Raw genomic sequence first — 41,680 nt, 5'->3', positions numbered from 1 at the left:
ACGCCAGTAACCCCAGTAGAACCGGTAGTCCCAGTAGAGCCGGTAGCGCCAGTCGCGCCAGTAACACCGGCAACTCCAGTAGAACCGGTAGCGCCAGTCACCCCAGTAGAACCGGTAGTCCCAGTAGAGCCGGTAGCGCCAGTAGAGCCAGTAACACCGGCAACTCCAGTAGAACCGGTAGCGCCAGTAACCCCAGTCACCCCAGTAGCGCCAGTCACCCCAGTAGAACCGGTAGCGCCAGTAGCTCCAGTCACCCCAGTAACACCAGTAGAACCGGTAGCGCCAGTCACCCCAGTAGAACCGGTAGCGCCAGTAGCTCCAGTCACCCCAGTAACACCAGTAGAACCGGTAGCGCCAGTAATCCCAGTAATCCCAGTAGAGCCGGTAACGCCAGTAACCCCAGTAGAACCGGTAGTCCCAGTAGAGCCGGTAGCGCCAGTCGCGCCAGTAACACCGGCAACTCCAGTAGAACCGGTAGCGCCAGTCACCCCAGTAGAACCGGTAGTCCCAGTAGAGCCGGTAGCGCCAGTAGAGCCAGTCGCGCCAGTAACACCGGCAACTCCAGTAGAACCGGTAGCCCCAGTCGCTCCAGTACTTCCTGTTGGGCCAGTTCTTCCAGGTTTAACAGGCCAAACAGGACAGCTTGGAGCACAAGGATTACAACAACACGGGAATGTATTACATTTGCTGCAGATTCTATTTTTAAATTGTCCAAAATGCATTGTTTCACCTCCTCTCTCAAATATCGTATTCATAGAGAGAGAAAGTGAAATAGACAGTTAACTACTTGGTTATTCTAAAACATCAATAGCGATAAAAGTATTTTTCTTCAATGTATAGTTAAAACCTATTACTAGAAATTGAAAATTACTCCAATGTACTAATTAATCCATTAACATAGAAGAAAATTAAGATTCTTCATTACTCTTATTTAAAATACGATCGAAGTATGTTTTATTGTGCAGTATTTTTTCATCATTTGGTAAAAAAGATCCGGCTAATTCATTATGTGCGTTGGCAGTTTCATATTGCTGTAACCGGTCAAAGAGGACACAAAGTTGTAAGTGGGGCAACCATGTCGTAAAGGTTTTATTTTGAAAAGGAGTGTTAGGATTTTGCTTGATGAGAAGCGCTTGTTCATACCAAAATATTGCTTCATAATTTTTGGCTTGTTCCATGAAATGAAAACCTAGTCTACAACACGCTTCCGGGCGTGGAATATCATATTCAAAGCTTCTTAAAATGGAAGTCAATTTGTTTTCTGTATCATTTATATAAGAATAACAATCCGCTAATTTGAAACAGGCTTGAATATTATCTTCTACCCAGCCTAATTTAGACGTTAAAAACGTTTCATAGTAAAATAGTGCATCTTCATATTGTTCATGATCTAGTAATTCATTGGCGTAATAAAATGTATCTCGTGGAGAGAGAGGTTCTCCTGATTCCACTAATTGCTTATAGATGTTAATATTCCGCATATGATCATGGCTAAGTGGTAAATGACTGACAGCTATTTCACTATCCAAAAGCTTCCCTCCGACTTCTAAATATTCATGTACAGCACCTATCCATTGGAATTGATTATCTCTTCTTACTAAACGATATCTCCTTAATAGAGAATTTACGTTTCCTTCATTATCAAAGCTTAAATTATAATTCATCGAAACAGCATCTATTTCAGGGTTCAAGGATTCTTTGAGTGCTTTAAATTTTTCCTGATCCTCTTCTAATAATACGTCGTCTGCATCTAGCCATAAAATGTACTCCTTTGTTGCTTGCTGAAAGGAAAAATTTCTTGCAGCTGCAAAATGCTGAATCCATTCAAAATCAAAAATACGATCTGTAAACTGTTTAACAATTTGCTTTGTATTGTCGGTAGAGCCTGTATCGATGATATTAATCTCATCGACTACTCCTTTTACAGATGCTAGACATCTACCAATGACATCTTCTTCATTTTTCACTATCATACATAAGCTAATGGACACCATAAAGTGGATTCCTCCTTACCGTAATCTATGTAGTATATGAGTTACTATATTTTTTGGTTTGGATAAATGCTCGTAGATGTAGTATTACATAGTAATAATCGTGAAATTTGCTGGTTTTCTTTGTCATAAATTTACCTTTCAAGTTTCACGCGAATTTCACAATTGTGAAGTATAGTTAAGAAACAGAGGTGATGATGTTGAAAAAATGGGTATTCTTCATTTTTTCTTTAGTACAGCTTATATGGCTAGCAGGGTGTACGGAGAAATCGTTTGATCCTATTGAACGCGATCAGAATTTTATTGCGTCCTTAAATATACAAGAGCCTTCGCTAGATTTTATAGATGGACAAGGGAATGTGATGGCAACATGGTTATTTGAAAAAGCTTACTCAGGGGCAATACTGCTTGATAATGATTGTGTGTTATTGTACGGTCATCAATTAGATGAAATAGATGTCTATACATTATCAACCGGAAAGAAGCTCTATTCCAAAAAAGTACAGCTTGGTACAACGAATGTGTATTATGCTGAAAATAAAAAACAGTTTTTTATTGCGAATAGCAAAACAAATACAGTGACAAGCTTTGATGAGAAGGGCAACGAACTGGCAACACAGAAGCTAGGTAATTATCCCATGTCAATGGCAGCCTATAACGATAAGCTATATGTGATTAATTATAAAGATACGAAATTATCGGTGTTAAATATAGAAAATCTAAAGGTTGAGCAAGAGTGGCCGATTCAAAAATCATCGCATGGAATAGCCATTCTCGAAGAGACAAATGAACTATGGATAGGTGGTCATGGAGAAGGAAGTAAACCGAATAGCTCTGTTAAAAAATATGATCTTATGACAGGAGTCAAAAAAGGGGAGATCAAAATGCCTTTAATGCCTGTTGGATTAACCAAAACAAAGGATGCTATCCTCGTTGTTAGTCATGGCCATAATAAATTATATGTTGCTGACTTTGATGGGAATGTGAAATGGCAGCAAGAGGTAGGAGCTAATCCATTTGTCGTAAATCAGTTTAAAGATTATATTGTTGTCGCTGGCTATGATGACCATACTTTGTATTTCATAAAAGAAGGTCAGGTGAAAAAAACAGTTGATGTGGGGAAAGGTGCATTTCAACTGTTAGTGAGGGAGGAAAAAATGTGACAACTGTATTAATTGTTGATGATGAGCAAGATATGCGTAATTTAATAGAAATGATGCTCAATAATTCTAAATTTGAGACCTTAACAGCAGCAAGTGGTACCGAAGCCTATGATATTGTTGTACGCGAAAAAATTGATTTAGTTCTACTTGATGTGATGATGCCGCATGAAGATGGCTTTGCGGTTTGTCAAAGTATACGTGCGATGTCGAATATACCAATTATTTTCCTGACAGCACGCGATGCCAATGAGGATAAAGTTAAAGGCCTAACAATTGGAGGAGATGATTATATTGTAAAACCCTTTACAAACGATGAGCTCGTTGCGCGAATTCATGCTGTGTTAAGAAGAAGCGGTACTAATATGGAAGAATTACAGCAAAAATATGTGATGTTTGGACCTATCAAAATAGATGAGACTGCACGTAAGGTATCTGTAGATGGAAAAAGTGTTCCGCTTACGTTAAAGGAATTTGAACTATTACATTTATTTATGAATAACCCTGGAAATGCGTATACAAGGGAACAATTACTAGAACGTATTTGGGATATTGATTATATAGGGGGGACAAGAACCGTTGACACTCATATAAAAACCTTACGTATCAAGCTTGGAAAGGAAGCGGCGGGGCATATTCAAACCGTCTGGGGAGTGGGCTACCGCTTTGATCCTGGCGAATGAAAAAGATTTCAACACGCATTTGGCTATTAATCTTTGCTTTTTTAATTATTACCGTTGTCTTCATGTATGTCCTGACTGATTATTTATATGAACGACTTTATGTAGAAGACACGGAAGAGATGATGGTAGAAGTAGGGACAAAGCTACAAACGATGTATACCGGTAGTAAAGTAACGGATGAATTTATTGCAGATATTGAACATTATACTAATTATTCGAATTTGAATATTTTTGCCGTAAGAAATCCGCGAGAACTAAGTGCCTGTGTGCCGTTTGATATTGATTTCGAAACATTAATTGGTCCAGAAGAGCGACAGCAATTACTTGCAGGTGAATATGTACAAAAAATTGGGTATGAGCCTCGATTTGATAGACAGTTAATTTCTGTAGTACTTCCGCTAGTAGACCAAAATAGGCTTGAAGGGATTATTTATATTTACTTCCCTTTAGCAAAAATTAGTGAGTTAGCGAATAATGAAGTTATTTTTTTATTTGTCAGTGCTTTTATATTTTTGATTGTCATCAGCTATTTAATTTATAAAGGGATCCGTCATATTATGCGACCACTAAGTAATTTGCAAAGAGCTGTTGAGCAAATGTCATACGGAAACTATGGAACACGCGTACCAGTTAAATCGAAAGATGAAATTGGAAGATTATCTAGCACCTTCAATAAAATGGCAGAGGTGATCCAACAAGAGGACGAGGCTCAAAAAACATTTTTAGCAACAGTCTCGCATGAACTAAGGACACCGATTAGCTATGTAAAAGGATATAGTGAAGCGATGCAAAAGGGCATTATTCCAGAAAGTCAAAAAGAGGAAACCATCCAGCTGATTGTACGTGAGGCAAATCGTATGGAACGTTTAACGAATGAATTACTTCAACTTGCTCGTATGGAAAATGAACAAGCAGAAATTACTTTATATCCAATCCCTCTCGCCGAAACATTACGTGAGGTTCAAAAAATATTAACCCATCAGGCAGAGAAGAAGAGCATTGCACTTCATTTAGATGCTGATGATGCATTAATCATCAAAGCTGATGAAGTAAAGCTGAAACAAATTTTTATTAATATTATTGAAAATGCCATTAATTACTCGTATGAGCAGTCAAAGGTTGAAATTACTGCTTTTGAGGACAATGGTAGTGCTCAAATTATCATTAAGGATTATGGCATGGGTATCCCACAAGAAGATTTATCGCATGTAACGGAGCGCTTTTATCGTGTTAACAAAGCGCGGAGCCGAGCAGATGGTGGCAGTGGACTAGGCTTGTCGATTGTTGAACAGTTGTTGAAGCAGTTACATGGCAAGATAGAGATTGAAAGTGAAGTTGAAAAAGGCACAGTTGTAAAAATCACATTACCGTTAATGGAGGAATAAAACATGAAAAAATGGTTATTGGCATTAGTTGCAGTACCTGCATTATTAGTAGGTTGCGGAGAAAAGAAAGAATCAACAGCTTTACCAGAACCACAAGAGCCACAAATGTTGGAGGTTCAAATTTTAACACCAAAAGAAGTAGCAATAAATGAAACAGTTGAGCTTGCTGCCCAAGTTGAACAAGGTGGCAAAAGTATCGATGATGCAGATGTGAAATTTGAAGTGTGGGAATCTGGTAAACGAGATGAAGGGCAAACGATTGAGGGTAAATTAGAGAAAGATGGCGTTTATAAAGCGAAGACTAAGTTTGACCACGATGGAGTATATTATATGTATGCTCATACGACAGCTAATGGTATTCATAATATGCCGAAGCAACAAATTACTGCTGGCAGCCCGGATATGACGAAAGTTTTACCAGAGGATGAAAAAGCAAATAACAACAGCATGGATCATAACATGATGGATCACGGTAATGATACTTCTGAGCATAGTGATCATGAAAAAAGTGAAAAAAATCACAATTAAATGCTTGCATTATTTTTAAAATAGGAATATGATAATGACCAGATGACCGAAACGGTTTTCTGGTCATTATCATTTTCGTGTACAAAGGCATGTACATAATAGAACAGGAAAGGATGTTACTAATGGATCGTAGGCAGGAAATTCTTGAAGCAGCTACAAAATCCTTTACATTGTTTGGGTACAAGGCGACAACAATGGAGCAAGTAGCTAAAATTGCGAATGTCGGTAAAGGGACGATTTACACATTCTTTGCGAATAAAGAAATTTTATTTCAAGAGATAGCTATGTCACTTGTACGTGAAATGCAAGCAGAAGCGGATGCAGTGTTGGATGCATCAGCTAGCTTTATGGACAATGCGCACAATGCTTTAATGAAAATGCTACAGTTCCGTGAAAAACATCTTTTATTTGCGAAGTTATTAGAGGAGGAAAAGGAACTACGAACGCCAGTAGTTAAACAAGCTTTAGCTCGCATTGAGACTGAAATTTTATCCTACGTTACTGAATTAATTCAAAGACGTATCGTAAAAGGAGAAATTAGAGACTGTGATGCAGAATTAGTAAGCTTTTTGTTGCTAAAGGCGTATCTAGCATTTGTCGTTGATTGGCATGAGCTACATGGCGAAATTATTCCAGAAGAAAAGATACTAAATCTTTTCAAGGAAACAATCTTCCGTGGGCTAATTTTAACTTAATTTAGCTGAGCTAAAAGGTGAATCAATGACAGTCTAGCGGTTTTACCCCCCTGAAAACTTAGTTTTTTTTTTGAATAAAAATGACCGACTTATATTTTCGGTCAAATATTATAGGAGTGAAGAAAACTTATGATTAAAGCTGAGTGGCTGAAAATCTTTAAAACAAGAAAAATGCTTGTTTCAATAATCGCTGTATTATTTATCCCAGTCATGTATGCCGGTATGTTTTTATGGGCATTCTGGGATCCGTATGAAGGCCTTCCGAACTTGCCAGTAGCTGTTGTCAATGAAGATAAGGGCGCTGAAATGGAAGGAGTTAAATTAGATTTAGGGAACGATTTAGTCGATAAGCTTGTCGAGAGTAACGAGTTTAAGTTTATTGACGTTTCCAAAGAAGAAGCTGAAAAAGGCTTACATGGCCGTGATTACTATATGATTCTAGAAATTCCAACAAATTTCTCTGAGCACGCGACTACTTTATTAGATGACAAACCTTCTAAACTAGTTATGAATTATATTCCGAATGAAGGAATGAACTTCCTTGGTGCACAAATTGGTGAAACAGCAATGGACCGTGTACGTGCGGAAGTAAATTCACAAGTTTCAGCAACTTATGCTGAAAAGTTATTTGATTCTATTACAACTCTTGGAGATGGCTTTACAGAGGCTGCTGATGGCTCGAATAAGCTAGATGAAGGTGCTAAAACTTTAGCTGATGGTACAAAGGATTTAAAAGGTTATCTTGAGCAACTAGCATCAAGTACAGTTGAATTATCAAGTGGTGCAGATAAAATTACTAAAGGTGCTGGAGACGCTGCAAAAGGTGCAAATGACTTAACTACTGGCTTAGTAAAATTACAAGACGGTACTGTACAGTTACAAAATGGTGCACAGCAAGCAGCAACAGGAGCAACAACTCTTTCGCAAGGTGTGTCACAATATACACAGGGTGTAGCGCAAGTTCAAACAGGTTTAGCTACGATTAGCGATAAACAAAAACAAATTACTGCAGGCGCAACTTCAATTGCTAATAGTGCAGGTCAATTAAATGGTGCAGCAGGTCAATTAACAGCGGGTTCTGCAAAAGTAGCAGAAGGCATCACTGCTTTATCTAAACAATTAGAAGGCATGATGGGTTCATTGCCTGAAGAACAAGCAGCAGTATTAAAACAAACATTAAATGAGCTACAAGCAGGAAGTGCAAGCGTGCATACTGGATTAGGTGCTTTAACTGCTGGTACAAAAGAATTACAAACTGGTGCTAACGGATTAAGTTCTGGTGCATCGCAAATTGCAGCAGGTCAATCACAAGTGTTAGCGGGTGCAAATGCGTTAACATCAAAAAGTGGTGCATTAATCGAAGGTGCAAAAGGTCTTCAAGCTGGTAATGCAACACTTTCTCAAAAATTAGGTGAATTAAATGCTGGTGTTAAGACAGCCGTAACAGGTTCTAAAACATTGGCTTCAGGTTTAAATGAGCTAGCAAGTGGTTCAAAAACATTGAATCAGGGTACATCAACACTTGCATCTAAATCAGGTGAAATAGCAGAGGGTTCTTCAAAGATTGCTGATGGTTCAACTGAACTTGCAGATGGTACATCAACTTTATCTAGCAAACTAGGTGAAGCAAGTGAAAAAGCAAAAGAAGTTCATGCAAGCAAAGACACATATGATATGGTAGGTAGCCCAGTTGAGGTTGATAAAGAATCTGTAAACCATGTACCTAACTATGGTACAGGTTTCTCACCATACTTTATTTCTCTTGGTTTATTCGTTGGTGCGTTATTAATCTCTATCGTTTTCCCACTTGTGGAACCAGCGATTCGTCCAAAAAATGGAGCAACTTGGTTTGTGAGTAAAGTCTCAGTTTTAGCAATAGTCGGCTTAATTCAAACTATATTAACAGTGGTTATTGTAAAATGGAGCTTAGGCCTTGAAGTAGACAATTTTGGATACTTCTTCCTAACAGCATTATTAACAAGTTATGTTTTCTTAGCTTTAATTCAAATGTTAGTATCTATTTTCGGTGATCCAGGACGCTTCATGGCGATTGTTGTATTAATTTTACAACTTACAACAAGTGCGGGTACATTCCCACTTGAGTTAATCCCATCACCATTACAAGTATTTAATAAACTATTACCAATGACTTATACTGTTTCAGCATTTAAAGCTAGTATTTCAACTGGTGATACATCATACTTAATGCAAAACTACGGAATTCTAGCAGGCTTCCTAGTAGCATTCTTAGCTATTACTTTCGGTTATTTCATGTTACTACACACAAAACGTTACTCAAAAGTAGCCGAAGAAAACTAAAAAAAGAATTTTTACACCCACCGATATTGGTGGGTGTTTTTTTGCGGTTGGATGATTGTCTGGCAAGGGAAGAGATGCTCGGTAGCGGGGAGAACAACTCGGGTAGGTTCGAAAACTGATCAGGTACGAGGAAGAACCACTCGGCTTCAATAAAAAAGCTCATATGCAAAAAAACATACAAAAAACAGCAGCTGATATGAGCGTATCAGCTGCTGTTTTTTAAGTGTAAGAGATTTAATTAAGGGTTCATCAAAATATGATGAAGGGTGTCATTATTAGTACGTGTGGGGCACGTATATGACTATTACAGAATAGGCAAATGCTTATAGGTGGTTACATTTTTCACAAGTGTTGCTGTAGCATTCACTTTGTTCTTCAATTTTTTCACCGCATTCTGTACATTGCTTTGCAGGTAGGTTCTTGAAAAATTCAACTACATTTTCTAACATTGTGGACTCCTCCTTTAAGTTCATCTGTACTATTACTGTTTTGATATTTTATAGTGTATTATAACAGATGCTTTTCGTCAACACAAAATGCCTAATTTACGTTAAAATAAATATGGATATTTTGTGAAGGAGGAAACGTAACTTATGATATTCGTTGATAATAAAGGGATTCATGATCCACGCATTAACCTTGCCATTGAGGAGTATTTATTGAAAACGATGGATGTTGAAAAGGAGCCAGTGCTACTTTTTTACATAAATCAGCCTTCAATCATCATTGGTAAAAATCAAAATACTATCGAAGAGATTAATACAGATTATGTGGAGGACAATGGCATAATCGTTGTACGTCGCCTTTCAGGTGGCGGCGCAGTGTATCATGATTTAGGAAACCTAAACTACAGTTTTATCACTAAAGACGATGGCGACAGCTTTATGAATTATAAAAAGTTCACGCAGCCTGTTGTCGATGCACTTGCAAAAATGGGTGTTCATGCGGAGCTTTCAGGCCGCAATGACATTTTAGCGGAAGGACGTAAGGTTTCTGGGAACGCGCAGTTTTCTACAAAGGGCCGTATGTTTAGCCACGGTACGTTAATGTTTGATACAGAAATTGATGCTGTTGTATCTGCATTAAAGGTGAAAAAAGATAAAATTGAATCAAAGGGCATTAAATCGATTCGTTCAAGAGTAGCTAATATTTCTGAGTTCTTAAAGGATAAGATGACAGTCGAAGAATTCCGTCTAGAAATTTTAAAATCCATTTTCGGTGGTGAAGGAAATATTTGCTATTACGAGCTAACAGAGGAAGACTGGGCAAATATCCACAAGCTATCGGCAGAGCGTTATCAAACATGGGAATGGAATTATGGGAAATCACCACGCTTTAATATTCAAAAAACACATCGCTTCCCAACTGGAGGCATTGATATTCGCTTAGAGGTGAATCACGGAATTATCGAAGAAGCACATATTTTTGGTGATTTCTTCGGTGTGGGCGACATGGCAGATGTTGAACAACGATTAGTTGGGACAAACTATGATCGAACTGCAATTGCTAATGCGTTAGCGGATATTGATATACCAACATACTTTGGTGGAATTGCGACAGAAGAGTTTTTACAATTAATTTATTAAGAAAAGCTTAGCTATAAATTGGCAAATGTCCTTATTGAGGGTTCAATATTAAAAGAAGAGGATGACATTTGTTAAACATATGCGATGTTTATATGTTGATTGGAGTGGAGGCTAGGCGACTCCTTGGGGATCAGCGGCTCATCGGACGCCCCCAGGAAGCTCTGCTCTGCGCGAAAGCGAAGCGTCAGCCGGAACGGAAATCAACCTCACTCTTTGATGATAAGCACTACAAATGATTTCTAATAAATAGAATCGTGTTAACTTTTCTACAAAAGGTTCGCTGACAGTTATGTCGGCGGGCCTTTTTTTGATACAATATAAGATAGAAAGGAGTGTTGGTATGGAGAAGCATCGAATATTTATTGTCGAAGATGATGTAAAGATTGCATCATTGCTCGCAGAAACGCTTAGAAAATATCAATACGAAGTTGAAACGATCAAAGAATTTGATCATCTCATTGAAGAATTTACAGCATTTAATCCACACATGGTGTTGCTTGATATAAATTTACCTTCGTACGATGGCTACTATTGGTGTCGCCAACTACGTCAACATACAACGTGTCCAATTATTTTTATTTCCGCTCGTTCTGGGGAAATGGATCAAATTTTTGCGCTAGAAAATGGGGGCGACGATTTCATTACGAAGCCATTTAATTATGAGATTGTGCTGGCTAAAATCCGTAGTCATTTGCGTCGTACATATGGTGAATATGCAACAAGACAAGAAGAACGGACAATTAAACAAGGACAGCTTGTTCTTCATTTAGAAAGAATGGAGCTTCATAAAAATGATTTAGAGATCCCACTACAGAAAAAAGAATGTATCATTTTAGAACTGTTAATGGGAAATGCCCCAAAAGTAGTGACGCGTGAGCAACTGTTAGAAGAGCTTTGGGACGATCAGGCATTTGTCGATGAGAATACGTTGAACGTCAATATGACACGAGTGCGCAAAAAGCTAGCTGATTATCAAATTATGTCTTCTATAGAAACGGTACGTGGAGCGGGTTATCGCTTTATTTTAAGTGCGGGTGAGTTATAGTGGGCTGGAAATTATTTTTGCGTGATTACGCATCGTTCATTGTATTCCAGTTCTTATTAGTCGGTTTTATTATGGTCTTATATTGGCTGGACGGCTTTCGAAATGTTGATACTGCTATTTACTCCTTCTGTATTAGTTTAGTGTTGTTGGCCTCGTTTTTACTTATCCGTTATTTAATGCGTCAACGTTATTTGATAAAAATATCGCAGCTTCCTAAAACAATGGAGGATGTGTTACAAAAAAATGCTAAAACACCTGAGGCGATACAGGCTGAAAAATATATGCATGAACTATATCGACTATATAAGCATGAACTTCAATCGTTATATGCAGGCCAAAAACGACATGATCAGTTTATGAATCAATGGGTGCATCAGATGAAAACACCAATTGCTGTTATTGAGCTTTTATTACAGGATGAGCGTCCTCTCGATAAAAAGAATGTGCAGGAGGAAATTGATCGCTTGCGTAGAGGCTTAGATATGGTGTTGGTGAATGCTCGATTAGAAAATTTTGAAGATGATATGCAAGTAGAACAGGTTGCTTTAAAAACGATCGTTACGGCAACTGTAAATGAAAATAAACGTTTATTTATTACGAAGCGTGTCTTCCCAGAAATTCATATAGAGGATGATATTATCGTAGCAAGTGATTCAAAATGGCTTCACTTTATTATCGGACAATTCGTTACTAATGCGGTTAAATATACGTTTGAGGCAAATAAAAAAATAGTGATATCTGCCATTAAAAAAGATGACCACGTACAATTAGCCATTTGTGATGAAGGTATTGGTATTCCTACTTCTGATCTTTCTCGTGTCACTAAAGCCTTCTTTACTGGTGAGAATGGGCGTAAAACTGGGGAATCCACAGGGATGGGCTTATATTTAGCGAAAGAAATCTGTGGAAAACTCGGTCACGAATTAAACATTACATCAGAGGTAGAGAAAGGAACAATTGTTACAGTGACATTTACGAATTAGGGGGATCGGAAATGACAGAGGTATGTTTAGCAGAGTGGATTTTAAATGTAGAGACTGAGAAAACAGAGGCATTATACGAATCACATAACGAAGTTTGTGAGTGTTTATCCTGCAAAAATTTCCGTAAGGCTAGTCTTTTTCTTAATGAAGAAGTAATGCATTTTTCGAATAAGCTTGGGCTAGACTTATATAAACCAACTTTACTTAACGCTTTTCCTGTAGAAGGGGAACAAGTGATGTACAGTGGACATTATACGATTTGTGGAGAAGTAATTGAAGGTGAAATGGATGCCTGGGATACAATTGTTGGTTCGCATTGCTTTAGTCTAGTGGAGGAGGATGGTAATGAGTCAGCTGAATTTTTAACGGGGCCGCATTTTCAAATTGGCTTTGAAGTAGTATTGCAGTGGCTTTTACCAGAATCTATGGAATTAATGAAGAAATAAGGTGAACAAGATATGCCTATTTTGCAAATAAAAGACGTGACGAAGGTCTATGAAGGAAAAGTAACCCATCGTGCGTTAAATCAACTAAGCTTTGAGGTGGAGGAAGGCGAGTTTTTAGCAGTCATGGGTCCATCAGGAAGTGGAAAAACAACATTATTAAATATTATTTCTACGATTGATGAACCTACGAGTGGAGAAATCATTTTAGATGGCATGAACCCTCATATGCTGAAAGCAACTGAGTTAGCCTACTTTAGAAGAAGACAGCTTGGTTTTATTTTTCAGGATTTTAATCTTTTGCATATGTTAACAGTGGAAGAGAATATTGTGCTGCCATTGACATTAGACCAGCAGCCATTAGAAGTGATGGAGGAGCGTCTTGCAAGCATTGTGGAAAAGCTCGATTTAACGTCATTCTTGCATAAACGCCCAAATGAAATATCAGGTGGACAAGCACAAAGAACAGCCATTGGTCGGGCACTTATCCATAATCCAAGTCTCATTTTAGCAGATGAGCCGACCGGAAATTTGGATTCGAATTCTTCGCGTGATGTACTTGAACTTTTAACAAATATCAATCAGGAAAGACGAACAACGATTGTCATGGTAACACATGATCCAATTGCAGCTAGCTACTGTGATCGTGTGTTATTTATTAAAGATGGAGAATTTTTCAATGAAATTTACAAAGATGACCGTCGTCAAATGTTTTTCCAGCGAATATTAAATGTGTTGAGCTTACTAGGAGGAGGACAAGTAGGTGACCTTTCGACAATTCGCTTACCGTAATGTCGTACGGAATAGCCGTATATACGGTGCCTTTTTCATGGCAAGTTTTTTTTCTGTGGCTGTGTTTTTTATCTATTCAATGCTCATGTTTCATCCGGATATTGAACAAGGGATTTTAGGAGAGGCATCGTTAATTGGGATGGTTGGTGCAGAAATCGTACTCGTCCTTTTCACACTATTCTTTTTATATTATTCGATGAGTGCCTTTTTAGAGGCTAGATCACATGAGTTTGCTATTTTATTACATTTGGGAATGGAAAAACGCCAGATGAATAAGCTTGTCTTTTTGGAGACAATGATTATTGGATCTGGCTCTATTATGGTTGGGATTATATTTGGTTTCTCATTTTCGAAATTCTTTTTCATGATAGTCCGAGAAATTTTACATTTAGATAATTTACCCTTATATGTTTCATGGCAGCCATTTTTACTGACAATTGGTGTCTTTACAAGTGCCTTTGTGGTTATTTCTTTTATTAGTGTGTATTTTACACGTGAAAGAAAATTGCGTGATCTCCTTATGGGAAGTGAGTATTTAAATAGTGTTTCAACCTATTCTAAAACCCGCGCAGTATTTGGTATTGCCTCTATTTTATCAGCATACTTACTAGCATTTATCGTACCGAAAACATCTTTCATTGGTTTAACATTATTAATTCCGTTTTTAGCGACCTTTGGAACGTATTATTTTTTCAGTGATTCTTTACCTTGCTTTATAGATAAAGCACGGGGGAAACGAAAATTTCATTGGCAACGCTATCGCCTTCTGTCGTTAGCTGAGCAAAGTCATATTATGATGGACAATGTGAAAATGTTTTTTGTAGTCACGATGGTGTCAACAATGGCCTTTTTATCGGTCGGTGTTTTAGCAACGATGTCATCATATACAATACAATATGATCGTTTAAATCCACTAGGGCTTGTCTATAAGGGAGACGTCGACAATCCATATGAGAGAAATCATATCGCCTCTTTACGAATGGAATTAGAGGAAAAGGGCTTGTCCTATCATTTATCTCGCTTTGTTGTGATCAAGCAAACCTCTTCATATACGCACAATGAGGTTGAGGTTTTTAGGGAATCAGACATGAATGTATTGCTTTCTTCCTATAGTTACCCATTACTTGATATGGCTTCAGGAGAGGCAGTGTTTATTCCATATTCGGAAGAGTCCCTAAACAAACTAAAAAATAAAGTTGTTCATACAGTATTAGAGGAAAATTCTATCCCGATCACCATTGATAGCGTATATCCTAAAATAGTATTCCCAGGGTCAATCGTTAGTGTAAATTCTATAGTGATTAGCGATGAGGATTTTGTAAAGCTCATAAAGCCGATTACCGATAAAAACGTTGAGCAGCCAATCTATCATTTATTTACCTTCTATATCCCTCAGTGGATGGAAACGAAAGATATCGGCAAGGACATAGAAGAGTTAAAAGCATCTCAATATTTTTATAAGAAGAATAGATTTAGCCCATTTTTCTTTGAAAATGCAGGATTAAATTATTCTTATATATTAGCTACTTATTCTTTATTCACATTAGTAGGGGTCTTAGTAGCAACAGTCTTTTTATTAGCAGCAGGTAGCTTTGTTTACTTTAAACTGCATACTTCTCTTGAAAGAGAAAAGCGTAAATTTGATGTCTTAAAGCGAATGGGCTTAACAGATACGGAGCTCAAAAAGCTTGTGAATCGTCATTTATTCCCACAATTTTTCTTGCCATGGGGTGTTGCAATGATGCATAGCCTCTTTGCTTTTCTGATGGTTCAAGGTATTTTAAAGGATATTGCTAATATTTCCATTGTAAAAGAAGTTGTCTTATCTTTTAGCTTTTTTGTTTTAATACAAGTAGTCTATTTTTACTTGATTCGTTGGCGATACATCTCGCATATTCGTTCGTAAACAAGACGTACGAGAGAGAAAAAAATGAATTATTTGACGTAATTTACGACATGAAATAAAAAGTTTCGTTGTCTTTTAGATATATTTCTTATATAATATTACTGAATAATGATTCATTTTATACGATAAGGGGATGGTGTAATTGAATTTAGTTTCAAGTGTTCGTCAACAAGCATTAGAGCAACCGGATAAAATTGCGTATCATTTTATGGGGAAAGATACGACGTACGGTGAGTTTGAACACACGGTTGGTCGCTTTGCAAAGGGGTTACAAGATTTAGGGGTAGAAAAAGGGGACCATGTGGCGTTTTTACTCGGCAATACACCACATTATTTAATTGCGTTATATGCAACAATGCGTTTAGGGGCAACGGCAATTCCGATTAATCCAATCTATACACCGGATGAAATTTCGTATATTTTGCATAATGGTGATGTAAAAGCTGTTATTGCACTTGATGCACTTTTTCCGTTAGTAGAAATGGGTGTACATGCATTTCCAAAAGTAAAAACATTTGTTGTTTGTGAAACAACAGAGGATGTTGCTGAAAAAGTAACGACTTTATCCGATGAGGCAAAGGCGAAAATTCATTTATTTTCACAAGTAATTGCTAGTGCATCGGACTCTTGCCAACCAGTAGAAGTAGCTGACGATGATAATGCAATTATTTTATATACTTCAGGAACGACAGGTACTCCAAAGGGTGCAATGCTGACTCATAAAAATATCTATTCAAATGCACGAGATGTAGCACATTATTTAGGCTATAAAGCAGATGATCGTATTATTGCTACGTTACCAGTTTTCCATGTATTTGCGTTAACTGTCGTAGCCAATGCGCCTTTATTGAGTGGAGCAACGGTTTTGCTTGTACCACGTTTTAGTCCAACTGAAATCTTTAAATTAACGAAGGAACAAAAGGCAACAGTCTTCGCGGGTGTGCCAACTATGTATAACTTCTTGTATCAATTACCTGAAAGCAATCCTGAAGATTTCTCAACAATACGTTTAGCGATTTCAGGTGGCGCGTCTTTACCTGTAGCACTATTACATAATTTCGAGAAGAAATTTAATGTGCGTGTTTCAGAGGGCTTTGGCTTATCAGAAGCATCACCAGTAACGTGCTTTAACCCATTGGATCGTGAGCGTAAGGCAGGTTCTATTGGGACATCCATTTCCAATGTTGAAAATAAGGTGGTGGATGTTAATGGTCAAGAAGTGCCGGTTGGCGAAGTAGGGGAGCTAATTGTACGAGGGCCTAACGTTATGAAGGGCTATTATAAATTACCTGAAGAAACAGCGATGGCTATACGTGATGGCTGGTTATACACAGGGGATTTAGCTAAAGTTGACGAAGAAGGGTACTTCTACATCGTTGACCGTAAAAAAGATATGATTATTGTAGGCGGATTTAATGTATACCCAAGAGAGGTTGAAGAAGTACTGTTTGCACATAATAATATCGTTGAAGCGGCAGTTGTAGGTTTCCCAGACCCTAACTTAGGTGAGGCAGTTCATGCATATGTTGTCTTAAAAGATGCAGATGCAACTTCAACAGAAGATCTTCTCGCATACTGTGCAGAACATATGGTGAAATACAAGGTTCCTAAAGTAATTGAGATTCTGGATGAATTACCGAAAAATACGACAGGAAAAATTTTACGCCGTTCATTAAAAGAAAAAGTATAAGCCAAAAAGCTACTATTGAAAATAGTAGCTTTTTTTATCCCGCATAAATGAACAGTAGATTCACATTTCAAGATTTAAGAGAAGCAATGAATATTAGTTGGAGATCCACTGCCAGTAACCGTAGCGACAGCAACAATTGTTTTATCTGTGCGAAAGCGTAGCGACAGCAACAACAAATCGCCCAGTCGGAACGGAAATCAACCACACGTTTTGGTGATGATCCAATATTACAGCAATGTAAAAAAGTATGGCCACTTATTTAAATAGTTGAGTGTGTATGTCTGTAAGTGATAAAATCAAACTTGTGAAATCTACATACTTTTTAAAGGCTTGTCATATAGTGAGGGAGAAGTAACACTATAGACAGTAAACAAGAATGGAACCCTTTTTAGACTAGCTTCGTCAAAGCCTTTAGAAAATTAAATTGAAAGAGAGCATATGGAAAAATGATAGAACTCATCAAGGAGTTAATTAGTTTTATTATGCATATTGATGTGCATTTAGAGGAGATCATTCGTGAGTTTGGTAATTTGAGTTATTTCGTTCTATTTGCAATTGTTTTTGTTGAAACAGGTGTCGTAATTTTCCCATTCCTACCAGGCGATTCATTGCTTTTTGCAAGTGGTACATTGGCAGCAGCAATGGGCGCGTTTAACATGTGGATATTAATTCCTGTGTTTTTAGCGGCTGCAATTTTAGGGGATACGATGAACTATCATATTGGTCATAAAGTAGGGACATCCATTCCACCAAAGAGCTTCCTTGGTAGAGTCGTTAAAAAAGAACGTATGGAAGCAGCAGAAAAGTTCTTTAATAAACACGGTGGAAAAACGATTGTCATCGCACGTTTTATGCCTTTCATCCGTACATTCATACCCTTTGTTGCAGGGGCTAGTAAGATGAAGTATAGCTATTTCATTATGTATAATGTTGTAGGTGCGGTGTTATGGGTACTCAGCTGTACATTCCTAGGTTATTTCTTTGGTAATATTCCAATTATTAAAAATAACTTCTCAACGGTTCTTATATTAATTATCTTAATTTCAGTTGTACCAGCTGTTATTGGTGCTATTAAATCAAAAACAAGTAGAAAATAAAAAAGGACAGTCTAAAAGTGATAAAAAATCACTGAGGACTGTCCTTGTTTTTTTGCTATCTAAAAAAGACCTTGGGAATCTTCCAAAACTGTACTTCTTGGAATGTCGATAACGATGACATTTGAATAGGAATAGTTCATTGCGTGTTGTTCACGTTCTATCTCACGATTCATATCTAAAATACCTAATGTTGCATTTATACGAAAATAACTTACTTGTTGTCTAGAAAGAGATTCAATAAATAATTGGTTTTCCGCCACGTATACGTTAGGTAACGGTACTTCGTCATCAAGATCAATACCTTCTATAATGACAGGGAATTGATAATAGGTAACAAGAGCTTTTCCAGATTCGATATTGTCATTATAACGCACTCGAATATTAATGTTTGAACCACTGTCACCTTCATTTATAACAACAGGTAATGTATCTCCTTCATATCTTAGCTCCCACGTTTTCTTTTTGTACTCCTCTGATAAATAAGAAGAATCGTCTTCTTGATCGTACTTTTGTATTTGATCTAATTTTTTCTCAAGTTGTTTAATTTCAGAAGGAGAAAGTATTGGTATTTTTGATTCTGAAAAAAAGCTAATATAAATGAAGGCAGTAAGTCCAAGTACGATATAGCTAGTAATGCCAATTATAATACGCTTAGGGGTCCAAATATTTTTAGCTTTTTTCATTAATTTACTCAGTAGTAGAAAAATAGCAATTACAAGTAGTATTGTAGTAAAAAAGAATAGTGTAGTCGCCGTCATTTGCGAGTCACCTCCGATTTATCAGCAATCCAAATAGTGAGGCTAAAGCATAGTAGAGCCATAAGCAAATTAAGAACACTAATCATAAGATTGGATAACATTATTAATGACCTAAGATTTATAGACTCTGGTGACATAAAAAATAATATAAAGCCAAGCAGCATAAAAGTAGATACAAATATTTTGAACACTGCTGGCCCCTTGAAGCTGGTACCTAATAGTAAGCCGATTGCGCCAAATAAACAGAGGCTACTGAAACATAGTAGTAATATTGATGGTGAAATAAATAGATTTTCTATTACAAAAGATTTTTTTTCCACTAATAAAACTCCGAATACTTGTAAATAGTAAGTCGAAATCATAATGATGACCGCAATAAAACTGTAAATAATCATGACAAATATATTGGCAATGGCACTAGATGTTCGACTAGAAATAACGGATAAGTCATCAATACGATACGCTTTTGTCGTAAAGAGAAGTGCTACAATAAATGCCCAAATTGCTGTAACAATAAGAAAGATATCGAGTGAGTAAATAGAGAACTGAACATTTAAGTTTCCTCCTCCGTGACCAGAAGACCCACTCCCTGAGCTAGATGTTAAAATTCCAATAATGATTTGTACAATAACTAAGGAACTAAGGGCAGAAATATATAATTTTGCTTTCCATTTCACCTGTTTTTTTACAATTGTTTTTAATGAAATATTAGTCAAAGATTGCATCAATATCACTTCCTTTTTCACTTGTTAAATATTTACACACTTCACTTGCAGTAAGGGATGATACCGTGATGCCTTTTGTTCGAAGTATTTCTTCTGAGACGAATAGTTTACTAGCATCTACTATTGCTGAGGTCATCCCTGTCACAATCTTTTGAGCGTAAACTTCCGTTTCAGAGAGCAGATCCGCAAGTGCATCACTTGGCCCGCTAAGTGATATGAGCTGTTCTTTAAATTCATCCATTGGCGCGTGGGCAATGACAGAACCATCATCTATTAATAAAATTTCTTCTAAAATAGATTCCATCTCTTGCAAATGGTGACTAGTAATTAAAAATGTCCGTGGAAAGGCAAGGTATTCCTTTAAAATCGCTCTGTAAAAATCTGTTCGAATCACTTCGTCCATGCCATTCATAGGTTCATCTAAAATGGTAATTGCACAGCGACTTACTAATCCGTAAACAAGGTTAAAGGTTGCTAATTGACCTTTAGATAGTTGCTGATGCTTTGCTGTGAGGTCTATACCTGCATAATCGAGCATGCGATAAGCTAATTCATTTTGCCAATTAGGATAAAAATCAGCCCCCATCTTTAGAATATCTTCGAGCGATAAGTAATCAGAGAAACTTAAACGATCATCGATAAAAATCATATTGGCAGCAGTTCGAATATTATTAAAGGGATTTTCATTAAACACTTTGCATGATCCAGTTGTAGGCTTTATATAGCCTGCAAAAATATTAAGTAATGTCGACTTACCAGCACCGTTACGACCAATAATACCGATAATTTTCTCTGCATCAATAGCGCAGGTTACGCGCTGTAGTGCATGACGACGTCCGAAGCTTTTAGATAACTCCTCACATTGAATAATATTCATTCCAATCCCTCCTGTGTTTTTCTTATAAGCACTAGCAATTCTTCATCAGATACATGTAAACGTTTTGCCTCTAATACGATCTCTTGTGCCATTTTCGTCAATGTTTCGTTTCGACGTTTCATCAAAATTCGTTCTTTTGCATCCGTAGCGACAAACATACCTAACCCCCGTTTTTTATATAAAAGTTGCTCTTCAAGTAAAATTGTCAACCCTTTACCGGCTGTAGCAGGATTTATATTGAATAATTCAGCTAACTGATATTGTGAATAGACCTTCTCGTCTGTCTGTAATCGATCGGCAATGATCTCGTGCTGTAGCCATTCAGCAATTTGAATATAAATCGGTGCTGTACCATCTAGATGAACGTGCATCGAAAAACCCCCTTTCATCCTATGTAACATAGTGCGTTAGTGTTGTAATGTACTATAAATTAAAAATTGGTAAATGTCAATGTGAAAAGAGAATATCTTACAAATATGCTAAGGGAATATTGGAGAAAGGATTAAGTGAGTTTGAAAAAGATATGCCGGAAAAAAGGAATAATATTTTATATGAGTAATTTGGAGTTTTGGTAACGATTTTTTGGAGCTCATTGCAGAAGTTGGGGATGACATATAATGAGGATAAGTTGATTGGAGTGAGACAAGGCGACTTCTTGGGGATAGCGTCATTTTGGCTCATCATTCAGCTGGAACGAAAATCTACCACGCTATGTGGTGATTTATTTCATTGTATATAATGTTAATTATTGTTAGTCGATTTTTAGACAGTTACTTGAATGATAAGCAGATAGTACTGAAAAATGCTATAATAATGTTACTAAAAAATGGAGAAATGGGGGACAGCGAAATGGAAGTATTTATCGGCAGACAGCCAATTTTTAACCTTCAGGAACAAATCGTTGCATATGAATTATTATATCGCAGCAAAAACGTGAATGCTTTTCCGATGGTCGATTCAGATGCTGCCACAATTGATGTGCTAGTAAACTCATTTCTTTTAATTGGCATTGAAGAGGTAGCAAAAGGAAAACCTAGTTTTGTTAATTTTACAGAAAACTTGCTGATGAGTCCTTTAAATGAATACATAAATCCATCGCAAGTTGTTATTGAGATTTTAGAAGATGTCCCTATCACACCTCAGTTAGTTGAGAAAGTCATTGAGCTGAAATCATATGGATTTAAAATGGCATTAGATGATTTTATTTTAGATGATAAGGTACAAGTTTATGATGAGTTATTTCCTAATATCGATTATATAAAAGTTGACTTTTTATTGTCACCATTACTTGAGCGAATGGAAATTGAAAATAAAGTGAAAGAAAATTTCCCTCACATAAAATTGCTTGCTGAGAAGGTTGAGACACGTAATCAATTTGAAGTGGCGAAGCATTCTGGCTATGAATTGTTTCAAGGCTATTTTTTTGAACAACCTCAAATAATTTCAGCAACCGATATACCTGCTAATGCGATTCAATATTTATATATTATTACGCTGTTAAAAGAAGAGGAACCTAATATACAGTTATTAGCAGATAATATTGAGCGTGATATTTCATTAACGTATAAATTATTGCATATGGTTAATAATTCAGAGATGCGTTCTAAATCCAAGGTTCGTTCGATAAAACAAGCGATTATATTACTCGGAGTTCCAAATTTACGAAAGTGGATTTATTTATTGGCGATGCGAGAAATTGATAGGAATGCTGATAATGATATTTTTAAAGAAGTCATGCGTACATCTTTATTTAGAGCAAAAGTTTGTGAGAAATTAGCCAAGCTTTCCTATAAGAAAAACTTCTCTGAATATTTTTTAGTTGGAATGTTTTCATTAATAGACACTATGTTGCAAAGACCGCTAAATGTTATTTTACAGCAGCTACCTTTTTCAGAAGACATTATAGCAACGCTTTTAGGTAATCGAACTGAAATGACACCTTATCTGGAATTCAGTATTGCGTTAGGCAAGTTAGATTGGTCTACGTTAGAAAAATTAGCTCCTCAGCTCAATATTGATTTAGCCAATATTGATCTTTTATACAATGAAGCCATGGAGTGGGCAGAAAAATCTTTATAAAAACAAAGATTAATTCGAAAATCTGTTCTTGTAAAAAAAGGTCCTGTAGTGGAATTTGCAGTTAAGTATATATTTTAGTGAAAAGTCGAAAATAAGTTATCTTAAAATTCTTTTTAAGGTAGCTTATTTTTTTATTAAATTAATAAGCTTGCCATTAATATAGTTGATTGGAGTGGAGACTGGGCGACTCCTAGGGGATCAGCAATAGAGGAACGAAGGCTAAAAGCATCACGTCCTGTGATAACGCCTTCGTGACTAACATCGTGTTAGCCCGACGCCCCCAGGAAGCTTTGCTCAGTGCGAAAGTGAAGCGTCAGCAACAACAAAGCGCCCAGTCGGAACGGAGATCAACCACAAGCTATGGTGATGAACTAAATTATAAAAATACATATTCCCTTCATCAAGACGAAGTTCTCAATGCGAAAACTATTTGCTATAATCATTTCGTATTTAAAAAATTCTGATAGTTGAAGCGGGCGTGGGGGAAATGAATCAAATTCATGATGTAAGGGAAAGCATTGTGGAATATGTGTACGTCATCGTTGGAGCGGCAATTATTGCCATTGGCTTTAATGTATTTTTACTGCCAAATCAAGTAGCTTCTGGCGGAGTAAGTGGGATTAGTACAATTTTACACGGTTTATTTGGATGGAATCCTGGTTTTATACAATATGCATTTAATATTCCATTATTTATAGCAGGTATATTATTACTTGGAAAAAAGTTTGGAATAAAATCGTTTATTGGAACAGTGACATTACCGTTCATTGTATTACTAACGAACAGTTGGGGGCCTTGGACAGATAATCCTTTACTCGGTGCACTATTTGGGGGGATTGTGGTTGGTTCAGGAATAGGACTAGTTTTTAAGGGGAATGCTTCTACTGGTGGCACTGATTTACTAGCGCAAATTATTACGAAGTATACCGGAATAACGCTTGGTACAAGTGTACTTTTAATTGATGGGATTATCGCCATTAGTGCAGCAATTGTTTTTGACTTGGAGAAAGGTTTGTATGCCCTGATTGGACTTTATGTCACGACGAAAACGATTGATATTATTCAGCTCGGCTTTAGTCAGTCTAAAATGGTTTACATTATTACGATGAAACAAGATGAAGTACGTGATGCCATTTATGCCGAGATCAATCGAGGCGTAACAAAGTTGCCTGCAATAGGTGGCTATACAGGGGAAGAGCGACCAGTTCTGATGGTTGTTGTTTACCAAACAGAATTCACAAAGCTGAAACAACTCATTAAAAACGTTGACCCATCAGCGTTTGTGATCGTTTCTAATGCGTATGAGGTGTTAGGCGAAGGTTTCAAACGTGCATAATTTTGGTATAATGTCGGGGAAAGATACTTATTTACTTTGAGGAGGGGCCCTAATGAAAAAGGCAATGTTAACATTAGCGATTGGTTCAGCAATTTTCTTAGCTGCTTGTGGTGGAGGTAAAACGGCAACAAATGAAGGTACAAAAACAACTACTCCAAATGGCGAAACAATTGCTATGAAATCTTGTATTTCTTGCCATGGCGGTGAGCTACAAGGCCAAGGAAATGCACCAAAAATTAGTGATATAGGCTCTCGTTTAACAGAGGCGGAAATTTTAGATGTTATTAAAAATGGTAAAAATGGAATGCCTCCAAATGTTGTTAAAGGCGCAGATGCAGAAGCCGTTGCTAAATGGTTGGCAACTCAAAAATAAAACGATCATGAAACTAGCGGGCTGGAGAACCGCTAGTTTTTTATATTTTGCAGAATTTTTTAGTCAGATAGACAGAGTGTAAATATATTTCTTTTATACTTAGACATGCTAAAATAAAGTGAAACTGCAATCAGTAAAACTGATTGCTAGTTGAACCAATCGGGTGTTTACAGCCAGTTAAATGTCACGACTAGTGGAAATTTTACTGACTGTTAACGCGGATAAACATATTCAATTCCTTTGAATGGAGGCTATTAAACATTGGTCGTAGTATTAACAAGAGACGTTATGGAGAAATTTAAGTTAGAACTATTAGCTGGTGAGGAAGGAATAGGAAGAACGATTGTTACTAGTGATATTTCAAGACCTGGGCTCGAGATGGCGGGCTATTTTACGCATTATCCTGCAAATCGAGTACAATTGCTTGGAAAAACAGAACTTTCATTTTTTGAAATGCTACCTGCAAATGTGAAACTGGAGCGCATGCGTCTACTATGTTCGCAAGATACTCCAGCTATTATTATTTCCCGGGATTTAGAGGTGCCGAGGGAACTTATACAGGCGTCCAATGAAAAACATGTACCTGTATTTAAAACACATATGACAACAACGAAATTTTCGAGTAGACTAACAAACTATTTAGAAGGTCGCTTAGCACCGATGACTGCTGCACATGGAGTTTTAGTTGATATATACGGCATCGGTGTACTCATTATCGGAAAAAGTGGTGTAGGTAAAAGTGAAACAGCTCTTGAGCTTGTCAAGAAGGGGCACCGTTTAGTGGCTGATGATTGTGTAGAGATCCGTCAGGAGTCAGAGAATTTTTTAATTGGAAGTCCACCACCACTTTTAGAACATTTACTCGAAATTCGAGGCATTGGTATTATCGATATTATGACCCTCTTTGGAGCAAGTGCGGTACGTCCATATAAACGTATTACATTAGTTATCGAATTGGAAATATGGGATCCAGAAAAAGTATATGATCGTCTAGGTTTAGAGGAAGAGAAAATGAAAATCATAGATACGGAATTAACGAAGTTAACGATTCCTGTTAGACCTGGACGAAATGTGTCAGTAATTATTGAAGTAGCGGCAATGAATTATCGTTTGAAAAAGATGGGTGTTAATGCAGCCGAAGAGTTTTCTAGACGATTAGACGAGGTCATCTCATCAGCGGATGAATTAGATGATTAATTGTTCATTAATAGGATACAATAGCCTATATAAAAGATGAGAGGAGTTTAAGATGGATTTATTATTACTAGAGATTAATCCGATTGCTTTCCATTTAGGACCTATCCCTGTTCGTTGGTATGGGCTACTGATTGTATCGGGTATTATATTAGCTTATATTGTAGGACAAAGAGAAGCAGTTAAGAGAGGCCTACCGGAGGATTTTCTTGCGGATCTATTACTATGGGCTGTTCCTATATCCATCATATGCGCACGTATTTACTATGTAACGATGCGTTGGGATTATTATAGTGAAAACCCGGGGAAGATGATTGAAATTTGGAATGGTGGTATCGCTATTCACGGTGCACTTATTGGGGCATTTTTGACAGGTTACATATTTACTCGTAGAAGAAATATAAGCTTTTTACAAGTAGCAGATATTGCGGCACCGAGTATATTAATTGGACAAATCATTGGACGTTGGGGAAATTTTATGAACCAGGAGGCTTATGGGGGTCCAGTATCACATGAATTTTTAGAAAATCTAATGCTACCAGATTGGATTATTAATCAAATGTATATTGAAGAATTAGGAACATATGTACATCCTACTTTTTTATATGAATCCGTCTGGAACTTTTTTGGGCTAATTATTTTACTAGTATTACGCAAAGTAAATTTAAATCGTGGAGAAATATTCTTCAGCTATTTAGTTTGGTATTCAATCGGTCGCTTCTATATAGAAGGCATGCGTACAGATAGCCTGTATTTAGTAGGGGATTTGCGCTCGGCTCAGGTTGTTTCAATAATAGGCATTGTAGTGGGTCTTGGTGCGATTATTTTCCGACGCATAAAAGTAAAACCCGCAGTGAAATATTTAGATAGCAAATAGGGGGTTCGGAAAGTGGCTATAAAGGCATTACTATTTGATTTTGATGGTACATTACTCAATACAAATGATTTAATCATTCAAACATTTATGCATGTTTTAAATGAGCAATTTCCCGGGCAATATTCGCCAAAAGATTGCTTGAAATTCCTTGGACCGTCCTTAAAACAGACATTTAGTGACATTGCTCCTGGTGAAGAGGAAGCGATGATTGCAAAATATCGTGAATATAATGAAGTGCACCACGATGAACTTGTCAGTCAATATCCTGATGTGGTATCAACTTTAGAGCAATTAAAGGATATGGGTATTAAATTAGCGATTGTGTCTACAAAGCGTAATGGGATGATTGACCGTGGCCTATCTGTACTAGGAGCAAGTCATTTATTTGATACCCGTATTGGCACGGATGATGTAAAAAATGTAAAGCCTGATCCAGAGCCTGTTTTGCTTGCGCTTGAACGCCTTGGAGTAAACAAGGAAGAGGCTATTATGATTGGTGACAATTCCCACGATATTGAGGCAGGGCACAACGCTGGAGTTAGAGCGGCCGGTGTCGCATGGGCATTTAAAGGTGAGGAATACTTACAACAATTCAAACCGGAATATATGTTGCATCATATGACGGATTTATTTGAAATTGTGAAAGTGGGGTAAGTAAATGGCACGTAAAACAGAACGCTACCGTGTCGAAGGAGCAAACTCGCTTTGGAATATTTATGATACGGTGTCCTTTTGGAAGGTGATGAAGTGTTTCATTGTCATTCAAATTGGACGCTTCACACCATTTTTACGTGTGAAAAACTGGTTGTATAGAACTTTTTTAAAAATGGAGATTGGTGAACAAACTTCCATAGCTTTAATGGTCATGCCAGATACAATGTTTCCAGAACGTATTCACATCGGTGACAATACCGTGATAGGCTTTAGTACGACTATTTTGGCGCATGAATATTTAATAGAGGAGTATCGTCTGGGGGATGTTCATATTGGCAATGAAGTAATGGTTGGTGCTAATTCAACGATACTTCCAGGTGTAACAATAGGTGACGGTGCGATTGTGTCAGCTGCAACCCTTGTACATAAGGATGTGCCAGCTGGCTGTTTAGCAGGCGGTAATCCTATGCAAATTATTTATACAGCTGAACAAATGGCAGAGCGCAAACGCAATGAAGTAGTGGAATGGTGCACGCCCCAAAAATATTAATACCTACACTGTGCTGCTTTACTGTGCACAGTGTTTTTTTGTTGATAACAATTGTAAAAAAATTAAAGTATGACTCTCCGGCAAAACGAGGGGTTGACATGACATACGTTTTAACAAAATGTCATCCAACTTTTTAGTTTTATCTACTAACTTTCACGATTTATCACCCAACTTCTGAAGTTTATCTACTAACTTTCACGATTTATCACCTAACTTCTGAAGTTTATCTACTAACTTTCACGATTTATCACCTAACTTCTGAATTTTATCGACATCCACCTTCCAAAGAGTAAAAAAGATTCACACAGTTTTTTGTCTAAAGATTTACTAGTTTAAGGAGGAAAAAGCTTACTCTGTTGAATAAAGTTTAAATTATTTTATTTTTAAGTATAATTAACAGAATAATAAGTATTGAAATTGTTCAATAATTTAGAGGAGATCGCATTGACTAGCAAGAAGAAATAAGTTAGAATTCTTTCATAATCTAATTCTCTAATACTCTAGTGAGTTAAAGTGAAACGTGAGGAAGTGTCAAAATGTCATCGATTAAAATGTTTGAGAAACCACTTGGAATGCGCGATACATTTCCGCAAATATTTGAAAAGGTAGAGACTGTTAGAAATACCGGACGAGACTTTTTATGCAGAAGAGGCTATGAATTTATTAAAACGCCTGCAGTAGAGTATTTTGATACAGTCGGTAAAGCATCTGCAATAGCCGATGCGCATTTATTTAAATTAGTAGATAGCCAGGGCAACACGTTAGTATTACGACCTGATATGACAACACCGATTGCACGTGTAGCGACGTCAAAATTATTAAAAGAGATGATCCCAATACGTCTCGCTTATTTTGCTAGCGTCTTTCGCGCACAGGAGGCGGAAGGTGGGCGTCCAGCAGAATTCGATCAGATGGGGATCGAGTTAATTGGAGACAATTCTGTATTTGCTGATGCTGAGGTTATTGTAACGGCAATGGAGTTATTAAAGCAATATGGCTTAACAAAATTTAAAGTGACGATCGGTCATGCAGGTATACTAAATTGTATTTTACAAGATTATACAGAAAGCGTTGAACAACAAAATATACTGCGGGCACTCCTCGTGCAACGCAATTATGTAGGGTTTGAAGAAGCAGTAGAATCATTTGATTTACCTAAAACAAAATCCGATGCATTACTGCAGTTTATTGAAGAAGCTATGAATGTAAAAGAAATTCAAGATATTGAAAAATATGTACGGAAAAATGACGCATTAGAATATATGCAGCAGCTCGCTAAACTACTTGAAATTGCAGGCTTAGCGGATTATGTAGCCTTTGATTTTACACTTTCTAGTCATATGAGCTATTACACAGGCATGTTATTCGAAGTGTTTGCTACCGGCAGTGGCTTTCCATTAGGCAATGGGGGACGTTATGACGGATTGCTGGAGGTATTTGGCTCAAAAGTAGGCGCTACAGGATTTAGTATTCGCGTTGATCGCTTATTAGAAACACTGGATGAGCAATCTGATGATCGACAAGAAGCTACAGTCGTGTTGTTTGAGGAAGCGCAATTTGAAGATGCGATTGCAAAGGTACAGACGCTCCGGGCAGCTGGTAAACAGGCTACCTTGCAGTTAAGGAGTAGTCTTGTTGAAGAAGAAGCATTTTTAGCACACTTTACAGAAGTAGTTGTTGTGGGACAGGAGGACGTTGACGGTGAATGAATTAACGATTGCTATGCCGAAGGGACGCATATTTGACGAGGCATACCAGATGCTTTTAGAAGCCGGCTTTAATTTACCAGAAGAAGTCGAAATGTCCCGTAAATTAATGCTTGAAATTCCAGAAGAGAAAATTCGTTTTATATTAGCAAAGCCAATGGATGTTCCTGTTTATGTTGAGCATGGTGTAGCGGATATTGGTATTGCTGGGAAGGATGTTTTGTTAGAACAGCAACGAGAAGTGCATGAATTACTGGATTTGAAAATAAGTACTTGTTATATCGCATCAGCAGGCTTACCAAATACGACGATGAATGAAATTGCACCAAGAATAGCGACAAAATACCCCAATATTGCAATGAAATATTATAAAGGTATTGGCGAGCAGGTTGAAATTATTGAGCTAAATGGATCGATCGAATTGGCGCCCATGATTGGCTTAGCAGATCGAATAGTCGATATTGTTTCAACAGGCCGGACGCTGAAAGAAAATGGCTTAGTGGAGTATGAATTTATTACAGACGTATCATCACGATTAATTGCCAATCCCGTAAGCTATCGCATGAAGAGCGATCGTATTATCGATCTTGTGAAACGTTTGAAAAAATGCGTTAAATAAAAATTTCTACTGTCTGGAAGAGGCACATTCCATGATTTAAAGGAGATTAATCCTATGAAAATAACAAAGCTTGAAAAAGGTATTTCTTTAAAGAGACCACTGGAAGGTGGAAATGAAGAGCAGTTAAAGGTTGTACGTCAAGTATTGAAAGATGTTCGTGCACAAGGTGACGCAGCCATACGTTTTTATACAGAAAAATGGGATGGTTGTGCCCCTGATTATTTACGTGTAACGAAGGAAGAGTTAGAAGATGGCGCTAATACAATCGATCAACAGCTTTATGCTGATTTAACAGAAGCCGCTCAAAATATTCGCCTTTATCACGAGCAGCAAAAACGTTCAGGTTATCGCTTGGAGCTTTCAGATGGTTCATGGCTTGGACAGCGAATTACTGCGCTCGATGCAGTAGGTCTGTATGTTCCTGGTGGTACTGCAGCATATCCATCTTCGGTCTTGATGAACGTTATTCCTGCACAAGTTGCTGGTGTCAAGCGCATTGTTATGACATCTCCAGCAGGTCGCGATGGAAAATTACCTCCAGGTGTACTTGCTGCAGCGCATATTTTAGGAGTAGAAGAAATCTATAAAATAGGTGGAGCTCAGGCGATTGCGGCTCTTGCATATGGCACAGAGACCATTTCTCCAGTTGATAAAATTACAGGTCCAGGAAATATTTTTGTAGCATTAGCAAAACGTGAAGTATTTGGTGAGGTAGCAATTGATATGATTGCAGGCCCAAGTGAAATTGCCGTGTTAGCGGATGACACAGCATTTGCTGATGAAATCGCGGCCGATCTTTTATCACAGGCTGAGCATGATAAATTGGCTTGTGCCATTTTAGTAACGACTTCTGAGCAATTGGCTAAAAAAGTGGCTGACGAGGTGGAGAAGCAATTAAAGACTTTACCGCGTGAAGAGGTAGCGCGTGCATCGATAGAAAACTTTGGTGCCATTTATGTGGCTGAAACGATGGCGGATGCCATAGATGCCATTAATTCGCTAGCACCTGAGCATTTAGAAATTGTCACAAAAAATGCTGAGGCTGTAGCTGAACAAGTACGACATGCAGGTGGTATTTTCATCGGTCGTTATAGCTCTGAACCAGTTGGTGATTACTTTGCAGGGACAAACCATGTGCTGCCAACGAATAGCACTGCACGCTTTGCGAGTGGCTTAAACGTTGATGATTTTATGAAAAAATCGAGCGTCGTCTTTTATAGTGAAAAAACTTGGGCAGAACATGCACCGAAAATTGCACGTCTAGCACGTATGGAAGGCTTAGAGGGACATGCTCGTGCAGTCGAATCGCGTGGATGGGAAAAGGAGTAGTACAATGACTGAAAAAAAACGATATGCAAAAGTTGAACGTACGACAAACGAAACTCAAATTTCGGTAGCCATCGATTTAGATGGTGAAGGGAAGGCAGATATAAAAACGGGTGTTGGCTTTATGGATCACATGCTTGATCTCTTTATCAAACATGGGCTTTTCGATGGGACGATAGAAGCGAACGGTGATACATATATAGATGATCATCATACAACAGAAGACCTCGGAATTGTATTAGGCCAAGCTATTCGTGAAGCGCTCGGTGATAAAAAAGGAATAAAGCGTTACGGGACAGCATTTGTGCCAATGGATGATGCGCTTGCACAAGTCGTTGTGGATTGCTCGAATCGTCCGCACTTAGAATATCGTGTGCCACAGTTAAAGGAAAAGGTTGGTAGTTTCGATACTGAATTAGTACATGAATTTTTGTGGAAGTTTGCACTTGAGGCACGGATGAATGTACATGTCATTGTACCTTATGGACAGAATACACATCATATTATCGAAGCTATTTTTAAAGCGTTAGCACGTGCCATTGACGCAGCAGTGGAAATTGATCCACGTGTTAAAGGTGTACCATCGACTAAGGGGCTGTTAACGTGAAAATAGGTGTTATTGATTATGGAATGGGGAATTTATTTAGTGTTGAACAAGCCTTAAAACGACTTGGCTGTGAGGTTGTTGTCACGTCTAACGAAAAAGTGCTAGATGCAACAGATGCACTGTTACTTCCTGGTGTTGGGGCCTTTCCGGATGCCATCAAACGTTTAGCTGAAACGAATTTGGATCGATATTTACACAAGGTGAAAGCTGAAAATCGACCACTTCTCGGAATTTGTTTAGGAATGCAATTATTATTTGAGCAAAGTGAAGAAGTGACCACTACGAAGGGTTTGGGCTTTTTTAAAGGAAGCATTAAACGATTTAGTGGTGACAATGCAGGGCAGAAGTATCGAGTGCCACATATGGGATGGAATGAGCTCGCAGTGACAAAGCGTCCTTTATGGTTAAATGGTGAAGTAACGGCAAAGCATGTTTATTTTGTGCACTCATTTTATGCAACTGATATCGATGAAACAGAGCTTGTCGCTTATGCAGAGTACCATGGTATTAAGGTTCCTGGCATTGTGGCAAATGGCTCTATTACGGGCATGCAGTTCCATCCCGAAAAGTCAGGTGAGTTAGGTGTGTATTTATTAGAGCAGTGGTTGAAGGGGGTGGCATCATGTTAACAAAGCGCATTATTCCATGTCTTGATGTGAAAGAGGGACGTGTTGTAAAAGGTGTACAGTTTGTGTCATTACGTGATGCGGGTGACCCAGTAGAGCTTGCTAAGTTTTATGATGAGCAAGGGGCAGACGAGCTTGTGTTTCTAGATATCTCGGCATCACATGAAGGACGTGAAACAATGGTTGATGTTGTCCGGCAAACTGCAGCTACATTAGCCATTCCGTTCACAGTAGGTGGTGGAATTCGAACACTAGATGATATGAAACGCATTTTACGTGCGGGTGCCGATAAAGTATCAGTGAATACTTCTGCTATAGAGCGACCGGAGCTGATTAAAGAAGGTTCTGACTTCTTTGGCGCACAATGTATTGTTGTAGCTATTGATGCCCGCTTTAGTGAGGAAGATGCCACATGGATGGTTTATACGCATGGAGGCAGAAACAAAACAACGTGGCAGGCAACTGAGTGGGCGAAGGAAGCGGTTCGTTTAGGTGCTGGTGAAATTTTATTAACGAGTATGAATCAGGACGGTGAGAAATCCGGTTTTGATTTAGCCTTAACAAAAGCTGTGAGAGAGGCTGTGACAGTTCCTGTTATTGCAAGTGGCGGTGCAGGGGATGCCGAACATTTTTACGAGGTATTAGCTGAAGATGTCGATGCAGATGCAGCACTTGCCGCATCCATCTTCCATTACAAAGAAACGAGCGTAGCACAAGTAAAAGAGTACTTATGTGAAAAAGGAGTGGCTGTAAGATGATGGATAGCATTAAATTTGATGAAAAAGGTCTTGTCACTGCGGTTGTACAAGATGCGAATACAAAAGAAGTCCTAACTGTAGCGTATATGAATAAAGAATCTCTAGAAAAAACACTTGAATCGGGAGAAACATGGTTCTTCTCTCGTTCACGCCAAGAGCTCTGGCACAAAGGGGCAACAAGCGGCCATACACAAAAAGTTGTGTCAATCAAAGCGGACTGTGACAGTGACGCATTAGTCGTAGAAGTAATTCCTGCTGGCCCAGCTTGTCATAATGGAACAACTTCTTGCTTTACAGAGATTATTCAGCAAAATGCCAAGGTTGGATCTGTTGAGATAATTTCTAAACTTGTCAATATCATTGCGAAGCGTGAGCAAGAAATGCCAGAAGGGGCGTATACTACATATTTATTCGATAAAGGAATCGACAAAATCTGTAAAAAAGTTGGAGAAGAAGCAACTGAGGTAGTCATAGGTGCAAAAAATCGGGATGCAGAAGAAGTGAAATGGGAGGCTGCCGATTTAATGTATCATCTACTAGTGTTACTACAAGAGCAAAAAGTAAGTGTTTATGACGTGTTACATGTGTTAGAAAAACGTCACGAGGAGAAATAACGGCATATTGCTTATTGTATGGTATAATAGAAGTTACTGTGTAAAGGAACGTATGATACGTTCCTTATTTCTTGTTTCGGAGGAAATATATTGGAAAAGAAACGTCAAAAAGAGAATCAAACGAATATAGTGTCGTTCATTCCAACAGGCGACTATTATTATAAAAAATCAATTCAAGCAATGAATAGCGGACAAATGAATAAAGCCTATAAATATTTACAGCGAGCAGTTGATTTAAGTCCTGATGATCCAATGATTTTATTGCAATTAGCGATAGTAGAGTTAGAGGGTCAACGTTTCGAGGAAGCGTATGATCTTCTTCATCGTGCCTATCAGATAGATAAAGACAATCCAGAAATTATTTTTTACATGGCAGAGGTTTCCGGATGTATCGGTATTATACATGATGCTAAACGCTTTGCAGAGCAATATTTACAAATCGATCCAGAGGGTGCTTATGCTGATGAAGCTGCTGAAATATTAGACTTTGTTGATTTTGAGCAGGATGATTTTGAAGAGCTTGAAGGTTCTACTGAAGATTTATATCGTCAGGAGCAAGCAAGGCGTTGTATGGAAAAGGGAGATTTCCCTGAAGCTATTAATATGCTAGAAGAGTTAATTGAAGATAGACCGGATTTTTGGTCAGCTTATAACAACTTAGCCCTTGCTTATTTTTATGTTGGTGAAGCAGAACAGGCGAAGGCGCTTCTAAATAATGTATTACGTGATAATAAGGGGAATTTACATGCACTATGTAATTTAACGGTTATTGCGTACTATGAAAAAAATGAAGAAGATTTAAAGGATCTTTTAGAAGTACTTGTGAAAATTCAGCCATACTTATGGGAACATCGTTATAAGTTGGGTGCAACATTAGCGCTCGTTGGACAATATGAATTAGCATTTAAATGGTTGCGTAGCATGCAAAAAAGAGGCTATGTAGGTGATGCTGGCTTTTACTTTTGGTTATCACATGCAGCGTATTTCTCAGGACATGAAGAAATATCAAAGAGTGCATGGGAGCAGCTACTTGAGCTAGATCCTGAAAAAGAAGGCTTTGAACCTTGGCGTCAAGAAGAAAACATGTATTCACTGGATGCATTAGAACATGACCGTGATTATATTGTGGAGAAGCTAGAGAGCGATTATACAAGTGAACGCATATTTGGTTTATTTTTACTAAGTTGTACAGCTCATAAACAGGAAATCATCGCACATCCCAAATGGATAGATGTTGAACAATGTAATGCGTATGAAAAGCTATTCCTAGCTTATGCACTAGGACATCAATTTGATATGAAAAACAAAGTAGAGGCTAGCTTTATACGAGCAGTGAGTGTGCCAGAAATTTTACTTGAACAGTATGGGAAGCTTACGACATTAATTGCACCAATGTTCCAAATGTGGTTTGTGCTTTGTGAGCAAGCATTGATAAACAATTATCGATTCACAAATCCAGCGGCTATTGCAGGAGCAAATGACTATTTATTCCGTTCTTCTCGGATGCTCAAGGTGACAAAAAAAGAGATAGCTCAGCAATACGGAGTATCCGTGTCAACTTTATCGAAGTATATTGATGAAATTTTAAAGTTTTTACCAGACACTCATAATTAGACCGTGAGCAACATAGTTGAATAACTTTTTACTTTCACATACGATGAACATACTAAAGTTATTATCAATTTCGCCTTGGCTATGTCCGAGGCATTATCTTCATTCAGCAGGTGTTTGGGCACCTACTGAACGAAGATAGAAAAGTATTTGTTTAGGGGGAAGTATTTATGTCAGAAGAAAAAATTTATGATGTTGTAATAATTGGTGCAGGTCCGGCTGGTATGACTGCGGCTGTTTATACATCACGTGCCAACCTTTCAACTTTAATGATTGAACGTGGGATCCCTGGCGGACAAATGGCAAATACAGAAGAAGTAGAAAACTATCCAGGATTTGATACAATTTTGGGGCCTGAGCTGTCTACAAAAATGTTCGATCATGCTAAGAAATTTGGTGCAGAGTATGCATATGGCGATGTCACTGAAATTATTGATGGTGAAGAATATAAAACAATAAAATCAGGTACTAAAGAATATAAAACACGAGCAATTATTCTTTCTACAGGTGCGGAGTATAAAAAAATGGGCGTGCCTGGCGAAAAAGAACTTGGTGGCCGTGGTGTCAGCTATTGTGCAGTATGTGATGGTGCATTCTTCAAGCAAAAAAATCTTGTTGTCGTAGGTGGCGGGGATTCTGCTGTTGAAGAAGGTGTTTATTTAACTCGCTTTGCTGATAAAGTAACAATTGTGCACCGTCGTGATAAATTACGTGCACAAAAAATTCTCCAAGATCGTGCCTTTGCTAACGAAAAAATTGATTTCATTTGGAATGCAACAGTCAAAGAAATTAATGAGGCTGATGGTAAAGTTGGAAGTGTAACATTACAATCAACTGTAGATGGTACAGAATCTGATTTTGCTACTAATGGCGTATTTATATACATTGGAATGCTACCATTAACAAAACCATTTGAGTCTCTAGGTATTTTAAATGATGCTGGTTATATTTTGACAAATGATAATATGGAAACAACAGTACCAGGTATCTTCGCAGCTGGAGATGTACGTGAGAAATCACTTCGTCAAATCGTTACAGCAACAGGTGACGGAAGTATTGCAGCACAGGCAGTACAGCACTATGTGGAAGAATTATTAGAAAAAATTAATGCTTAAAATGGATAATTGATAAGGGCAGTTTCATCACCAGAGTTGTGGATGACATTTTTTTGAAATGTATGTCATTTATATAAGTTGATTGGAGTGGAGGCTGGGCGACTCCTCGGGGATTAGCGTCACAGATGAGACCCTGGAGCGAGCAACGCGAGTGAAGCGGCTCATCGGACGCCCCCAGGAAAGCGCCCAGCCGGAATGGAAATCAACCCCACATTATGGTGATGATTCTCTTTGATTAGTTTTTAAGGAAAAAAATACAATTTTAATACGGTCTTAATATAGTTGTAACTTGAATGACATATAAAAGGTGTAATATAAAAATTGTAATTAGCAATCCCCCTTTTATTTTGTTGAGTAGGTTGTTTCCGCCAAATAAGGTGGAGCAACCTATTTTTGTTGTAAACGGAAATTTTGAATTTTTTTGTGGCGGAGTTTCATATGCTTGAGTAGAGGTTAAAAACAGGTTTCCCCACATGTATCGGTTAAGTTAAAATTGCAATGCACCTAAAGTTTAGAATTGAGGACAAACCTTGTTTGGTCTTGCTATAATAAAAGGAAGAATGCAAAAGAGATTAGAGGTGTGCCTATGCAAAGAATTGCAAATTTAATAGCTGTAAAAGACGGTCAAGCATTATTACTTCAGAAGCCTAGACGTGGCTGGTACGTAGCTCCCGGCGGTAAAATGGAGAGCGGTGAGTCCATTTATGAGGCTGCTGTACGTGAGTTTAAAGAAGAAACAAATGTCACACCGATAAATGCTCATTTAAAGGGTGTTTATACGATGATTATTAAAGAAAATAATAAGGTAGTGGACGAATGGATGCTTTATACATTTGTTGCAAAGGATATAGAAGGCGTACCGTTTAAAGAAACTAGAGAAGGCAAACTCGCATGGCACCCAGTAGAGGATTTGAAGCATTTGCCAATGGCTGAAGGTGATCGAACAAACTTACAATTTGCTATCTCACAATCAGGCATTCAGTACGGTACATTTGAATATACGACTGATTTTGAATTACTTCATGAGAAAATACAAATATCAATAGAACAATAAAGGAGCTGCATGACAGTGGTGGTTGAAGGCCCAAAAGGTACACATGAATTGGTTATTATTACAGGAATGTCTGGAGCTGGGAAAACAGTAGCTATTCAAAGCTTTGAAGATTTAGGGTATTACTGTATTGATAATTTACCACCAGCGTTACTCACAACATTTTTAACCCTACTAAGGGATTCGGGTAAAAATATTACACGTATAGCAGCTGTCATGGATATGCGTGGCGGCGACTTTTTTGATTCTCTTATTGGCGCCCTCGACCATATACTTAAAGAAGGCGATATAGTTGCACGAATTTTATTTTTAGATGCAGATGATGCGGCTTTAGTTAGACGTTATAAGGAAACAAGACGTGCCCATCCATTGGCTGTAAATGGGTTGCTATTAAATGGCATTAAACAAGAACGCAAGCTTTTATCGGAAGTAAAGGGTCGCGCTAAATTTGTCTATAATACATCTAATATGAAGCCTAAAGAGCTACGTGAAAAAATCGCAAAAGAATTTGCAAATGATGCTAATAATATTTTCTCAGTAAATATCATGTCTTTTGGATTTAAGCATGGTATGCCGATTGATGCCGACTTAGTGTTTGATGTTCGTTTTTTAAAAAATCCATATTATGTAGAGGAGCTACGTCATAAAACAGGTTTACAAACTGAGGTATCTTCTTATGTGCTGGCACTTGAGGATACGCAAACACTCATTCAAAAACTTACGGATTTGTTTGAATTTATGATTCCTCTCTATAGACAAGAGGGCAAATCGCAACTTGTCATTGCTTTTGGATGTACTGGAGGACAGCATCGTTCGGTAACATTAGCGGAATATTTCGGGGCATATTTAGCTGGGAAGGAAAATACCGTTATTACGCATCGCGACATCAATCGTAGAAAGGATTGAGTGAATGGGAAAGAAGCGAACAAAGCTTGTTGTAATAGGTGGTGGTACAGGGCTTTCTACCTTAGTACGAGGGCTCAAGCACCACCCATTTGATATTACAGCAATTGTGACAGTAGCAGATGATGGTGGTTCTTCAGGACGCTTACGAGATGACTATGATATTCCACCACCTGGGGATGTCCGTAATGTTATCGCAGCGTTATCGGATGTTGAGCCGCTTGTAGAGCAAATGTTTCAATATCGATTTTTAGCATCGGAAGATTTACGTGGTCATTCATTAGGTAATTTAATGCTGACGGCTTTAACAGATATTACTGGTGACTTTAACCATGCTATTAGTGAAATGGGAAAGGTTTTAAAGGTGCATGGTCGCGTCATACCAGCAGCCAATAAAAAGATAAATTTACATGCAGAGCTTGAGGATGGTTCAATCATTGAAGGTGAATCTAAAATTCCAAAGGCTAAAAAACGAATTAGTCGAGTTTTTTTAGTGCCAGAAAACGTGAAACCGTTACCAGAGGCTATTCGAGCAATTCATCGTGCTGACTATATTTTAATTGGTCCAGGAAGTTTATATACAAGCATTATTCCAAACCTCCTTGTAAAAGGAATAGGAGATGCTGTTGTAAAGGCTAAAGGAAGAAAAATTTATGTTTGTAATTTAATGACTCAAAAAGGTGAAACCATTTCCTATACAGCCGGTGATCACGTTAAAGCTATATATGAGCATGTTGGAGACTCCTTCATTGATTCGATTTTAGTAAATGATGTAAAACTTCCTCATCCTGTAAAGGAGCTCTATAAGGAAGAATGTGCTGAGCCAGTAACATTCGACGTTGCCAAGCTCGAAAGTATGGGATTAGAAGTTATTAAACGAGATATTGCCACGATTCGCCCAGATGGGACGGTTCGTCATAATGCGGCAAACGTTGCAAAATGGCTTGTAGATTATGCAAATATCTATGAGCAAGAGATTCGTGAATTATAAAGCACTTATTGTATATGATAAGATGGACATATACATAGAACAAAAGGTTGAAAGGAGGGCGTGATATGTCTTTTGCTTCTGAAACGAAAAAGGAATTAACTCAAATAGAAGCGGACAATCATTGTATGAAAGCAGAAGTATCTGCCCTAATTCGTATGAATGGTTCATTATCCTTTGCTAATAAACAGTTAAGCTTAGACGTACAAACTGAAAACGCTGCAATCGCAAGAAGACTTTATACGATTATGAAAAAGCTGTATCCATATAATGTAGAGTTACTTGTTAGAAAAAAAATGCGTTTGAAAAAAAATAACGTATATATTTGCCGTGTAAGAGAAGGTGCGCGAGAGCTACTAATAGACTTAGAAATCATCTCAGACGACTTTCAATTTAATCATACTATTTCTCGGGAGCTCATTAAAAAGAGTGGCCAAAAAAGAGCGTATTTACGAGGAGCATTTTTAGCTGGGGGCTCTGTCAACAATCCGGAAACATCAGCCTACCATTTAGAAATTTATTCATTATATAAAGAGCATGGCGAGGCTTTAATGGATTTGATGAATGAATTTGAGCTAAATGCAAAAACAATTGAACGAAAAAAAGGCTTTGTTACTTATTTAAAAGAAGCGGAAAAAATTTCTGATTTCCTTAATATTGTTGGAGCTCATCAAGCAATGATGAAGTTCGAAGACGTTCGTATATTGCGAGACATGAGAAATAGTGTTAATCGCATAGTTAACTGTGAAACAGCGAACTTAAATAAAACAATAGGTGCCGCATTACGTCAGGTAGAGAATATCCGATTTATTGAAAATTCAATAGGTCTCGATCAATTACCAGAAAAACTTCGTGAAATAGCACGATTACGAGTAGAATATCAAGATGTAACGCTGAAAGAACTTGGTGAAATGGTATCAAGTGGAACGGTTAGTAAATCAGGTGTTAATCATCGATTACGGAAAATTGATGAAATTGCCGATGCATTAAGAAGTGGCGAAAAAATTGGTGGCTAAATTTTCATACTTTTCAGGTACGTATTGTTCTTTTGCTCGTAAGTAAGGTAAGATAAAAATAATAAGATGAACGGTAGTAAAGGGGAGTTTTGAGAATGACCGAGAGAAGAGTCCATGTAAAATTAAAATTAGGACTACAAGCTAGACAAGCAGCGCTATTTGTACAAGAAGCAAATCGTTTTAGCGCAGATATCTTTCTTGAGAAAGACGAGAAAAAAGTAAATGCTAAATCCATTATGGGTGTTATGAGCTTAGCCATTGCAAAAGGAACAGAGGTTGTCCTTAGTGGTGAAGGTAACGATGCTGAGCAAGCGGTTACAGCATTAGCAACACTAATCGAAAAAGAAGATTAAAAAACGTATAACGTAAAGACTGTCCAAGAGGGAAATCTTCCATCTTGGGTAGTTTTTTTGTTTTTGCATTGAAAAAACAGGTCCTCTCACATTTGTTGGATATTTGTACAATCTAAAATGAAGGTCAATGCCATTGCACTTCGATCGTCGAGGTGATGGATGATAGAAAGATTGAAGTGATGGAAAGAGAAGGCCTGGGCGGAGCAGAAGGGCTGAAGCGACGGAAAGAAGAGCCGAAGCGACGGAAAGAAAGTGCCGCGACGGAAAGAAAGGGCAAAGCGACGGAAAGAAGAGCCGAAGCGACGGAAAGAAGAGCCGAAGCGACGGAAAGAAAAGCCGAAGCGACGGAAAGAAAAGCCGAAGCGACGGAAAGAAAGTGCCGCGACGGAAAGAAGAGCCAGGGTGACGGAAAGAAGAGCCGGGGTGACGGAAAGAAGAGCCGGGGTGACGGAAAGAAAAGCCGGGGTGACGGAAAGAAGAGTCAAAGCGACGGAAAGAAGAGTCAAAGCGACGGAAAGAAAAGCCGAAGCGACGGAAAGAAAGTGCCGCGACGGAAAGAAGAGTCAAAGCGACGGAAAGAAGAGCCGAAGCGACGGAAAGAAAGTGCCGCGACGGAAAGAAAGGGCAAAGCGACGGAAAGAAGAGCCGAAGCGACGGAAAG

44 protein-coding genes are annotated in these 41,680 nt (G+C 37.9%); 38 read left to right on the top strand and 6 right to left on the bottom strand.

The features are described from left to right. A partial coding sequence (locus ACFCYJ_RS17645; RefSeq protein WP_376075450.1) for a hypothetical protein occupies positions 1 to 783 on the top strand: 783 nt, incomplete at its 5' end. A gap of 125 nt (positions 784 to 908) precedes the next feature. Here the strand turns inward: ACFCYJ_RS17645 and ACFCYJ_RS17640 are convergent. Continuing rightward, positions 909 to 1,994, bottom strand: coding sequence for a glycosyltransferase (locus ACFCYJ_RS17640; protein WP_376075448.1), 1,086 nt, complete (start codon positions 1,992 to 1,994; stop codon positions 909 to 911). A 191-nt stretch (positions 1,995 to 2,185) separates the two neighbouring features. On the opposite strand from ACFCYJ_RS17640, the gene ACFCYJ_RS17635 reads away from it, so the two are divergent. From ACFCYJ_RS17635 to ACFCYJ_RS17610, 6 genes are all read left to right on the top strand, one after another. Then, positions 2,186 to 3,154: a YncE family protein gene (locus ACFCYJ_RS17635; RefSeq protein ID WP_376075446.1), complete on the top strand. Its 969-nt coding sequence runs from the start codon at positions 2,186 to 2,188 to the stop codon at positions 3,152 to 3,154. Further along, a complete protein-coding gene (locus tag ACFCYJ_RS17630) occupies positions 3,151 to 3,834 on the top strand; it encodes a response regulator transcription factor (protein ID WP_376075445.1) in 684 nt (227 codons plus the stop codon). Before ACFCYJ_RS17635 ends, ACFCYJ_RS17630 begins: the two co-directional genes overlap by 4 nt. After that, a complete protein-coding gene (locus ACFCYJ_RS17625; RefSeq protein WP_376075443.1) occupies positions 3,831 to 5,219 on the top strand; it encodes a sensor histidine kinase in 1,389 nt (462 codons plus the stop codon). Before ACFCYJ_RS17630 ends, ACFCYJ_RS17625 begins: the two co-directional genes overlap by 4 nt. Positions 5,220 to 5,222: 3 nt before the next feature. Next, on the top strand, positions 5,223 to 5,747 hold the full coding sequence (locus tag ACFCYJ_RS17620) for a FixH family protein (protein ID WP_376075441.1): 525 nt from the start codon (positions 5,223 to 5,225) through the stop codon (positions 5,745 to 5,747). A gap of 122 nt (positions 5,748 to 5,869) precedes the next feature. Further along, positions 5,870 to 6,442: a TetR/AcrR family transcriptional regulator gene (locus tag ACFCYJ_RS17615; RefSeq protein ID WP_376075440.1), complete on the top strand. Its 573-nt coding sequence runs from the start codon at positions 5,870 to 5,872 to the stop codon at positions 6,440 to 6,442. Positions 6,443 to 6,571: 129 nt separating this feature from the next. Further along, on the top strand, positions 6,572 to 8,761 hold the full coding sequence (locus ACFCYJ_RS17610) for a YhgE/Pip family protein (protein WP_376075438.1): 2,190 nt from the start codon (positions 6,572 to 6,574) through the stop codon (positions 8,759 to 8,761). A 323-nt stretch (positions 8,762 to 9,084) separates the two neighbouring features. On the opposite strand, the gene yhfH is transcribed toward ACFCYJ_RS17610, so the two are convergent. Further along, complete coding sequence (gene yhfH / locus ACFCYJ_RS17605; RefSeq protein ID WP_012292204.1) at positions 9,085 to 9,210, bottom strand: protein YhfH; 126 nt, start codon at positions 9,208 to 9,210, stop codon at positions 9,085 to 9,087. Between the two features lie 144 nt (positions 9,211 to 9,354). On the opposite strand from yhfH, the gene lplA reads away from it, so the two are divergent. From lplA to ACFCYJ_RS17560, 9 genes are all read left to right on the top strand, one after another. After that, positions 9,355 to 10,347, top strand: a complete 993-nt coding sequence (lplA, locus tag ACFCYJ_RS17600; protein WP_376075436.1) for a lipoate--protein ligase — start codon at positions 9,355 to 9,357, stop codon at positions 10,345 to 10,347. A 68-nt stretch (positions 10,348 to 10,415) separates the two neighbouring features. Then, positions 10,416 to 10,583: a hypothetical protein gene (locus ACFCYJ_RS17595; protein ID WP_376075435.1), complete on the top strand. Its 168-nt coding sequence runs from the start codon at positions 10,416 to 10,418 to the stop codon at positions 10,581 to 10,583. A gap of 104 nt (positions 10,584 to 10,687) precedes the next feature. Then, positions 10,688 to 11,392: a response regulator transcription factor gene (locus tag ACFCYJ_RS17590; RefSeq protein WP_376075434.1), complete on the top strand. Its 705-nt coding sequence runs from the start codon at positions 10,688 to 10,690 to the stop codon at positions 11,390 to 11,392. After that, complete coding sequence (locus ACFCYJ_RS17585) at positions 11,392 to 12,375, top strand: sensor histidine kinase (RefSeq protein WP_376075432.1); 984 nt, start codon at positions 11,392 to 11,394, stop codon at positions 12,373 to 12,375. The genes ACFCYJ_RS17590 and ACFCYJ_RS17585 overlap by 1 nt, the downstream gene beginning before the upstream one ends. Before the next feature lie 11 nt (positions 12,376 to 12,386). Continuing rightward, entirely contained in the window at positions 12,387 to 12,821 is a 435-nt protein-coding gene (locus ACFCYJ_RS17580) for a hypothetical protein (RefSeq protein ID WP_376075430.1), read from the top strand. Between the two features lie 12 nt (positions 12,822 to 12,833). Then, a complete protein-coding gene (locus ACFCYJ_RS17575; protein WP_376075428.1) occupies positions 12,834 to 13,610 on the top strand; it encodes an ABC transporter ATP-binding protein in 777 nt (258 codons plus the stop codon). Beyond that, positions 13,582 to 15,516, top strand: a complete 1,935-nt coding sequence (locus tag ACFCYJ_RS17570) for an FtsX-like permease family protein (protein WP_376075426.1) — start codon at positions 13,582 to 13,584, stop codon at positions 15,514 to 15,516. Before ACFCYJ_RS17575 ends, ACFCYJ_RS17570 begins: the two co-directional genes overlap by 29 nt. A gap of 142 nt (positions 15,517 to 15,658) precedes the next feature. Further along, positions 15,659 to 17,206 carry a fatty acid--CoA ligase family protein gene (locus ACFCYJ_RS17565; protein WP_376075424.1) on the top strand — a complete coding sequence of 516 codons (1,548 nt, stop codon included), beginning with the start codon at positions 15,659 to 15,661 and terminating at the stop codon, positions 17,204 to 17,206. Between the two features lie 449 nt (positions 17,207 to 17,655). Then, complete coding sequence (locus ACFCYJ_RS17560; protein ID WP_376075501.1) at positions 17,656 to 18,303, top strand: VTT domain-containing protein; 648 nt, start codon at positions 17,656 to 17,658, stop codon at positions 18,301 to 18,303. 59 nt (positions 18,304 to 18,362) lie between these two features. Here the strand turns inward: ACFCYJ_RS17560 and ACFCYJ_RS17555 are convergent, their stop codons facing one another. From ACFCYJ_RS17555 to ACFCYJ_RS17540, 4 genes are read right to left on the bottom strand one after another with little or no spacing between them, the layout of a single operon-like run. Continuing rightward, complete coding sequence (locus ACFCYJ_RS17555) at positions 18,363 to 19,061, bottom strand: hypothetical protein (RefSeq protein WP_376075423.1); 699 nt, start codon at positions 19,059 to 19,061, stop codon at positions 18,363 to 18,365. Next, positions 19,058 to 19,786 (bottom strand): hypothetical protein, encoded by a 729-nt coding sequence (locus ACFCYJ_RS17550; RefSeq protein ID WP_376075422.1) that lies wholly within the window; start codon positions 19,784 to 19,786, stop codon positions 19,058 to 19,060. Before ACFCYJ_RS17550 ends, ACFCYJ_RS17555 begins: the two co-directional genes overlap by 4 nt. Beyond that, positions 19,770 to 20,663 (bottom strand): ATP-binding cassette domain-containing protein, encoded by an 894-nt coding sequence (locus ACFCYJ_RS17545; protein ID WP_376075421.1) that lies wholly within the window; start codon positions 20,661 to 20,663, stop codon positions 19,770 to 19,772. The genes ACFCYJ_RS17550 and ACFCYJ_RS17545 overlap by 17 nt, the downstream gene beginning before the upstream one ends. Beyond that, complete coding sequence (locus ACFCYJ_RS17540; protein ID WP_376075419.1) at positions 20,660 to 21,034, bottom strand: GntR family transcriptional regulator; 375 nt, start codon at positions 21,032 to 21,034, stop codon at positions 20,660 to 20,662. Before ACFCYJ_RS17540 ends, ACFCYJ_RS17545 begins: the two co-directional genes overlap by 4 nt. A gap of 367 nt (positions 21,035 to 21,401) precedes the next feature. Here ACFCYJ_RS17540 and ACFCYJ_RS17535 point away from each other — a divergent pair, with 367 nt between their 5' ends. The 22 genes from ACFCYJ_RS17535 to ACFCYJ_RS17430 form a co-directional block, all read left to right on the top strand. Further along, positions 21,402 to 22,742, top strand: coding sequence for an EAL and HDOD domain-containing protein (locus ACFCYJ_RS17535; RefSeq protein WP_376075417.1), 1,341 nt, complete (start codon positions 21,402 to 21,404; stop codon positions 22,740 to 22,742). Positions 22,743 to 23,229: 487 nt separating this feature from the next. Beyond that, positions 23,230 to 24,078, top strand: a complete 849-nt coding sequence (locus tag ACFCYJ_RS17530; protein ID WP_376075415.1) for a YitT family protein — start codon at positions 23,230 to 23,232, stop codon at positions 24,076 to 24,078. A gap of 52 nt (positions 24,079 to 24,130) precedes the next feature. Beyond that, a complete protein-coding gene (gene cccB, locus ACFCYJ_RS17525; RefSeq protein ID WP_376075413.1) occupies positions 24,131 to 24,451 on the top strand; it encodes a cytochrome c551 in 321 nt (106 codons plus the stop codon). Between the two features lie 261 nt (positions 24,452 to 24,712). Further along, positions 24,713 to 25,648: an HPr(Ser) kinase/phosphatase gene (gene hprK, locus ACFCYJ_RS17520; protein ID WP_376075411.1), complete on the top strand. Its 936-nt coding sequence runs from the start codon at positions 24,713 to 24,715 to the stop codon at positions 25,646 to 25,648. Positions 25,649 to 25,700: 52 nt separating this feature from the next. Next, positions 25,701 to 26,522 carry a prolipoprotein diacylglyceryl transferase gene (lgt, locus tag ACFCYJ_RS17515; RefSeq protein WP_376075410.1) on the top strand — a complete coding sequence of 274 codons (822 nt, stop codon included), beginning with the start codon at positions 25,701 to 25,703 and terminating at the stop codon, positions 26,520 to 26,522. A 12-nt stretch (positions 26,523 to 26,534) separates the two neighbouring features. After that, complete coding sequence (ppaX, locus tag ACFCYJ_RS17510) at positions 26,535 to 27,176, top strand: pyrophosphatase PpaX (RefSeq protein WP_376075409.1); 642 nt, start codon at positions 26,535 to 26,537, stop codon at positions 27,174 to 27,176. A gap of 4 nt (positions 27,177 to 27,180) precedes the next feature. Then, entirely contained in the window at positions 27,181 to 27,726 is a 546-nt protein-coding gene (locus ACFCYJ_RS17505) for an acyltransferase (protein WP_376075407.1), read from the top strand. Between the two features lie 536 nt (positions 27,727 to 28,262). Beyond that, the gene (locus tag ACFCYJ_RS17500; RefSeq protein ID WP_376075406.1) at positions 28,263 to 29,435 is read left to right on the top strand and encodes an ATP phosphoribosyltransferase regulatory subunit; all 1,173 of its coding nucleotides are present in this window, start codon (positions 28,263 to 28,265) and stop codon (positions 29,433 to 29,435) included. Beyond that, positions 29,428 to 30,051, top strand: coding sequence for an ATP phosphoribosyltransferase (gene hisG / locus ACFCYJ_RS17495; protein ID WP_370048380.1), 624 nt, complete (start codon positions 29,428 to 29,430; stop codon positions 30,049 to 30,051). Before ACFCYJ_RS17500 ends, hisG begins: the two co-directional genes overlap by 8 nt. Positions 30,052 to 30,105: 54 nt before the next feature. Next, positions 30,106 to 31,380 (top strand): histidinol dehydrogenase, encoded by a 1,275-nt coding sequence (hisD, locus tag ACFCYJ_RS17490; RefSeq protein ID WP_376075404.1) that lies wholly within the window; start codon positions 30,106 to 30,108, stop codon positions 31,378 to 31,380. Between the two features lie 4 nt (positions 31,381 to 31,384). Further along, on the top strand, positions 31,385 to 31,984 hold the full coding sequence (hisB, locus tag ACFCYJ_RS17485; RefSeq protein WP_376075402.1) for an imidazoleglycerol-phosphate dehydratase HisB: 600 nt from the start codon (positions 31,385 to 31,387) through the stop codon (positions 31,982 to 31,984). Continuing rightward, on the top strand, positions 31,981 to 32,613 hold the full coding sequence (gene hisH, locus ACFCYJ_RS17480; protein ID WP_376075400.1) for an imidazole glycerol phosphate synthase subunit HisH: 633 nt from the start codon (positions 31,981 to 31,983) through the stop codon (positions 32,611 to 32,613). The genes hisB and hisH overlap by 4 nt, the downstream gene beginning before the upstream one ends. Continuing rightward, entirely contained in the window at positions 32,607 to 33,368 is a 762-nt protein-coding gene (hisF, locus tag ACFCYJ_RS17475; RefSeq protein ID WP_376075398.1) for an imidazole glycerol phosphate synthase subunit HisF, read from the top strand. Before hisH ends, hisF begins: the two co-directional genes overlap by 7 nt. Beyond that, a complete protein-coding gene (gene hisIE / locus ACFCYJ_RS17470; protein WP_376075397.1) occupies positions 33,365 to 33,982 on the top strand; it encodes a bifunctional phosphoribosyl-AMP cyclohydrolase/phosphoribosyl-ATP diphosphatase HisIE in 618 nt (205 codons plus the stop codon). Before hisF ends, hisIE begins: the two co-directional genes overlap by 4 nt. A gap of 90 nt (positions 33,983 to 34,072) precedes the next feature. Further along, entirely contained in the window at positions 34,073 to 35,596 is a 1,524-nt protein-coding gene (locus ACFCYJ_RS17465) for a tetratricopeptide repeat protein (protein WP_376075395.1), read from the top strand. Between the two features lie 167 nt (positions 35,597 to 35,763). Beyond that, positions 35,764 to 36,708, top strand: coding sequence for a thioredoxin-disulfide reductase (gene trxB, locus ACFCYJ_RS17460; RefSeq protein ID WP_376075393.1), 945 nt, complete (start codon positions 35,764 to 35,766; stop codon positions 36,706 to 36,708). Between the two features lie 586 nt (positions 36,709 to 37,294). Beyond that, a complete protein-coding gene (locus ACFCYJ_RS17455) occupies positions 37,295 to 37,762 on the top strand; it encodes an 8-oxo-dGTP diphosphatase (protein WP_376075391.1) in 468 nt (155 codons plus the stop codon). Positions 37,763 to 37,771: 9 nt separating this feature from the next. Beyond that, a complete protein-coding gene (gene rapZ / locus ACFCYJ_RS17450; protein ID WP_376075390.1) occupies positions 37,772 to 38,665 on the top strand; it encodes an RNase adapter RapZ in 894 nt (297 codons plus the stop codon). A 4-nt stretch (positions 38,666 to 38,669) separates the two neighbouring features. Further along, entirely contained in the window at positions 38,670 to 39,653 is a 984-nt protein-coding gene (locus ACFCYJ_RS17445) for a gluconeogenesis factor YvcK family protein (protein ID WP_376075388.1), read from the top strand. A gap of 65 nt (positions 39,654 to 39,718) precedes the next feature. Then, the gene (whiA, locus tag ACFCYJ_RS17440; protein ID WP_053485815.1) at positions 39,719 to 40,666 is read left to right on the top strand and encodes a DNA-binding protein WhiA; all 948 of its coding nucleotides are present in this window, start codon (positions 39,719 to 39,721) and stop codon (positions 40,664 to 40,666) included. A 95-nt stretch (positions 40,667 to 40,761) separates the two neighbouring features. After that, positions 40,762 to 41,019 (top strand): HPr family phosphocarrier protein, encoded by a 258-nt coding sequence (locus ACFCYJ_RS17435; protein WP_376075386.1) that lies wholly within the window; start codon positions 40,762 to 40,764, stop codon positions 41,017 to 41,019. Between the two features lie 155 nt (positions 41,020 to 41,174). Then, positions 41,175 to 41,680 (top strand): hypothetical protein (locus ACFCYJ_RS17430; protein WP_376075384.1); only part of this gene is annotated, 506 nt, incomplete at its 3' end.

It is taken from the genome of Lysinibacillus sp. NPDC056232, assembly GCF_042267565.1.
Classification (GTDB): Bacteria; Bacillota; Bacilli; order Bacillales_A; family Planococcaceae; genus Lysinibacillus.
This window is presented reverse-complemented; position numbering and strand designations above follow the sequence as displayed.

What these genes read in the sequence shown, in the direction of transcription:
- ACFCYJ_RS17580 (WP_376075430.1), top strand. Translation starts at nt 12,387, where the DNA reads ATGACAGAGGTATGTTTAGCAGAGTGGATTTTAAATGTAGAGACTGAG.
- ACFCYJ_RS17640 (WP_376075448.1), bottom strand. Translation starts at nt 1,994, where the DNA reads ATGGTGTCCATTAGCTTATGTATGATAGTGAAAAATGAAGAAGATGTC.
- ACFCYJ_RS17620 (WP_376075441.1), top strand. Translation starts at nt 5,223, where the DNA reads ATGAAAAAATGGTTATTGGCATTAGTTGCAGTACCTGCATTATTAGTA.
- ACFCYJ_RS17555 (WP_376075423.1), bottom strand. Translation starts at nt 19,061, where the DNA reads ATGACGGCGACTACACTATTCTTTTTTACTACAATACTACTTGTAATT.
- ACFCYJ_RS17535 (WP_376075417.1), top strand. Translation starts at nt 21,402, where the DNA reads ATGTTAATTATTGTTAGTCGATTTTTAGACAGTTACTTGAATGATAAG.
- cccB (WP_376075413.1), top strand. Translation starts at nt 24,131, where the DNA reads ATGAAAAAGGCAATGTTAACATTAGCGATTGGTTCAGCAATTTTCTTA.
- ACFCYJ_RS17530 (WP_376075415.1), top strand. Translation starts at nt 23,230, where the DNA reads ATGAATCAAATTCATGATGTAAGGGAAAGCATTGTGGAATATGTGTAC.
- ACFCYJ_RS17590 (WP_376075434.1), top strand. Translation starts at nt 10,688, where the DNA reads ATGGAGAAGCATCGAATATTTATTGTCGAAGATGATGTAAAGATTGCA.
- ACFCYJ_RS17445 (WP_376075388.1), top strand. Translation starts at nt 38,670, where the DNA reads ATGGGAAAGAAGCGAACAAAGCTTGTTGTAATAGGTGGTGGTACAGGG.
- ACFCYJ_RS17635 (WP_376075446.1), top strand. Translation starts at nt 2,186, where the DNA reads ATGATGTTGAAAAAATGGGTATTCTTCATTTTTTCTTTAGTACAGCTT.
- yhfH (WP_012292204.1), bottom strand. Translation starts at nt 9,210, where the DNA reads ATGTTAGAAAATGTAGTTGAATTTTTCAAGAACCTACCTGCAAAGCAA.
- ACFCYJ_RS17610 (WP_376075438.1), top strand. Translation starts at nt 6,572, where the DNA reads ATGATTAAAGCTGAGTGGCTGAAAATCTTTAAAACAAGAAAAATGCTT.
- hisIE (WP_376075397.1), top strand. Translation starts at nt 33,365, where the DNA reads ATGATGGATAGCATTAAATTTGATGAAAAAGGTCTTGTCACTGCGGTT.
- hisF (WP_376075398.1), top strand. Translation starts at nt 32,607, where the DNA reads ATGTTAACAAAGCGCATTATTCCATGTCTTGATGTGAAAGAGGGACGT.
- hisB (WP_376075402.1), top strand. Translation starts at nt 31,385, where the DNA reads ATGACTGAAAAAAAACGATATGCAAAAGTTGAACGTACGACAAACGAA.
- rapZ (WP_376075390.1), top strand. Translation starts at nt 37,772, where the DNA reads ATGACAGTGGTGGTTGAAGGCCCAAAAGGTACACATGAATTGGTTATT.
- ACFCYJ_RS17550 (WP_376075422.1), bottom strand. Translation starts at nt 19,786, where the DNA reads ATGCAATCTTTGACTAATATTTCATTAAAAACAATTGTAAAAAAACAG.
- ACFCYJ_RS17505 (WP_376075407.1), top strand. Translation starts at nt 27,181, where the DNA reads ATGGCACGTAAAACAGAACGCTACCGTGTCGAAGGAGCAAACTCGCTT.
- whiA (WP_053485815.1), top strand. Translation starts at nt 39,719, where the DNA reads ATGTCTTTTGCTTCTGAAACGAAAAAGGAATTAACTCAAATAGAAGCG.
- ACFCYJ_RS17500 (WP_376075406.1), top strand. Translation starts at nt 28,263, where the DNA reads ATGTCATCGATTAAAATGTTTGAGAAACCACTTGGAATGCGCGATACA.
- ACFCYJ_RS17575 (WP_376075428.1), top strand. Translation starts at nt 12,834, where the DNA reads ATGCCTATTTTGCAAATAAAAGACGTGACGAAGGTCTATGAAGGAAAA.
- ACFCYJ_RS17455 (WP_376075391.1), top strand. Translation starts at nt 37,295, where the DNA reads ATGCAAAGAATTGCAAATTTAATAGCTGTAAAAGACGGTCAAGCATTA.
- trxB (WP_376075393.1), top strand. Translation starts at nt 35,764, where the DNA reads ATGTCAGAAGAAAAAATTTATGATGTTGTAATAATTGGTGCAGGTCCG.
- lgt (WP_376075410.1), top strand. Translation starts at nt 25,701, where the DNA reads ATGGATTTATTATTACTAGAGATTAATCCGATTGCTTTCCATTTAGGA.
- ACFCYJ_RS17545 (WP_376075421.1), bottom strand. Translation starts at nt 20,663, where the DNA reads ATGAATATTATTCAATGTGAGGAGTTATCTAAAAGCTTCGGACGTCGT.
- ACFCYJ_RS17540 (WP_376075419.1), bottom strand. Translation starts at nt 21,034, where the DNA reads ATGCACGTTCATCTAGATGGTACAGCACCGATTTATATTCAAATTGCT.
- ACFCYJ_RS17615 (WP_376075440.1), top strand. Translation starts at nt 5,870, where the DNA reads ATGGATCGTAGGCAGGAAATTCTTGAAGCAGCTACAAAATCCTTTACA.
- lplA (WP_376075436.1), top strand. Translation starts at nt 9,355, where the DNA reads ATGATATTCGTTGATAATAAAGGGATTCATGATCCACGCATTAACCTT.
- ACFCYJ_RS17435 (WP_376075386.1), top strand. Translation starts at nt 40,762, where the DNA reads ATGACCGAGAGAAGAGTCCATGTAAAATTAAAATTAGGACTACAAGCT.
- hisD (WP_376075404.1), top strand. Translation starts at nt 30,106, where the DNA reads ATGAAAATAACAAAGCTTGAAAAAGGTATTTCTTTAAAGAGACCACTG.
- ACFCYJ_RS17625 (WP_376075443.1), top strand. Translation starts at nt 3,831, where the DNA reads ATGAAAAAGATTTCAACACGCATTTGGCTATTAATCTTTGCTTTTTTA.